Origin of the sequence: Pseudomonas koreensis (assembly GCF_036668835.1) — a bacterium.
Taxonomy (GTDB): Bacteria; Pseudomonadota; Gammaproteobacteria; order Pseudomonadales; family Pseudomonadaceae; genus Aquipseudomonas; species Aquipseudomonas koreensis_I.
Map to the genome: position 1 here is coordinate 743010 of NZ_JAZEVW010000002.1, position 57671 is coordinate 800680.

The following is a 57671-nucleotide window of genomic DNA, read 5'->3' on the forward strand; positions in this document are numbered from 1 at the left end:
CCAAGCCCGATAATCGACTCGGTGTCGCAGGTCAATGCATGACCTCAGACACCTCGGTCAGCTCCCTCTCCCCCCGGGAGAGGGCTGGGGTGAGGGGGCTGCTGTTGAAGCGATTGACCGTCGCCTCACAAGGTATACGAAATCCCCACCTGCACCGTCCGTGGCGCGCCAGGATAGGCGTAGACGTTGCCGAACGCGCCCTCTTCATAATCACGATCAAACAGATTCTTCAAATCAAGATTGAGCCGCACCTTCTCGTTGACCTTATAAAAGCCCAGCAAATCGACCACCGTGTAGCTGCCCATCGAAAACGCGGTATTGGCGGTTTGCCCGGCGCGTTCGTCGACATACTTGAGCCCGGTGCCGAGGCCCAGACCTTTCAAAGCGCCGTCCTGGAATTCGTAGACATTGAGCAGGCTGAAGCTGTTTTGCGGGATGTTCAGCAGGCGGGTGCCGGAGCGGATCGTGTTGTCCTTGGTCACTTCGGCATCGACATAGGCATAGCCGCCGATGACCCGCCATTCCGGGGTCAGGTTGCCCGCGACGTTCAGGTCGAAGCCACGGCTGCGCACCTCACCTGCGGCAACGCTGAAGGTCGAGTCGACCGGGTCGGTGGTCAGCACATTGCGTTTTTCGATCTGGTAGATCGCCGCATCGACGCTCAGCTGATGGTCCAGCGCCTCCCACTTGAGGCCCATTTCATAGGATTTGCCTTTCTCCGGGGCAAAGCCGCCACCGGTGCGGCTGGCGCCGGTGTTGGGTTTGAACGAGCGCGCGGTGTTGGCGTAGACCGCGAGGGTTTCGGTCAGATTGTAGGTCACGCCCAGACGCGGGGTGACCGCGTTATCCGCGGCCTGCCAGTTCTTGCCGCCCGGCACGTAGGTTTCATAGTCGTGTTCGAATCGCTCGAAGCGCGCGCCGGCCAGCACTTTCAGGCGCTCGGTCAACGCCACCTGATCCTGCACGAAGGCCGCGTAGGTCTTGAGGTTTTCCTTGTCGTGGGTCGGCGTGCGGGTCAGGGCCGGGCGCGGCTGGCCGTAGACCGGGTCGAAGATGTCGATCGGGTAGGCACCGACCGCACCGCTGGAGCGCTGGATGATCGACTTGTAGTCGTAGTCTTCGTATTCGATGCCGGTGAGCAAGGTGTGCTGCAAACCACCGGTGCTGAAATGCCCGGTCAGATTCAGCTGGGTGTCCTTGTCGGTCCATTCCAGCTTGCGGTAGTTGAAGTTGCGCCCCAGGGTGCGACCGTCTGCGGCGATGCCGTTGGCCTCGATCGCATTGCCTTGCAGCGAGCCGTCGAGCCACTGGAAACCACCGCCCAGGGACCAGTCGTCGTTGAGCAGGTGCTCGAACCGCAACTGGGCCATGTTGTTGTCGTTGTGAAGTTTGCCGACGTCCTTCTCACCGAAGAAGGTGTCGCGCGAGGCGGTGCCGATCTGCTTTGGATAGCGCGTCACGCCACGGTCGAGCGGCGCGTTGTTGCGCATGAAATCGCCTTCGAAAATCACCTTGGTCGCATCGGTCGCCTGCCAGCTCAGCACCGGTGTGACGCCATAACGTTCGGTCTCGACGTGGTCGCGAAAGGTATCGCCGCCCTCGCCCACCACGTTGAGGCGGTAGGCCAGGCGGCCCTCTTCATCGAGCGGCCCGGAGGCGTCGAGGGTGCCGCGTTTCATACCTTGGTCGTTGAGCTGGCTGCCCAGGGTGACGGTGCGCTCGGCCAGCGGTTGTTTGGACACCACGTTGAAGGTGCCACCGGGATCGCCGCGACCGTAGAGCGTGGTGGCCGGGCCGCGCAGCACTTCCAGACGCTCGATGGTGTTGGCGTCGGGCATGTTCGGGTAGCCGCGGTTGATCGGGAAACCGTTGCGATAGAACTCGCCGGTGGTGAAGCCGCGCACGGTGAAAGTAGTCAGGCCTTGGCCGCCGAAATTGTTCGCGCGGCCGACGCCGCCGGCGTAATCCAGGGCATCCTGCAAGCGCGTCGCGCCGATGTCCTCGACCGCATCTTTGGTCACCACGCTGATCGATTGAGGGGTTTCATGAATCGCCGTGTCGGTGCGCGTGGCACTGGCCGAACGCGTCGCCCGATAGCCCTGCACCGGGCCGTCGGCCCGTTCGTAATCTGCCGTGCCGACCACATCGGTGGCGTCCAGCTCAAGCACTGAGGAGGTGGAATCGGCCTGTTCGGCCCACGCAGTAGAAGACAACGCCTGCAGCACGCAAATGGAAAGCAGAGTACGACGCATGAAAAGGAAACCTTTACGAATAGGCCAGAACGGATGGCAGAACTGCCAGCGAAGCGGCGCGCATGGTATACCAGTGCAATGCGTAATTGAAACGTATTCTTATTTGTCATGTTGCAGTTGCGGGCCCATCGACCGACGGCGATGGGCACCTGCATCGTCAGGTCAGCCTGCTGTGCGCTGGCTGAACACCTCCTTGAACACTGGCACAGCGGAAAACGCGTTGGGCCAGCCGGCGTAGAACGCCAGTTGGGTGATCATTTCCGCCGCCTCGGTCTGGCTCAGACCGTTGTCCATCGCGCGATTGAGGTGATATCCGACCTGGCCCACCTGCCCGTTCGCCACCAGCGAACTGACGGTGATCAGGCTGCGATCACGCGGTGCCAGGCCCGGGCGCAACCACAGATCGCGAAACAGCGCCTTGGTGGTGAATTCGACCAGTCCCGGCGCAGCAGAGCCAACTGCCGCGTTCACCCGTTCGACGCGATCCGCTTCGCGCACCTCATCGAGCGGCAGCAGCGGCGGCGACACCGGCGCCAGTTGTTCCGGGCCGATGTGGCGCGCGGCGAATATCTGCTCAGCGATCGGCAGCGACGCCGTCGCGTTGCCCCAACCGGAATAAAACGCCAGGTGATTGAGGGCTTCCGACAACTCCAGCGGCGTCACGCCGTGGTCCAGCGCCAGATTGAACTGAGTGGGCATCTCGGCGGTTTGCCCGCGTGCGATCAGCACCGCCACCGTGACCAGACTGCGATCACGTGGCGACAGACCCGGACGCTGCCACAGGTCGCCAAGCAGCATTGATTCGGTGTTGTGGGCCAGCGCCGGCGAAACCGCGGCGGCACTGGCGAGCGTTGTTACAGGAGCATGGTTCATCAAAGGCGTTCCTTTTTCAGCGGAGGCACAGGCAGACAGCACCAGTGCCATGGCCGTCAGCAGGAGATTGCCGGGCTGGAACACGTTTCGAATCGACGGTACGGGCATGACCACACTCCTGCTGACGGAATCATCACCAGCCACGTTAAGGGGCTTATGCCCCAGCGACTAGCCAGCCTGCGTCTCATGGAGTCATGAGTGTGATTCATCAATCGGAGGTCGCGCGGCGCTTTCCGGGATCAGTGACCCAGCAGCCGCGTGGTCATCGCCATCGCGGTGTGCAGCGACTGCCCGGTGCGCTGCAACTTGTTCAACAGGCTGGCGCCCAGCCACAGCTGATACAGGGTTTCCGCCAGATGCCGGGCATCGCCCTTGGGCAGGCTGCCGTCCGCCTGGCCCTGTTCGAGGCATTCGGTGATGCGCGCTACCACCCGCTCGGCGCCATCGCGCAAGGTCAGGCGCATTGACTCGGAGAGGTCGGCGACCTCGGCGCTAAGTTTCACCACCAGGCATTCGTCGCCGTGGCCTTCGAGGGTGCAGCGGTTCTGCCAGCCCTGCCAGTAATCCATCAGCCGCTCGTAGGCATTGAGTCCCGGCAGCGTCAGGCGTCGCTCCATGTCGGCGAGGTAGCCGACGAAGTAATCCTCGAGCAATGCCTGGCCGTACAGCTCTTTGGATTTGAAGTAGTGATAGAACGAGCCCTTGGGCACACCGGCGGTCTGCAGGATCTCGTTGAGGCCAACGCTGGTGAAGCCCTTCTCGGCCATCATCCGGTGGCCGGTGTCGAGCAAATGTTGGCGGGTGTCGTCGTAGGTCGGTTTCATGGGGCACGAATTAGCTGGCAATAGACCAGTCGTATGCTGAGAAGGAAGGCGAGTTTGCCATACCTGAACCTAAAAAAACCAAAGATAAAAAATTACTAGACGACTGGTCTAATTGGGATCTATGCTGCGCCCCGACAAACGATTTCTGCCGGGTGCCAACGTTGGGCGAATCCCTCTCCCACGAAACACCTGACCTACACAAAGGTGCGTTTATGAAAATCCTGATGGTGCTGACCTCTCACGATCAACTCGGCAACACCGGCAAGAAAACCGGTTTCTGGCTGGAAGAATTCGCCGCCCCCTACTACGCCTTCAAGGACGCCGGCGCTGACGTCACGCTGGTCTCGCCGGCCGGTGGTCAGCCACCGCTGGACCCGAAAAGCGACGAGCCCGGCGCGCAGACCGCTGAAACCGATCGCTTCCGCCAGGACCCGGCCGCGCAGCAGGCACTGGCAAACACCGGACGCCTGGCCGAGGTCAGCGCAGAAGATTTCGATGCGGTGTTCTACCCAGGTGGCCATGGCCCGCTGTGGGATCTGGCCGAAGACAAGCATTCGATCGCCCTGATCGAAGCCTTCGACCGCGCCAACAAGCCGCACGGTTTTGTCTGCCACGCACCGGGCGTGCTGCTTCATGTAGTTCGGGCGGATGGCCAGCCGATCGTCAAAGGTCGCAACGTCACCGGTTTCACCAACGCTGAAGAAGCAGCGGTCGGCCTCACCGACGTGGTGCCGTTCTTGATCGAAGACGAGTTCCAGCGTCTGGGCGGTCAATACTCGAAAGTCGCTGACTGGCAGGTACACGTGGTTGCCGACGGGCAACTGGTCACCGGTCAGAACCCGGCCAGCTCCGCCGCCGTCGCCGAAAAGCTGCTGAAACTGCTCGGCTAAGTTCGATCCAAACCCCAAGAACGCCGTGCGCGGTTTGCCCGGCGTTTTTTTTCATTCGACTGATAGTCGACTGGTCTAATTACTTAAGGTCACTCCATGAAGCACAACCCGTTTTTTACCCCCGTCACCCTCGGCGGCCACACCCTGAAAAACCGCATCGTCCTGCCGCCCCTGACTCGCCAGCGCAGCACGCAACCGGGCAATGTCGCCAACGCGCTGATGGCCGAGTATTACCAGCAACGTGCCGGTGCCGGCCTGCTGATCACCGAAGGTACGCAGATCGAACCGCGCGGCCAGGGTTACGCGTGGACACCGGGCATCCATACCCCGGAGCAAATCACCGGTTGGCGTGAAGTCACCGAGGCCGTGCATGCCGCAGGCGGGGTGATTTTCGCCCAGTTGTGGCACGTTGGCCGGGTCTCGCACAACGCGCTGCAACCCGGCGGCGCGGCCCCTGTGTCGGCTTCGGCGGTAGCGACCGATCGGGTCAGCGTGTTCATCGAAACCGCGCCCGGTGCCGGTGAACTGGTCAGCCCTTCGGCGCCGCGTGCACTCAGCACATTGGAAGTCGAGGAACTGGTGCAGCTGTATATCCAGGCCGCACGCAATGCGATGGACGCCGGTTTCGACGGCATCGAGTTGCACTGCGCCAATGGTTATCTGGTCAATCAGTTCATCTCCGCCCACAGCAACCTGCGCGATGATCAATATGGCGGCTCGCTGACCAATCGCCTGCGATTTCTGCGTGACGTGGTTGCCGGCGTCGCCGAATGCATCGGCCAGAACAAAGTCGGTGTGCGCTTTGCGCCACTGTTCACCACCACTGATGAAGCGCGCACGTATCTGGGCCTGGTCGAGGACGATCCGCACACCACCTACATCGAAGCGATCAAAATCCTTGAGGACGTGGGCATCGCCTATCTGTCGATCGCCGAAGCGGACTGGGACAACGCCCCCGAAATGCCAATGACATTTCGTCAGGCCGTGCGCGACACCTTCAGCGGCGCAATCATTTATGCCGGGCGCTACACCGCCGAATCCGGCGCGCGCTTGCTGGAATCCGGCCTGGCCGATCTGGTCGCGTTCGGCCGTCCGTTCATGGCCAACCCTGACTTGCCGGCGCGGATCGCCAAGGGCTGGCCGCTGAATGCCTTGAACCCGGCGACCGTCTACGGCGGTGGCGCTGAAGGTTATACCGACTATCCGGCATACGGCGGCTAACCCGGCTACCCGTGCACGATTCAGGCAGCGCCAGGTTTTCGTTCATTAGCGCGCAAATATCTATACACGAACTACAATCTGTATAAGTATTCGCAACTAAACCACGAATCCCTGGCCGAGCACCTGTTGCTGCTCCTTACCTGAACCCGCGCACATGAACACCACCCATCGGCTCTGTCTGGTGCTGGGCGACCAGTTGTCTTTCGACCTCGCTTGCCTCGCCGATCTCGACCGTGAGCACGACGCTGTGCTGCTGGTCGAGGTCATGGAAGAAGCCACCCATGTCGCCCACCATCCGCAAAAGATCGCGCTGATCTTCAGCGCGATGCGCCACTTCGCCAAGGCCCTGCAAGACCAGGGCATTCGCGTGCATTACGTCACTCTCGACGACCCACACAACAGCGGCTCGGTGCCCGGCGAACTCAAGCGCTGGCAGGCGCTGTTGCAAGCGCGCGAAGTGCACCTGACCGAATGCGGTGATTGGCGTCTGGAACAATCGCTGAAGGATTGCGGACTGCCGCTGCACTGGCATGCCGACCGGCGCTTTCTCTGTTCGCGTGATGAATTTCGCGCCTGGTCTGCCGGAAAAAAACAGCTGCGCATGGAGTACTTTTACCGCGACATGCGCCGCAAAAGCCGCCTGCTGCTCAATGGTGACGGCACACCGCTCGGCGGCGCCTGGAATTTTGACAGCGACAACCGCAAAGCCCTGCCCAAGGGCGCCAAGCCGCCCTACCCCGCACGGTTCGACAACGATGCAATCACTCGCGACGTGCTGGCGCTGGTCGGCGCGCGCTTCGCCAGTCACTACGGCAGCCTCGAGGATTTCAATTACCCGGTGACCCACGCCGATGCGCAGGCACTCTGGGCTTATTTTCTTGACTATGGCCTGGCCGGTTTCGGTGACTATCAGGATGCGATGGCTAGCGACGAGCCATTTCTGTTCCACGCACGGATCAGCGCTGCGTTGAACATCGGTCTGCTCGATCTGCGCCAGCTGTGCAGCGATGTCGAGGCGGCGTACTGGTCCGGCGCAATTGCCCTGAATGCCGCCGAAGGCTTCATCCGCCAATTGATCGGCTGGCGCGAATACGTGCGTGGCGTGTACTGGCTGAAAATGCCCGAGTACGCAGATGGCAATGTCTTCGCCAACCAGCGTGCACTGCCGGAATTCTACTGGACCGGCGCCACGCAAATGAACTGCATGCGCCAGGCCATCGGCCAAAGTCTCCAGCACGCCTACGCGCACCATATTCAGCGGCTGATGGTGACCGGAAATTTCGCCCTGCTCGCCGGCATCGCGCCGAGCCAGATTTGCGAGTGGTATCTGGCGATCTACATGGACGCGTTCGATTGGGTCGAGTTGCCCAACACCCTCGGCATGGTCATGCACGCCGACGGTGGCTACCTCGGTTCCAAGCCGTACTGCGCCAGCGGCCAGTACATCAACCGGATGTCCGACTATTGCCGCGCCTGCGCCTATTCGGTACGCGAAACCACGGCTGACAATGCCTGCCCGTTCAACGCCCTGTATTGGCATTTCCTGATGCGCCACGGCGATCGGCTGCGCGGTAATCAGCGGATGAGCATGATGTACAAGAACCTCGACCGCATGCCGCTGGCCAAACAGCAGGCGCTGTGGCAACGCGGGCAGACGCTGCTCGAACGGCTGGATAACGGCGAAGCGTTATAACTGCGCGGGCGTGCAACTTAAACGTGGTGCGCCGGGTCAATGCTGACACAGTGTCCAGCTCATGAATGTTCGTTGCGGCGTGCCGTTCGAAAGCAGAGCCGACCATCAATAAGGCATGAGGAGTGGATGTCCTGAAACAGCTTACTCGCGAGCAGCTCGAGTCCGAGGTCACGCGCCTGCGCCTGGCCGTCGAGGCCACCTGCGACGCCGTCTGGGACTGGGATCTGAAGACTGACCGGATCGTCTGGAACGACTCCCTGCAACAAGCCTACGGCTATGTCGTCGAGGCCATCGAGCCGACCTGCGACTGGCGCTTTGCGCAGATCCACACTCAGGACCGTGGCCGGGTGACCACCTCGATTCGCTCGGCGATCGATGGCAAGGGCACCACCTGGAGCGCCGAATACCGCTTTCGCTGCCACGACGGTTCCTACGCTGAAGTCCTCGATCGTGGTCATCTGATCCGCGATGCCGCCGGCCAGCCTGAGCGGATGATCGGCGCGATGCTCGACCTGACTCGCTCGCGCAGCGCCGAAAATGCATTGCGCCTGAGCGAAGAACGCTTCAGCACGATCCTCGAAACCATCGAAGCGGCGTTTGCCATCGTCAAGGTCAAGTTCGATGACGACGACCAGCCGATCGATTATTTTTTCGTCGAAGCCAACCCGGCATTCGAGCGTCAGGCCGGGGTCAATCTGCGCGGCAAGTGGGTCACCGAGTTTGCGCCGAACCTGGAACGGTTCTGGTTCGAGACCTACGGCCATGTGGCAAAAACCGGTGAACCGGCCAACTTCGAAAACTACGCCAATACCTTCGAGCGCTGGTTCGACGTGCGCGCCGTGCGCGTTGGCGAGCCGGCCGATCGGCAAATCGCAATCCTCTTCAATGACGTCACCGAACGCCGCAATGCCCAGGAACGCCTGCGCGTCAGCGAGGCCGTGGCCCGCGAGAACATCGAGCGTGTGCAACTGGCCCTTGCCGCTGGCGCGATCATCGGCACCTGGCATTGGCACCTGCCCTCCGATGGTTTTTCCGTTGATGAGGCCTTCGCCCGGGTGTTCAACCTCGACCCGGCGCTGGGCCGCGATGGCCTGAGCCTTGAGCAGATAGTCATCAGCGTCCACCCCGACGACCGTGACGGACTGATCGCCGCGATCAACGAAGTGATTGTCCGTGGCGGTGCCTATTCGCATCAGTACCGCGTGTGCGGCGCCGACGGCAAATACACCTGGATCGAAGCCAACGGCCGCGTCGAATGCGCCGAGGACGGTACGCCGCTGCGTTTTCCCGGCGTACTCATCGATGTTGAGGAGCGACGCAACGTCGAGGCCGAGCGCGACCGCGCCACCGCCGCCCTGCGCGCATTGAATGACACGCTTGAACAACGGGTTTCGGCACGCACCGCCGAACTGATGCAGGCCGAAGAAAAACTGCGCCAGTCGCAGAAAATGGAAGCGGTCGGGCAGCTCACCGGCGGCCTCGCCCATGACTTCAATAACCTGCTCGCGGGGATTTGCGCCTCGCTTGAGCTGGTCGACAAACGCATCAATCAAGGACGTCTGCACGACGTCGGCAAGTACATGGAAATCGCTCAGGACGCTGCCAAGCGTGCCACCGCCCTGACCCATCGTCTGCTGGCATTCTCCAGGCGCCAGACCCTCGATCCACGGCCTACCGAGGTCAACGCGCTGATCGCCGGCATGAGCGAATTGATCCAGCGTACCGTCGGCCCGAGCATTCGCCTGAAAACCGTAATCGCTGCCGATCTGTGGCCGGCCCTGGTTGATGCCAGCCAACTGGAGAACGCCCTGCTCAACCTGTGCATCAACGCCCGCGATGCGATGCCCGATGGCGGGCGCATCACCGTCGAAACCGCCAATCGTTCGCTGGATGTCGAAGCCGCGCGGGCGCTGGACATGCCCGCCGGTCAATACCTGTGCCTGTGCGTGACCGACACTGGCACCGGGATGAGCGCCGAAGTCATGGCCAAGGCCTTCGATCCGTTTTTCACCACCAAGCCCTTGGGTCAAGGCACCGGGTTGGGACTGTCGATGATCTACGGTTTCACCAAGCAATCCGGCGGTCAGGTGCGGGTGCAGTCGCAGGTCGGCCAAGGCACCGAAATGTGCATTTACCTGCCGCGTTATCGCGGCTCGGCGCAGCACAATCACGACGACGCGCAGAGCACCAGCACGCCGTTTGCCAAGGCCAGCGAGACCATTCTGATCGTTGACGACGAACCCTCGGTGCGCCTGCTGCTCAAGGACATTCTCAATGACCTCGGCTTTAGCTTGCTCGAAGCGGCGGACAGCGTCGAAGGGCTGGAATTGCTGCGTTCGAGCGCGAAGATCGATCTGCTGATCACCGATGTCGGTCTGCCGGGTGGCATGAACGGGCGGCAGATGGCCGATGCCGGGCGGGAAATCCGCCCGCAGTTGAAAACCTTGTTCATCACCGGCTACGCGGAAAATTCGGTGATCGGCAATGGCCAGCTCGGGCCGGGCATGCAGGTGCTGACCAAACCCTTTGCGGTCGACACGCTGGTGTCACGGGTCAGTGGGCTGATGGCCGCGCCCTTTGAGTGAGTGTTCACCGCGGTACGCAGCGAAGCCGTTGCGCCCGGCGGCCTTGGCTTGATACAGCGCCTGATCGGCGGATTCGATCAGACTTTGCACGGCGTCCAGTTGCGGCCCCTGCCCCGCAGCAACGCCGATGCTCACGCTGACCCGGGCCAGTGGACTGGAAGGATGCGGCAGATTTTCCTGCCTGAGGCGATCAACGAGCAGTTGCGCCACCACCACCGCGCCCTGCGCGTCGGTGTCGGGCATGATCACCGCGAACTCTTCGCCGCCGTAACGCGCGACCAGATCTGACGGTCGCCGCACAGAGTCTTCCAGCAGTTTGCCGACTGCCTGCAGGCACGCGTCGCCGGCGACATGCCCGAGCGAATCGTTGTACAACTTGAAGTAATCCAGATCGATCATCAACAAGGCCAGCGAGCCGCCATCGCGCTGAGCCCGGCGCGCCTCGGTGGCGAGGGTCTGGTCGAAACAGCGACGGTTGGCCAGCGCGGTCAGCGCATCCTTCATCGCCAGCAATTCCAGCTGTCGATTGGAGCCGAGCAACTGCTGCTGGGCGATTCGCAACTCCTCTTCGATCTGGGTACGCCGGCGAATATCGCGATAGAGAAACCAGCCGATGAGACCGGTCAGCCCCAACAGGCTGGCGACCACCACCGCTGACAGCAAGGCCTCGGTGCGCCATGCCGCGAGGGCTTCATGTTTGCCGAGGGCGACGGTGGTGATCAGCGGCAGTTTCTGGCTTTTGCGAAACGCATAGAGGCGTTCGACGCCGTCCAGGCTGGAGGTGAACGACGCGGTGCCGACCGAGCGCTCCAGCAGGTATTTGGCGTAGATCGGCGATGTGGAGAAGTTGCGGCCCATGTCCTGCTCGCGGAACGGGTAGCGCACCAGCAGCGTGCCGTCGGTGTACGACAGGCCGATCGCGCCGTCCTGACCGACGTCGAGTTTGCCGAACAGGCGCAGAAAGTTCTGCACGCCCAGCGTGACCGCAACCACCCCGGCGAACGCGCCCTGATCGTCATTGAAGCGGCGGCTGACGGTGATTACCCACTCGTCATTGCTGCGGCTGCGGATCGGCGGGCCGATGAACGTCTCGCGGCTCGGATCGTCGCGGTGATGAATGAAATAGGCACGGTCGCTGCTGTCGGCGCCTTGGGGAATCGGCCGGTTCGAGGACATCAGCCAATGGCCGTGGCGGTCGTAAATGGTGATGCCGCTCAGCTGCGGCATCAGCGGTTGCTGACGGTGGATCAATGTGCGCAAGCGCTCGATGTGCGCCGGACCGCTGCCTTCGGTTTCCAGACGCTCGACCAGCCCGAGCAACAGCAGCGAACTCTGGCGGACGATGCCTTCGGAATAGGTCGCCAGTGCCTGCGTCAGGTTCAGGCTGTGAACGTTGACTTCCTCGAGCGCGCGCTCGCGCGAAGCGAGGACTTTCCAGATGGTCAGGGACGCCAGGGAACAGCCGATCACCAGTAACAGGAGGATGACGAGGTGGGTATCACGCTTCACGAAAGTACCTTATGGAAAGTCCGGTTTCCCGTTCCTGCCGTCAGCGGATCGAGGCCCTGACAGCGGCCGTATGTCCTCGGCTGGGGCAAGGATACAAGCAGTGCGTGTGGCGTGCAGCAACTGACTGTTGCGCCGTCAGCACGGAGATCGAGAGGAAGTGGTGGCTTGCTTTCATGGGACGAGTTTTTTGACCGGGGACATATCCGTTGCTGCGGTCACGGCTGCTTAGGGTTTCGCCCTTACGGCGAGGCACTTTTTCCAGACGCCGAAAAAGTACCCAAAAAGGCTTGCTCCTACGTACGGCCCTCGCAGGCTCGGGTTCCTTCGCTGCGGGATCGCTCCGGCCGCAGCGGTTACGGTTTGCTTCGCTGCACCTACTTCCGCTGTGTCTGGCTGCGCCAGACGGTCGCTGCGCTCCCACGCCCGGATCAATCCCTCCACTCAGCCTTCCGATGTCGCTGGTTAGGCAAGATCAAGATCAAGGGCACTCGAGCTAACGCTCATTGTTGAGTGGTTAGAAGCGCCGCATGGCTTGAGATATTCGGTGGATTCGCCCCTCACCCCAGCCCTCTCCCCCTGGAGAGGGAGCCGATCTGCGTTGGCTTTGAAATTTGCGTACGACTCGGTATCTCAGTCGGCGTATCTCTCACATCCACCGCGGTCAGTCCCCTCTCCCTCCGGGAGAGGGTTAGGGTGAGGGGCTGTTGATTTTCAAAAGTCGCATTCAGCTCGGTATCGCACGTCGGCGCATCTCTTACATTCACCTGGGTCAGTCCCCTCTCCCTCCGGGAGAGGGTTAGGGTGAGGGGCTTTTGATTTTGGCGTCTTGACGCTCGTCCCCCGAACGTCGCTGCCCACGCAACGCAACGATGTCGCGCTTGGGCGCGGCGCCGAACAGTCGGCTGTATTCGCGGCTGAACTGCGATGGGCTTTCGTAGCCGACCTTGAAGGCGGCGCTGGAGGCGTCCTGCTGTTCGTTGAGCATCAGCCGCCGCGCTTCGGTCAGGCGTAACCACTTCTGATATTGCAGCGGGCTCATCGTCGTCAGTTGGCGGAAATGATGGTGGAAGGTCGGCGCACTCATCTGCACCCGCGCGGCCAGTTCCTCGACTCGCAACGGCGAGGTGTAGTTGATTTTCAGCCAGTCGATGGCTTTGGCGATGCGGTAGCCCTGCCCGTCGACCGCGGTGATCTTGCGCAACCGCGGCGCCTGATCGCTTTGCAGCAGGCGGAAGTGGATTTCGCGCTGGATCAACGGCGCCAACACCGCGATTGCATCCGGCTCTTCGAGCAGTGCGAGCAAGCGCAGGAACGCCAGCAGCATCGGCTGGGTGACCGAGCCGATACCGACGCCTTTGCGCTCGGCAACGTTGCGGTATGGCGGTGGATTACTCTGCGCGGCCAGTTCGGCGAGCATCTGCACATCGAGCTTGAACGACAGGCCCAGACAGGGTCGCTCGGGGCTGGCCTGCAATACTTCGGAATTGGCCGGCAGATCCAGTGAGGTCAGCAGGAATCGCGAGGTGTCGTACATGAAACCTTCGCCGCCCACCCACAGTTTTTTCTCGCCCTGCGCTACCAGAATCACGCTGGGTTCGACCATGCACACCACCGGTGACGAGGGTTGCTCGCGGCGGAAAAAACCGAGCCCGGCAATCGCCGTGGGGAAATCGCCCGGCACCTCGGCATGGGCGCCGATGGTCTGCGCCAGCTCGGCCTGCAACGATAAATCCTGGGAAAATGTCTTGGTCATGTGGGTCCGTCACCTCTGCGCTGAACTGTAGCCTGCCGGCGCGCGAGCGTCCCGCTTAAATGCCACGGCTCAGCGGATCAGGCAAGAAATCCAGCGAATCGCGCTACAGCCGTGCGCGCCTGAACGGGACAATGGGCGTTTCGCGCAACACAGGATTTCGACAATGACCGTGACCACATCCACCCCGCCACAACCGCCCGCCTCGTGGGGCGCGGTCTTCGCCATGTCGCTCGCGGCCTTCGTGCTGGTCGCCTCAGAGTTCATGCCGGTCAGCCTGCTGACGCCGATCGCCAGTGACCTGCACATCAGCGAAGGCCAGGCCGGTCAGGGCATTTCCGTGTCCGGGCTGTTTGCCCTGCTTACCAGTCTGTTGATTCCGTTGCTGGCCGCGCGAGTCGATCGCAAGCCGCTGCTGCTGTCGCTGACCGGGCTGATGATCGTCTCCGGCAGCGTGGTCGCGTTCGCGCCGAACTACACGGTGTTCATGCTCGGTCGCGCACTGATCGGCGTGGCGATTGGTGGTTTCTGGTCGCTGTCGGCGGCGACAGCGATGCGGCTGGTGCCGGATGAACAGGTCACGCGGGCGATGGCGATCGTCAACGGCGGTAATGCGCTGGCCACCGTGATTGCCGCGCCGCTGGGCAGTTTCCTCGGCGCGTTGATCGGCTGGCGCGGTGCGTTTTTCTGCGTGGTGCCGGTCGCGCTGCTGGCCGGGGCCTGGCTGATGTTCAGTCTGCCGTCGATGAAAGCTGCGGGGGGCGCCGCTTCCGGCAACGTCTTGCGCTTGCTCAAACGCCCGTCGGTGGCGTTGGGTATGCTCGCGGTCAGTGTGTTTTTCATGGGCCAGTTCATGCTGTTTACCTATCTGCGGCCGTTCCTTGAAACGGTCACTCAGGTGAACGTCTCGGTGCTTTCGCTGATGTTGCTCGGCCTCGGCGTGGCCGGGCTGGCCGGGACTTTCCTGATCGAAGGGTTTGTGAAAAAAAGCCTGCATCGCACGCTGATCGTCATTCCGCTGCTGATGGCGGTGATCGCCATGGCGCTGATTGCCTTCGGTAGTTCTACGGTCATTACAGCGGTGCTGCTCGGATTGTGGGGGCTGGTGGCGACGGCAGCCCCGGTGGGCTGGTGGACGTGGCTGGCGCGAACCCTGCCGGATGCCGCAGAAGCGGGTGGCGGTCTGATGGTCGCGGTGGTGCAGTTCGCTATCGCTTCGGGCGCGATTGTCGGCGGCGTGTTGTTCGACATGAGCGGCTATCGCGCGACGTTCGAATCCAGCGCCGGGCTGCTCATCGTCGCGGCGGTACTGGCGTTGCTCGCCGCGCGTTCGGCTTCGCGGGTGCCGCAGCCGTCGATGAGCATGACCTGACTTGCAGTATTAAATGCCTGAACAACAAAAAGCCTGCTTTTCAGCAGGCTTTGCGTTTTTCACCAGGTCATTACTTCTGCTGAGCCGTCAGCGCCGTATAGCTGTTCATCAGGTTGCGGTAGTTGGGGATACGCTGCGACAGCAGGTTGCCCAAGCCTTCGATGTCGTTGCGCCAGTCGCGGTGCAGCTCACAGGCCACCGAGAACCAGTTCATCATTTGTGCGCCAGCCTGGGTCATGCGGCTCCACGCAGCTTGTTGCACGGTGGTGTTGAAGGTGCCCGAAGCGTCAGTGACCACGAACACATCAAAACCTTCCGCCAGTGCCGACAGCGTCGGGAACGCTACGCAGACATCAGTGACCACGCCAGCGATGATGATCTGTTTGCGGCCGGTCGCCTTGATCGCTTTGACGAAGTCTTCGTTGTCCCAGGCGTTGATCTGGCCTGGGCGAGCGATGTACGGCGCGTCCGGGAACATTTCTTTCAGCTCCGGGACCAGTGGGCCGTTCGGGCCTTGTTCGAAACTGGTGGTGAGGATGGTCGGCAGGTTGAAGAACTTGGCCAGATCGGCCAGGGCCAGCACGTTGTTCTTGAACTCGTTGGGCGAGAAGTCCTGCACCAGGGAAATCAGGCCGGTCTGGTGGTCAACCAGCAGCACGATGGCGTCGTCTTTGTTCAGGCGGTTGTAAGTTGGAGTAGTCATGGTGTCAGTCCCTTTTCAAGTTTGAAGTTTGTTGTTGCGTTCAAGTTGGGTACAGATTACTGACCCAGCGAAAAGGGATAAATCGGCTGAAACGCGTTTCACCGTCCACTCAAACGAGACAATCCACACCCGCTGATCAATGCCATTAGTCCACGCACTGTTAAGTTCATGGAACACATCGATGCACCCGGCATCACTCGTCTTGCAACTTACCCACTTCATCTGTCCGAGATTTTGGAGGTATTTATGCCCGTCGATATCAGCCGTTTACGCATCACCACCCCCGTTGCCACTTCGCCCACCAACCCGGTCGCACTGGAGTTGATGGGCGACGAGGCGTTGTTGCGTTTTCCTGAGGTCATCAGCCGCCAGCCCGATGGCAGCATCCGTTTCAGCGCGCCGACCCTTGGCGCTTCAAGCAAAAGCACCCATCGCACCCGTTGCGAATGGAAAGAGCCGGTTTACTGGACGCTGGAAAGTGCGGCGCTACACGTCAATCGCCAACGCATGACGCTCACGCAAGTGAACTCCGCGCAAAAAGTGGTGATTTCGCAGATGCACGTCAAAGACGACGACAGCCCGGCGATCAAGGTGTTCTGGAACAAGAACAAAATCACCTGGGGCTTTCGCCAGAGCTTCAATCAGCCCGACCCGGTCAACAGCACGATCGCCAGCAACATTGGCCTCAACGTGCCCTTCACGGTCGAAATCAACGTCACCTCGGCGGGTCTGGTGACCGTGTTGGTGATCAGCAATGGCGTAACTACATCCACGCCGCCGCTACAAATGGACAGCAGTTGGGCCAGCCAGCGTTTCAACTTCCATGGCGGCGTGTATAACCAGGTCGATTACAGCACCACCACGGCGGCCACCGATGGCTCGGTGTGCCTGATCCACGATTTGCTGCTCAGCCATTAACCGTTCGACCGCTTATCGGGCAACTGTAAAACAATCAAAACGATTCACGCTTTGGCGTTATCGGAATTAATGTCCGTTACGTAAACGGACAGCAAGAACCCTCACTTTTGTCGGAGAACCATCATGACTACCGGTAATAAGAATCAGGGCAATAACAAGACCTCCACCAGCGATAAAAAAGGCTCGTCGGGCAGCGGCAACGGCGGCAACTTCGCCAACGACCGCGAAAAAGCCTCGGAAGCCGGCCGTAAGGGCGGGCAACAGAGCCATGGCGGCGGACGCAAGTCTTAAACGCCAAATCGGGGGCGGCGTTGCTGCCCCTTTTAACTTGAGGTCTGCCATGAAAGCGCCCGTCGAAAACCACCACTGCGCCATGCAAATGGAAAAGGCTCAAGAGCCTGCTCATGAAATGGAGCTAAGCTCTCCTCCAGGCCTGACAGTGGCAGAGGATCAGCCTCGACAACCTGTCAGTGCGCCAGAGCCGCCACGCCATGCTGCCGCCGTAGCGTCACGCAGTTGCTATGAGCGCCTGCAAGGCATCGCGCAAGCCGAGCGTCAGTGCGGGGCAACGCATACCCGTCCGGTCTGCGAGAGGGGTCACTGAACAAGCCCGTCAAAGCAGTCGGTAAACCCGCATCGTCAAAACGCCATTCAACAGCGAGGTGACTCATGCCCGTTCACGTCATCAATTTCACGGGGCCGATCAACGCGTCAACCTGCGGCCAATTGATCGACAAAGCCTCCGTAGCCGTACAGCAAAAAGCCTCGAAGCTGATCGTCAACATTGCCACGATGGGCGGCGAATGCAGTTACGGTTTCACTATGTACAACTTCCTGTTGTCCCTGCCGATTCCGGTGCATACGCATAATCTGGGCACTGTCGAATCGATGGGCAATATCGTCTTTCTCGCCGGCGAGCGCCGCTCGGCGTGTACTCACAGTAAATTTCTCTTTCATCCGTTTCACTGGCACTTGCAGGGCGCGGTCGACCATTCGCGTATGTCGGAGTACGCCATGAGCCTGGATTACGATTTGTACCTGTACGCGCGCATCGTCGCCGAACGCACGGAAGGTGCACGGGAAACACTGGAAACCGAGAAATACCTGACGGCGGCACCGCGGATCATCGACCCGTCGCAAGCCATGCTGTGCGGCTTGATCGATGCGATCGAGGCGCCGGTGATCACGGCCGAATCGGTGAATTCGATCATTCACGGCTGACGGCCCCACTCCCCCTCAGCCATGCCTGTCGAAACCCGCGAGGTCATCTTTTCTTACACCTTTTAAGGCGCTATCCCACACCATCCGGCGATCCGTGGCCGGCGTCTGCCTGCAGTTTGGTATCATGCGCCGCTTTTACGGTTAACCCCCCGCCAGTCCTGCCGACTGACGGGCTGCAAAAGGCGGTATTAGATGACGGCTTTGTTGACTCGCCGCAAGGTACTTGCGGGAATGGGTGTGCTCGGGCTGGGCCTGCTCGCTGGCTGCGACACCCGCGGCCAACTGTCGTACAAGTACGGCAAGGATCTGAGTAACAAGATCATGGGGCGCACCTTCAAGCTGAAGAACACCGACGGCGAAACCATGACGCTGTCGAGCTTTCGCGGCATGATGCCGATGGTGTTTTTCGGTTTCACCCAATGCCCGGCCGTGTGCCCGACCACCCTCGCCCGTGCGGCGAAGATCAAGAAGCTGATGGGCGCCGACGGCGATCGCTTGCAGGTGATCTTCATCACCCTCGATCCCGAGCGTGACACCCCTGAAATTCTCGACGCCTACATGAAAGCCTTCGACCCGACCTTCGTCGCGCTCTATGGCACCCTTGAAGAAACCCAGGCCACGGCCAAGGAATTCGACGTGTTCTACGAGAAGGTTCCGGCCGGCGACACCTATACCATCTCGCACACCGCAACCAGTTACGTCTACGACTCCAACGGCGGCTTGCGCCTGGGGCTGTCCACATCGCTTTCGGCAGAACAATGCACGGAAGATTTGCTTACTGTTATGGAGGTCTGCTGATGCGTCCTGTCTTGAACCACATCAAACGCGCTGTATGGGGTCTGTCGTTGCTGGGCCTGGCTTTTCAGGCAGCGGCGCAAACCACAGTCGACGACGCCTGGGTCCGCGCCACCGTGCCGACCCAGACCGCCAGCGGCGCGTTCATGACCCTCACCGCTGACAGCGACAGCAAGTTGCTCAGGGTGGCTTCGCCGGTCGCCAAGGACGTGCAGATCCACGAAATGACCATGAAGAACGATGTCATGAGCATGGGCCCGGTGAAGTCGGTCGACCTGCCGGCGGGCAAAGCGGTCGCGTTTGACCCCAATGGTTATCACGTGATGTTGATGGGGCTGACCGGGCAGCTCAAGGAAGGCGAAAGCGTGCCGCTGACCCTGACCGTGGAAAACGCCAAGGGCGAGAAAGAGACCCTCGAAGTGAAGGCGCCGGTACGTGCGCTGACCAATATGCAGGGGCATGATCACAGCAAGATGCATTGATTGCTGGGGGGGCTGCAGAAGCTTCGGTTTCGTGGTGGAGCTACCCCTCACCCCAGCCCTCTCCCCCTGGAGAGGGAGCCGATTTGTGGGCCGTTCAAAACTTTCGTTCAACTCGGTATCGCAAGTCGGCGCCTATCTTACAAACGCTGGGATCAGTCCCCTCTCCCTCTGGGAGAGGGTTAGGGTGAGGGGCTTTTGATCCTGTCGCAGGACATCAGCTCCCCGCCCCACCATGCGCCGCTTCAAAGAAATAATCCTTCCAGCTCCCCGCCTTGTTTTTCAGCACGCCCAGTTCCTGCAATTTTTCGGCATAAATAAACGTACGCTGCGGTACCACCGTGAAGTCGATTTCCGGGTCGTTGACGATCTGCTCCACCAGCGCCAACGGCAACTTCGACTGCTCAACACGAATATAGGCCTGGGCCGCAGCCGGTTTGTCAGCCTTGATGATTTTCTCGGCCTCGGCCAGGGCGTCGTAGAACGCCTTGTAGGTCTTGGGGTTTTCGTCGTGGAATTTTTCCGTGGTGTACAGCACGTTGAACGTCGCCTGGCCGCCGAGTACGTCGTACGAACTCAGGACTTTGTGCACATTGGGGTTCTGCAACGCCTGGTACTGGAACGGCGGGCTGGAGAAATGCGAGTTGATTTCCGAGCCGCCGGCAATCAGCGCGGCCGTCGCATCGGGGTGCGGCAGGCTGACGGAAATGTCGTCGAACTTCTTGTACTGGGCATCGCCGAACAGCCTGGCGGTTTCGATCTGCAAGGTGCGCGACTGGAAGCCCACCCCGGCAGCAGGCACGGCGATGCGGTCTTTGTCGCTGAAGTCCTTGAGGGTTTTGATGTTCGGATTGTTGGTCAACAGGTAATTGGGCATCGAGCCGAGCGCGGCGATGGCCTTGACGTTCTGTTTGCCTTTGGTGCGATCCCACACGGTGAGCATCGGCGGCACGCCGGCCGAGACCACGTCGAGCGAACCGGTCAGCAGCGCTTCGTTCATCGCGGTGGCGCCGGAAATGCTGTTCCAGTCGACCTTGATGTCGAGGCCCTGGGCTTTGCCATGTTTCTCGATCAGTTGCTGGTCGCGGACCACATCGAGAATCAGGTAACCGATGCCGAACTGCTGGGCGATGCTGATCTTGCCTTCGGCCTGAGCGACCGAGCTGAACAACGCGGTGCCCGCCAGGGCAGCGGCCAACAGGGTCAATGCGGAACGTTTGAACGGTGTGGCCATGACAACCTCGCAGCAGGGGTGGATTGCTGAAAAGCCTGACTTTATCGCTATGAAAAATTGAACTTAAATACCTTTATTGCATATCGATAGCACCGGACGCTGCCGTATGTCTTTGGTGCTTCAGCGGCGACCGTTCACAGCCTGACACAATAATTCCCCGGCTGAGTCCGCATAGGCAACCAGGCACTTCGCTGCGCTAGATCCAGTAGCCACTGGGGATTAACCGATTTTTTCATCCCCGCCAGCGCTTGTCTTTGCGCATCACTCGCGGGTTTTTAAAGGCAATCAGATGGCTGAGCCTTGCTATCATCGCCCACACTTTTATGACGATTTGATGGCTGGAAGGTCTTTTTGTGAGCGCTCTTTTCAACCGGTTGCGGCAACCATACGCCCGACTGTTTTCTCTGCTGCTGTTGGTATTGATCGTGCCGATGGGCCTGCGCGCGGCGTTGGGCTGGTCGAGCCCGTTGGGTTATCTGTCGGACCTGGCCGTGGGCAGCCTGTTGCTGGTTTTGCTGCATCGCCGCGCGTGGTGGCTGGCCACGCCGGTGCTGCTGTTGTGGGGCTTGCTGGCGGTGGCGACCGCGGAACTGGTCAGCGCGGTCGGTCGGCTGCCGACACCTTCCGATATCCATTACCTGATCGATCCGCAATTCGTGGAAAACTCCACTGGCGGCGGCCTGGCGCATCCCGCGTTGGGCGTGACCCTGCTGCTGGCATTGGTCATGTGGTTGCTGACCCGATTCGCCGGTCGGAACTGGCCGCTCACACCCCTGCCCCGCGCAGCCTGGGGCGCGCCGCTGGTGTTGTTCGCCGCGCATTGGGGCGCGCAGAACCTGTGGCCGAACGAAGCCGATCCGTGGCGCCTGTACAACTTGCCGCATCAACTGCTCGCCAGCGAAGTGGCCGACCTGCAGATTCGCGCCGAGGAATGGCTGGACGGCGACGTCGAAGAGCCCGCACCGGCCATGGCCGGGCTGACCGACGTCGACCTCAACGGGGAAAAACTGCTCGCCGCACCGGGACAAGCGCGCAACGTGCTGATCATCGCACTGGAGGGCATTCCCGGCGCATACATCCGCGCCAACCGCGAGGCCATCGGCAGTCATTATCAGGAAGACCTGATGCCCAACCTCAGCCGCTGGGCCGAACGCGGCATGAACACCCCGGATTACGTGCTGCACACACACCAGACCATTCGCGGTCTGTACGCCATGCTCTGCGGCGACTACGACAAACTCGACAACGGCACGCCCAAAGGCGTGGAAATGCTCACCCTCAACGAGCGCAATCAGGCCTGCCTGCCGGCACAACTGCGCGACCACGGTTTCAGCACGCATTACCTGCAAGGTGCGGGGCTGCGCTTCATGGCCAAAGACAAGATCATGCCGCACATCGGCTTCGACGCGACCCATGGCCTGGAATGGTTCAGCAACAGCAATTATCTGGAGTTTCCGTGGGGCAAGGATGACAAAGCGTTCTTTGAGGGTGCGCTGGATTACGTTGGCAAGCTGAAGAAAAACAAACAGCCGTGGATGCTCACCCTGCTCACCGTGGGCACTCACCAGCCCTACTCCGCACCGGACGATTATCTGCAGCGTTACGAAACGCCGAAGCAGGCCGCCGTCGGTTATCTCGACGATGCGCTGGATCAGTTTCTCAATGGCCTGGAGCGCAAAGGCGTGCTCAAGGACACGCTTGTGGTGATCACATCCGACGAATCCCACGGCATCGACGGCGTGCGTCTGGCCTCGTCATGGGGGTTCAACCTGACCCTGGCACCGGAGCAGGCGCAACTGCCGCGCCTGAACAAAGGCGTCTATGGTCATGTCGATCTGAGCACTTCGATCCTCGACTACTTCGACCTGCCAGTGCCCTCCGCGCTGAGCGGTCGCTCGCTGTTCCGTGACTATGACTCCGGCCGCGAAATCATGTCATTCACCAATGGCAAGCTGCGCTATCACGATGGCCGCGGCATCTTCTCCGAATGCGATATGCCGCGTCGCTGCCGCTATTACGAAAGCGCTGGCTTCATCGCCGACAGCGCCATTTACAAGGGCCGCTACAGCGGTCATCCGGCTGGACAGATTGCCGCCCGCGCCAATGCGTTGGACCTGTCGCTGCTGCGCACGCCGCTCAACCATCGCTACCAGTTCGGCAGTAACAACATCATCCCGCTGCAAGCGCAAATCAAGGATGACTGGGCCGACAACCTGATCGGCGCGCAGTATCTGGAAATGCCCAAAGGCTCGCACACACGCGTACGCTTGACCGTGCGCGCGGTCGACCCGCAGCAAGCGGCGTACATACAACTCAAGGCCAAGGAGTTCGAACAAGACGTGCAACTGGGCTTACCCGCGGAAATGGTCGCAACGGCGGATCAGCCGCTGGAAATGGACTTCAGCTTTGAAAACCCGCAACAGCGCAAGGCGTTTTCGTTTCATTTGCTCGGTTACGGGCAAGGCGCGGTGGAGGTCAGTGACTTCAGCGTAATCACTGAACTGCCGGGGCAGGAAGATATTCTCGACGATGTGCCCGATGACGACACGGCGCAATCGAGCTGATTTCGCTGATCAGAAGCAGCGCAGCGCTGAGAGAGTTTGCCTATCGGCGCGCAATACCTGCGCTATTAGCTGGTTTGCCAAGTCGGGTCTAGCCTTACAAGTCCGAAGTCGGCACCAGCCGGCCGCAGCAGACCTGATAGGGACTCGAACATGGCAAGCGAATCGAAATGCCCGTTCAACCACGCCGCCGGTGGCGGCACGACCAACCGTGACTGGTGGCCGAATCAACTGAACCTGAAAATCCTCAGTCAGCACTCGCCCAAGTCTGACCCGTTGGGCCAGGACTTCGACTATGCCAAAGCATTCAAAAGTCTGGATTTTCAGGCGCTGAAGCAAGATATCAGCGCATTGATGACCGATTCTCAGGACTGGTGGCCAGCCGACTTCGGCCACTATGGCCCGCTCTTCGTGCGCATGGCCTGGCACAGCGCCGGCACCTATCGCACCGCCGATGGCCGCGGTGGCGCCGGCTCCGGTCAGCAGCGGTTCGCCCCGCTGAACAGCTGGCCGGATAACGTCAGCCTCGACAAGGCTCGTCGCCTGCTCTGGCCGATCAAACAGAAATACGGCCGTAACATTTCCTGGGCCGATCTGATTGTGCTCACCGGTAACGTCGCGCTGGAGTCCATGGGCTTCAAGACCTTCGGTTTTTCCGGTGGTCGCGCCGATGTCTGGGAACCGGATGAAGACGTGTACTGGGGTTCGGAAACCGAATGGCTCGGCGGTGACAATCGTTACGGCAAGAGCAACGGCCCGGTACAGGAGCCCGGTGACGGTACGCTGGTAGCCGAACCGGATCTGCACGGCAAGGAAGAAAGCCGCACCGATCAGGGCGAACGCAATCTGGAAAATCCTCTCGCGGCGGTGCAGATGGGCCTGATCTATGTGAACCCGGAAGGTCCCGAGGGCAATCCGGACCCGGTCGCCTCGGCCAGGGACATTCGCGAAACCTTCGGCCGCATGGCCATGAACGATGAAGAAACCGTGGCGCTGATCGCCGGCGGTCACGCGTTCGGCAAGACCCACGGCGCCGGCCCGGCCGACAACGTCGGCCCTGAACCGGAAGCGGCCGGCCTCGAACAGCAAGGCCTGGGCTGGAAAAACGCCTTCGGCACCGGCAAGGGCGGAGACACCATCACCAGTGGTCTGGAAGTCACCTGGACCACCACGCCCACCCGCTGGAGCAACAACTACCTGGAAAACCTGTTCGGCTTCGAGTGGGAACTGACCAAGAGCCCGGCCGGGGCGCACCAGTGGAAACCGAAAAACGGCGCCGGTGCCGGCACGGTTCCACATGCCCACGACCCGAGCAAAAAGCTGTCGCCGACCATGCTCACCTCTGACCTGGCATTGCGCTTCGACCCGGCTTACGAGCAGATCTCGCGGCGCTTTCTGGCAAATCCCGAGCAATTGGCCGACGCCTTCGCCCGCGCCTGGTACAAACTGATCCACCGCGACATGGGCCCGCTGTCTCGCTACCTCGGCCCGGAATTGCCCAACGAAGAGTTGCTCTGGCAAGACCCGCTGCCTGACGTCAGCCATGCGTTGATCGACGACAGCGACGCCGCTGCGCTGAAAAGCAAAATCCTCGCCTCAGGCCTGTCGGTTTCGCAACTGGTCTCGACGGCGTGGGCGGCGGCCTCGACCTTCCGCGGCTCGGACAAACGTGGCGGTGCCAACGGCGGGCGTTTGCGTCTGGCACCACAGAAGTTCTGGCAAGCCAACCAGCCAGAGCAACTGGCCCATGTGCTGCAAACCCTGGAGGGCATTCAGGGCGAATTCAATGGCGCAAGCACCGGCAAGAAAATCTCGCTGGCGGACCTGATCGTGCTGGCCGGCAATGCCGGGGTCGAGCAAGCCGCACAGAACGCTGGCCATTCAGTGAGCGTGCCGTTCTCGCCAGGGCGCGTGGATGCCTCGCAGGAACAGACCGATGTCGAGTCGTTCGGCTTCCTTGAACCGATTGCCGACGGTTTCCGCAATTACAGCAAGGGCAAGTACACCGTCGCGGCTGAAACCCTGTTGATCGACAAGGCGCAACTGCTGACCCTCACCGCCCCGGAAATGACCGTGCTGCTCGGCGGTCTGCGGGTGTTGAATACCAACGTCGGGCAGACCCGACATGGTGTCTTCACCGATAAACCCGAAGCGCTGAGCAATGACTTCTTCACCAACCTGCTGGACATGGGCGTGGAGTGGAACCCGACGACGCGTGATGCCGATGAATTCGAGGGCCGCGACCGCAAGACCGGTGCGCCGAAATGGACCGCCACGCGAGTAGATCTGGTGTTCGGTTCCAATGCGCAGTTGCGCGCGCTGGCCGAGGTGTATGCCAGTACGGATGCGCAGCAGCAGTTCGTCAATGACTTCGTCAAGGCCTGGACGAAGGTCATGAACCTGGATCGGTTCGATCTGAAATAACGGCCAAAAGAAAACGCCGCTTGCTCAAGCGGCGTTTTTTTATGCGTTGGAACTCAGGGGTGCCTGACCGCCAACCGCAGTATCAACCGATAGCCGCATACCCCTCGATCTGATCCGGCCACGCCGTCAGCACTTCAAATCCGGTCTCCGTCACCGCCACCATGTGCTCCCACTGCGCCGACAGCGAGCCATCCCTGGTCAGCACCGTCCAGCCATCAGGCATGTTCTTCACGTGGCGTTTGCCGGCGTTGAGCATCGGTTCGACGGTGAAAATCATTCCCGCTTTGAGTTTCATCCCTTGGTTGGGAAAGCCGTAATGCAGAATCTGCGGTTCATCGTGGTAGATCTTGCCGATGCCATGGCCGCAATACTCGCGCACCACGCTGAAGCCTTCCTTTTCGGCGAGGCTCTGAATCGCGTAACCGATATCGCCCAGCGTGGCGCCCGGTTTGACCGCGCGAATACCCGCGCACATGGCGTCATAAGTCGTCTTGATCAGATGTTGCGCTTCCGGCGTGGCCTCACCGACCACGTACATGCGGCTGGTGTCGCCGAACCAGCCGTCCTTGATCACGGCGATGTCGAGGTTGAGGATGTCGCCATCCTTCAGCGGCGTGGCGGACGGAATGCCATGGCAGACCACGTCGTTGACCGAGGCGCAGACGGTTTTCGGGAAGCCGTGATAACCGACGTTGGCCGGGACGGCTTTCTGTACGTTGACGATGTAGTCGTTGCACAGCCGATCCAGTTCATCGGTGGTCACCCCGGCCTTGACGTGGGGCACCAGCATGGCCAGCACTTCGGCGGCCAGTCTGCCGGCCGCGCGGGATTTTTCGATCTCGTCCGCGGTGTTGAGCTTGATCTGGTTTCTCATGCGAGGGCGACTTCCTGTGTCAGTTGGTGCAGGTCGAGCCCGCCATTCTGTTCGGCGCGGATCAGCAAACGGCAGATTGCGCTGTGGTCGAGGTTGGGGTGCAACTCGGCGAGCATGCCGATACGCATCCAGTGCTCGGCCTGCGCGTTGATCGAGCGACTGAGTGCGTTGCTGGAGATGCGCAGGTTTTCGTGCATGTCTTCGGAAATTTTTACGATGCCCATGGGTACAATCCGATACGAAGTGTATATGGATCGTATATTAGCCGTGGGGGTTCGCGGATTGCAAATCCGGGTTATGGCTTTGGGATTTTCAAGATCGGGAGGTTGGTGGTACGAAGCATGCGGTCCGCTTTGGACTTGTGGTGGCCCTGCCCCTCACCCCAGCCCTCTCCCCCTGGAGAGGGAGCCGATTCTGGTTGGTTTTGAAATTTGCATTCGACTCGGTTATTCACGTCGACGCATCTCTTGCATCCACCACGTTCAGTCCCCTCTCCTCTGGGAAAGGGCCAGGGTGAGGGGCTTTTGATTTGCATTGATAACTCGCATCAATCGCGACCCGCCAACAGATTCATCTCCCCCTCAACCGCCCAAATCGTCTACCATGCCGCCGCCGGTTTCCGCATGGGATTAATAGGGAATCCGAGGTGCTTGTTCAGCATCGATCGGAACTGCCCCCGCAACTGTAGGTGCCGAGCCTGTTCCACGACTGCCACTGGGTAACCCCGGGAAGGCCGGAGCCAGGCGAAGACGCATCAGTCAGGAGACCTGCCGGCACAATGACTACTAACCGGCGGGGTGTCCGGGAAGGACATCGTGCCGTGCGCGTTTTTTTGCGCGAAGACCGGCCTTGCACTGTTTGCTGACAGCGCTTGATGGTGTGTTTCCAAACCGTACCCGCCCTCCCCGTACGGTTCCATTGGAGACTGCCCCATGCTGCTGCCCCGTATTGCCACCCTGCTCACCAGTCTGAGCCTCTGTGCCTTGGCGCAAGCGGCGCCCACGGTTTATCCGCTGACGATCGAGAATTGCGGCAGCAGCCTGACTTTTCAGCACGCCCCGGCACGCACGGTCACCATCGGCCAGGCCGGCACCGAAATGCTCTATGCCCTGGGTCTTGGCGACAAAGTCGTCGGTACCTCGCTGTGGTTCAACGACGTGCTGGCGAACTACAAGGCGCAGAACGACAAGATCGAGCGCCTCGCCAATAACGAACCGAGTTTCGAAGCGGTGATCGGCAAGCGCCCGGAGCTGGTCGCGGTGGAGCTGGAATGGATGGTCGGCCCGCAAGGTGCGGTCGGCACCCGCGAGCAGTTTCATGAATTGAAGATTCCGACCTACCTGCTGCCCTCCGACTGCGAAGCCAAGGACAATCTCGTTGGCTCCGATGGGACGCGCCTTGCACCGTTTCGCATCGACAGCATTTACAAGAGCGTGAGCCAACTGGCAGCGATTTTCGATGTGCAGCCGCGTGGCGAACAGCTCAACGAACAGCTCAAGGCCAGCCTCGCGCAGTCGGTCGCCACGGCGAAAACCCAGCAGCGCAAAGACGTCAGCGCAGTGGTCTGGTTTTCCAGCGCCGAGATGAACATCGAGCCGTTTGTGGCCGGGCACAAAGGCGTTCCGGATTTCATGCTCAGCACCCTGGGCGTGCGCAATGTGGTCGAGTCGGATGAAGAATGGCCGACCGTGGGTTGGGAAACCATCGCCAAAGCCAACCCGACTTTCCTGGTCATCGCGCGCATGGATCGTCGGCGTTTCCCGGCTGACGATTACCAGAAGAAGCTCGCCTTCCTGCGCAGCGATCCAGTGACGCGCAACATGGACGCGGTGAAACACAACCGCATCATCATCCTCGATGCCATGGCCATGCAGGCCAGCCTGCGCACCTTCGACGGCCTCGCGCAACTCGCCGCCGCCATCAATGCCTACGACCTGGCGCCATGAGCAGACGCCTGGTCCGTTCGCTGCTGGTTGTGCTGACGCTCGCGCTTGCGCTTATCGGCGGCGTGGCGATCGGTGAAACTTCGATCGAGCCGAGCGTGGTTCTGCAAGTGCTGGCCAACAAGCTGTGGGGCGCCGGTCATGTGCTCGACCCGATCGATGAAGGCATCGTCTGGAATTACCGCCTGACCCGCGCACTGGTCGCCGCTGCCTGCGGCGCCGGGCTGGCAACGTGCGGGGTGATCTTGCAGTCGCTGTTGCGCAATCCGTTGGCCGATCCTTATCTGCTGGGCATCTCCGCCGGGGCCTCGACTGGCGCGGTAATGGTCGCCTTGCTAGGCGTCGGTGCCGGGCTGGTGTCGCTGTCGGCCGGCGCGTTTGCCGGTGCGGTGACGGCGTTCGTGCTGGTGATTCTGCTGGCACGGGTCAGCGGCTCGGCCAACGGCACCGGGCAGATCATTCTGGCCGGGATTGCCGGTTCGCAATTGTTCAATGCGCTGACAGCGTTTCTGATTACCCGCTCGGCGAGTTCCGAACAGGCTCGCGGGATCATGTTCTGGCTGCTCGGCAACCTCGGCGGTGTGCGCTGGCCTTCGGTGTGGCTGGCGGTGCCGGTGGCCTTGCTCGGGCTGGTCGTGTGCCTGTGGCATCGGCGGGCGCTGGATGCGTTTACCTTTGGTGCGGATTCGGCAGCGTCGCTCGGCATCCCGGTGCGCCGCGTGCAGATTCTGCTGATCGGTTGCGCCGCGTTGGTCACGGCCGTGATGGTCTCGATTGTCGGTTCGATCGGTTTTGTCGGCCTGGTGATTCCCCATGCGGCGCGGTTGTTGCTCGGCACGGGGCATGCTCGATTGCTGCCAGCGAGTGCCTTGGGTGGCGCAGTGTTTCTGATTGCCGCCGATGTGTTGTCGCGCACCCTGATCAAGGGTCAGGTGATTCCGGTCGGGGTGATCACCGCGCTGGTCGGCGCGCCGGTGTTTGCGCTGATTCTGGTGGGCCGGAGGTCGGCGCGATGAACGCGGTATTGAGTTGTTCGCAACTGAGCTTCAAGGTGCGTGGCGCTGAGTTGCTGCGAGCTGTGAGCCTTGAGGTGCAACGCGGCGAAACGCTGGGCATTGTCGGACCGAATGGCGCGGGCAAATCGACCTTGTTGAAACTGTTGGCCGGCCTGCGCGAGCCGAGCGCTGGCGAGGTACTGCTCGACGGTCAGCGCCTGTTCAAATTGGCGCGCCGCAGCGTTGCGCAGAGACTCGCGGTGGTCGAGCAACAGGCCGATACCGACGACGGCATTCGCGTGTTCGATGCGGTGGCGCTGGGGCGTACACCGTGGTTGTCGGCGTTGCAACCGTGGTCGGCTGAGGACGCTGCCATCGTTGAGCAGGCACTGGAGGATGTCGATGCGGTGCACTTGCGCCAGCGCATCTGGCGCAGTCTGTCGGGGGGTGAGCGGCAACGGGTGCACATTGCCCGTGCACTGGCGCAGCGGCCGCAGATTCTGTTGCTGGATGAGCCGGCCAATCATCTCGATATTCAGCATCAGTTGACGATTCTAAGTGTTGTGAAAGCGTTGCCGGTGACTACGTTGATTGCGCTGCATGATCTGAATCAGGCGCTCAAGTGTGATCGTCTGGCCGTGCTGGAGCGTGGGGAGTTGGTGGCGTTGGGCAAGCCGCTGGAGGTGCTGACGCCGCAGCGCTTGTGGGAGACGTTTGCGGTTCGGGCGCGGTATTTGACTGATCCGTTTGATGGTGAGCGGATTTTGCGGTTTCACTCGTAATTTGGGGGGCAGGCCTGTTTTTTTGATTGGGGGCATATCCGTTGCTGCGGGTGCTGCGGCTTAGGGTTTCGCCCTTACGGCGAGGCACTTTTTCCAGACGCCGAAAAAGTACCCAAAAAGGCTTGCTCCTACGTACGGCCCTCGCAGGCTCGGGTTCCTTCGCTGCGGGATCGCTCCGGCCGCAGCGGTTACGGTTTGCTTCGCTGCACCTACTTCCGCTGTGTCTGGCTGCGCCAGACGGTCGCTGCGCTCCCACGCCCGGATCAATCCCTCCGCTCAGCCTTCCGATGTCGCCGGTGACGCAAGATCAAGAGCACTCGAGCTGGCGCTCATTGTTGAGTGGTTAGAAGCGTCGCATGGCTTGGGATTTGCGGTGAATTCGCCCCTCACCCTAGCCCTCTCCCCCTGGAGAGGGAGCTGATTTGCGTTGGCTTTGACATCGAGTTCGACTCGGTATCGCACGTTGGCGCATCTCTCACATCCACCTCGATCAGTCCCCTCTCCCTCTGGGAGAGGGCTAGGGTGAGGGGCTTTTGATTGGATGACTGCGCTCCAACTGTGGAAATGCAATCAAATGTGGGAGCTTGCCTGCAAGCGATGGCGGCCTGACAGCCGACCCGGCTTTGAGAATGTACTCAATCCAAGTGTAGGAGTGAGCCTGCTCGCGATAGCGGTGGGTCATTCCGCACTTCGGTGGCTGACGGATAGCCTTCGCCAGCAGGCTGGCTCCCACAGTGGATTCGTGCGTTGCCCAAGCCTTGCCTGCCCCGCGAAACCGGTGGGAGCCAGCCAGCTGGCGATTTGGGCAGTCTCCGCCACAAAAACGCTGTAGAAAATCTCCTCGATGTTCAAGCGATTCTCGCTTGAATGCCGCCCTTTGGAAACTCAATGACGCGTCAGTGTAAACGCTGTCAGACCCGTCCGGCGCGGCGCTGATTTCGTTCTATCGTTAGATCAAACTGGCTGCACCAACGCAGGACTAAAGGTTGCGACGGATGAGCGCTGAGCCTATGTTGCACGCGAGTCTTTCTTCGCGACTGGAACGCGATCAACACCATCAAGAGGTGAAGAAATGTCAAAGGAATCACGCCCTGCCGTCCTTGGGCTGATAGGCAATACTCCGCTGGTTCAGGTCACCCGTTTCGATACCGGCCCGTGCACGCTGTTTCTCAAACTCGAATCCCAAAACCCCGGCGGCTCGATCAAGGACCGCATCGGTCTGGCGATGATAGATGCCGCTGAACGCGACGGCCGTTTGCAAGCCGGCGGCACCATCGTTGAGGCGACAGCCGGCAACACCGGCCTCGGTCTGGCCCTGGTTGGCCGCGCCAAGGGCTACCGGGTGGTACTGGTGGTGCCGGACAAAATGTCCACCGAGAAAGTCCTGCACTTGAAGGCCATGGGCGCCGAGGTGCACATCACCCGCTCCGACGTCGGCAAGGGCCATCCCGAGTATTACCAGGACGTCGCCGCGCGTCTGGCGAAAGACATTCCCGGCGCGTTTTTCGCCGACCAGTTCAACAACCCGGCCAACCCGCTCGCCCACGAATGCAGCACCGCACCGGAAATCTGGGCGCAGACAGAACATGATCTGGATGCGATTGTGGTGGGCGTCGGTTCGGCCGGTACGCTGACCGGTCTGAGCCGTTTCTTCAAACGGGTGCAACCGGATCTGGAGATGGTGCTGGCCGATCCGGTCGGTTCGGTGATGGCGCAATACAGCCGCGATGGCAGCCTGCCGACACCCGGTTCATGGGCCGTTGAAGGCATCGGTGAAGACTTCATCCCATCGATCACCGACCTCTCCAGCGTGCGCCACGCCTACTCGATCAGCGATGCCGAAAGCTTCGATCACGCGCGCCAGTTGCTCAAGGCCGAAGGCATTCTCGGCGGCTCGTCGACCGGCACTCTGCTCGCCGCCGCGTTGCGTTATTGCCGCGAGCAGACCGAGCCGAAGCGCGTGGTCAGTTTCGTCTGTGACACCGGCACGCGTTACTTGTCGAAGGTCTACAACGACCAGTGGATGACCGATCAGGGCTTGTTGCAACGCAAAGGTTATGGCGATTTGCGCGACCTGATCGCTCGGCGATTCGAAGACGGCCGGGTGATCAGCGTCGGCCCCGACGACACCCTGCTGACCGCGTTCCAGCGCATGCGCCTGGCCGATGTTTCGCAACTGCCGGTGCTGGTGGAAGGTAAACAACTGGTGGGCGTGATCGATGAATCGGACATCCTCATGGCGGTGCACGAAGACGCCGCGCGCTTCAGCCAATCGGTGTCAAGCGTGATGACCGACAAACTGCAAACCCTCGCCCCCGGCGCAACCCTGGCCGAGCTGGAAGCGGTGCTCAGTCGTGGTCTCGTCGCGATCATCGCCGATGCATCGGGCTTTCATGGCCTGATCACCCGCACCGACATGCTCAACCAATTACGGAGATCCCTTGCATGAGTCAGCACCACGATAAATCCCAAGGCTTCGCGACCCGGGTGATCCACGCCGGGCAACAACCGGACCCGACCACCGGCGCGCTGATGCCGCCGATCTACGCCAACTCCACCTACCTGCAAGACAGCCCCGGCGTGCACAAGGGTTTCGATTACGGGCGCTCGCACAACCCGACGCGCTTCGCCCTCGAGCGCTGTGTGGCGGACCTTGAAGGTGGCACGCGCGCGTTCGCTTTCGCCTCGGGGTTGGCAGCGATTTCCACGGTGCTGGAATTGCTTGATGCCGGTTCGCACATCGTCTCCGGCAATGACTTGTACGGCGGCACCTTCCGCCTGTTCGACAAGGTCCGCCAGCGCAGCGCCGGGCACCGTTTCAGCTTTGTCGATCTGGCTGATCTGTCGGCGTTCGAAGCTTCGTTACAGGACGACACGCGCATGGTCATGGTCGAAACGCCGACCAACCCGCTGCTGAGCCTGTCGGACCTGGCTGCCATCGCCCGCATCTGCCGCGCCCGCGGGATCATCTGCGTGGCCGACAATACGTTCGCCAGCCCGTACATTCAGCGCCCGCTGGAATTGGGCTTCGACATTGTGCTGCACTCGACCACCAAGTATCTCAACGGCCACTCCGATGTGATCGGCGGTATCGCGGTGGTCGGGCAAAACGCCGAACTGGCGGAGAAACTCGGCTTCCTGCAAAACGCGGTCGGGGCGATCTCCGGGCCGTTCGATGCCTTCCTGACCTTGCGCGGAGTGAAAACCCTGGCGCTGCGCATGGAGCGGCACTGCAGCAATGCGCTGGATCTGGCGCAGTGGCTTGAACAACAGCCGCAGGTCAAACGCGTCCATTACCCAGGCTTGGAGTCTCACCCGCAACATGAACTGGCGAAACGGCAAATGCGCGGTTTCGGCGGAATGATTTCCGTGGACCTCAACAGCGATCTCGCCGGCGCGCGGCGGTTCCTCGAGAACGTGCAGATCTTCGCTTTGGCGGAAAGTCTCGGCGGCGTGGAGAGCCTGATCGAGCATCCGGCGATCATGACCCACGCGACCATTCCGGCCGAAACCCGCGCGAAACTGGGGATCGGCGATGGGCTGGTGCGGCTGTCGGTAGGCGTTGAAGACGTCGAAGACCTGCGGGCCGACCTGGCGCAGGCGCTACGCGCGATCTGATACTTGCAGGAAAGACACGGCCCGCACGAAGCGGGCTTTGCTTTTTCAGCGCTGCAATACTCGAGCAGGCGGCCTGCTGGTCGCTGGCTTGCAAGGTTTATCGGGCTTCCACAGTACCGGGCCAATTGAAAGGTAGTGCCTCGGCTGCTTCACACGGTATAGGCGCTGGATCTCAGCGCGGAAATCTTTCTAATCGTGTACCTTTCGGAGCGCGCCTGTGCGTACCCGAAAACACAAGTGTAGAAATAATCGCCTGCCTCACTTCGCCCCTTGGTCAAAACAGTACATGGAATACGGCGCACGCTTGTTAATTACAGGGAAAAAAAATGAATGATTATAAAAATCTAACTAAAGCGATAATAGTTTTGCTTTTTTTACTTAATTCGACCACTGCATCGGCAGTGCTTTCGCCGGAGCAGCAGGCAGCCAAGGAACGCGGTATTTCACTATACAAACAAGAAAAAAATGCTGAGCCTGAATTGCGCATTGCCGCTGAAGCCGGCGATGCAGAAGCACAATTTTATTTGGCGCAACAACTTCACCAACAAGAACTTGGTACAGCGCTAGACCCGAAAGAATCTCTAAAGTGGTTCGTAGCCTCCGCAAGCCAAGGTAATTTATTATCGCTCTATCAATTGTCTCACAACGTCAAGCTGTGTGTTGCTGCTCGATTTTGTCCGAAAGGCGAAAAAAGCTGGGATGAATGGCATCAAGAGTTCAAAAAGACGCTGATGGAGAAATTTGCCTCAAATGATTTGCAACAACTAGGCGATCTAAATGATTGGGTGGCGCAGTCGGATGTTGTAGGAGAGTGGTTTCATCTACAGGATGAGCTTCGTTATGCAAAACGTCACAGGGTGGAAGATACCCGTGAATGGCTGGTCCATTCTGCCCATCAAGGAAATTTTAACTCCCTGCTTCGTCTGGCTCTAGATGATGGAGATACATTATGCACCATCGTTAAGGATTGCCCGAAGGGCGATAAAACTCAGCACGAATGGAAATTAGAATTTGAAAAAATTGCACGAGAAAAAATTGCTTCGGGTGACATGGAAGCTGCATATTTATTATACGTAGGCAACTCTGACTTTAATATGCTGATTAAATCAGCAGAGGGAGGCTACCCACTCGCCCAATATCAGCTTGCCGAAAGTTATTCAGCTGGTGATGGTTTTTTTTGGTGGTTTGGGCAGCGCCGCAAAGAAATCAACAAGTGGTATAAGCGAGCGGCTGAAAATGGCTATCCAAAAGCAATGATTGCATATGCAGCCTCTATTTATGAAGACAATGGCGATCTATCAATTTCCCGGTACTGGCTAGAAGAATCTGCGAAAGCGGGTGACAGCAATGGTATCGGTTTGCTTGCTCGAGAGTATGCAAATAATCCGAATTACTATGGCTTTCCATTTGACAGGGTTAAGGCTTATGGCCTTATGTTCTTTTTAACCGGCTTGGATAATGACAAGTCTGAAATAGAGCATGATCGGGAGACATTAGAAAAGTATTCCAAAGAAATGACACCCGAACAAATCGAGCAAGGCAAGGCTTTTGCAGAAAGATGGAAGGTCACTCACTCGCTTGAAGGCGTTTAATCTGAGCGGCCAGCGGGATCGGAAACAAATGTCAAGCTTCGTGCTTAAAGTTGCTGAGGCCATCGTTGTAATTATCCATGCGATCAATGACGGCTTACTGCCGATCCTGCCATCTGACGTTGCCTGCGGGCCGGACTTTCGCGCTGCGCGTTCAGCCAGGCCAAGCAGCCGGCCCGTTTCATCCCTTCGGGCTTCCATCCTTAACGTTTTCGGCCTCTCAATGACGGGCGACTCATTTGAGTCGCCCGACGCTGCACTAGCACATTTGTGCTAATCGACCCTCCGCCCCCTCGACGTTATATTCCCTGCACCCCCGAGACGCTCCCGACGTTGCCCTTTCGCAGCGTGCGGGATCGTTTTGCCTGCAATTTAGAACGACACAAGGAAGAAGCACCATGAAATCCCTGATCGCAACGCTCACCCTCAGCGCGCTGTTCCTTACGGGTTGTGCCACGCCGAAACAATGGGAGGCCACCGGCGGCAGCAAAACCGATGGCATCGTCCAGGTCTCTTATGAACTGGGCCAATTCGAAAGCGGCCAGACCAACGCCGAACAGGGACTGACTATCGCCGCGCAACGCTGCAAAACATGGGGCTACAAAAGTGCCGAGGACACCGGTTCGGAAAAAAACATCTGCCGCACCATGGGCAAGTTCAATTGCCTGCAAACCACCATTACTCAGGATTACCTCTGCAAGCGATGACAGCTTGGTCATCTCCACGCTGAATCAGTCGGTCACGCAGGGCGCGCAGCGTCGTGCGTAACTCGGCGGGGTGCACCGGTTTCGACAGAATCGCAATCTGCCGATCAAGCAAGGCCGCCTGAATCCTTTCGACGTCGTGGCCGGTGACGATCATCGCTGGCACTGCCCAGCCGCGCTGCCTGCGCACTGCATCGATGCATTCGATGCCGGTGGCGTGGGTGCCGAGGTCATAGTCGGCGACAAGGATGTCGCAGTCGGTGACCAAGTCTATGGCCGACCATTCGGCCTGAACGACACAGCCCCAGCGCTCGAGCAACGTCGACGTCGCCAGCAACACGTTGCGATCATCCTCCACCAGACACACCTTCAGCCCCGTCAACAAACCCACCTGTCGCGCTTCACCGCGGACAACCCGTGACTGCGGCGCCGCCACGATTGGCAACCCGGCAAGAGTCACCGCCGTGCCGCACCCTACGCGCGAGCGCAGAGCAACGTCCACATCGATCAGTTCACCCAGACGCTTGATGATCGACAGGCCCAGCCCGACACCCTCGACATCTTTGTCGCGTATCTGCCGCACCCGATAAAACTCCTCAAACACCTTGTGCAGATGCTCTTCGGCAATGCCATTGCCGCAGTCATGGATGACGATAGCCAGCCCTGCCCCGCGTTTACGCACGCCGATCAGCACCGGCCGCTGCGCGCCGTATTTGAAGCAGTTGGAGAGCACGTTCTGCACCATGGTCGCCAGCAGCGCCGGGTCGGTCCTGACCCAATGGTGACAGGGACGCAAACGCAGCTCGACACCCGCCCAACGGGCCGCTTCCTGATGTTGGCGGACGATGTCCGCGAGCCATTCGCCGAGGTTCAGCGTTTGCATTTTTGCTTCGACCCGGCCGTTATCGAGGGTGTAGAGGTCGAGTATCGAACGGAACAACTGCGAAACGTTGAGCAGTGAACGGTCGATGTTATCGACCAGTCTGCGTTCGCTATCGCCCAGGCGCGACTCGCGCAGACACGCGGTGAACAAACCGATGGAATGAATCGGCTGACGCAGGTCATGACTGGCCTGAGCGAGAAAGCGCGACTTCTCCAGATTGGCCGCCTCTGCCTCCTCCGACGCCTTGCGCGTACGCTCGAGCAGCAGGTGGGCGTAAAACGGAATCACCGTGCTGGTGATCATCAGCATCAGGACCATGAACGGTTGCGCCTGCCAGTAGGGCGTCAGGCGATAGACCGCCAGCAGCGCCAGCAACGCCAGACCAGTGGCCACCGCCAGATAGCGCGAGCCATAGCGCATGCCGTTGCCGAGGTTGACCCAGACCATTACCGCGTACAACGGCAGCGCGGCTTCGCCGCCGACTACCAGACCGAAACAGGTGCCAGTGTAATCGTGAACCATGGCAAAAATCCGCCGCGCCGGATAATGCCCGGGCCAGCGCGCAATGGCCTGACGGAACACAATGGAAGCCAGCAAAAACAGGCTGATGTAGGTAATGACCGGCAGGTAGGTATCGACGCGATGGCCGGGCACAAAGCTCAACCCGATCATGTAAACCACAGCGATGGCCGCGATGATGATGCGCAGATTGGCCTGATCGAGTTCGGTGTTTTTCTCGAATTTCATGTAAACGTCCTTGTGCAGCGTTCGTCAGTTTCGGAAGCAGCCTACAGGCAACCTTCGCGTCCGATGCTAAGGTGCCAGCCTTGATTAACGCTTGACCCAGGGAGGGTCGCGCCATGGCATGCCGGATCATCATAGCCGACGATCACCCACTGTTTCGCGAAGCGATGTTGCGCACTGTGCAGCGCTTGCTGCCCGAGGCGACTATCGACGAGGCCGGTGACCTCGACGCTGTCACCGCGCTGCTGGGCAGCGAGCCGGATACGTTGATACTCGACCTGCGTTTTCCGGGTTTGACCTGCATTACCCAACTCGCCGAACTGCGCCGACGCTTGCCGCGCACCACGCTGATCGTGGTGTCGATGGTCGATGACCAGGCGCTGATCAGTGAAGTCATGAGCGCGGGCGTTGACGGTTTCATCGGCAAAAACATTGCACCGGACGAAATCGGTCAGGCGATTCTGGCGATCCGCGCGGGCGAGGTATTGGTGAAGTTTGCCCCGTCAGGCTTGCTGCCGCTGGAACCCGCCAGCGCCCTCACCCCTCGTCAGCAGGAGGTGTTGCGGCTGATCGCGCAAGGCAAGACCAACAAGGAAATCGCCCGTGAGCTGGACATTTCACCCTTCACGGTGCGCATTCACGTGTCTTGTTTATTACGCGCCCTCGATGTGCCTTCCCGGGCTGCTGCCGCCGTGAAGTATGTCGGGCTGGTGTAGGCGCAGCGTGTCCGGCGCCTACAAGCAATGGTCGTGTTGCTGCAGGATGGCCCGGGCTTGCCGGGTGAAGCGGTAGTTCTTGTCGTATTCCAGGGTGATCAAACCTTCAAGGCACAGGCGCTTGAGCACTTCACGCACACTGATGAACGACAACTGCGGTGACGACGAAGCCGCCCATGCATACACGCCATTGACGCCCGTTGAATAGCCGTCACGGCTGGCAAGCATCAATGCATTGAGCACCTTGAAGCGGATCAGGCTGCTACGCAGTCCGAAGTGGCTCAGCAATTGACGAATATGTTGATTGGCACTGCGATCGAACTCGCACGGCAGCGGGGAGGATGCGGGCCGAACGGCAAGCGCCGCAACGCCGGGATTGTTCAACATGACGAATGCTCCTTTTCCGAGATGCTCAAACCGCTCTCTCTATATAGAAGAAGCAGTCGCCGGATGACCAGGCGACTGCCCCGCTGCTGTCATCAGAAATCGACGGTAGCCGACAATTGCAGCGTGCGTGGATAGCCCGGCGAGAACGCGCCGTAGGAAGCCACACCCGACCAGTATTCGCGATCAAAGACGTTCTGCACCGTGGCGCGGAACGTGGTCGGCCGGCCTTCGATTTTCGTTGCATAACGCGCACCGGCATCGAAACGGGTCCAGGCATCCAGTTGTTGCGTGTTGGCCTGGTTGACGTATTGGCGGTCGGTGTAGATCGCCCCGCCGGTCAGGGTGAAACCTTCGAGCCACGGCGTATCCCATTCGGCCCAGAGGTTGGCCTGCACGTCCGGCACGCCGACCGGTTTGTTGCCGCGATTGGCCGCTGTGGCCGAATCGGTCAGCTCGCCGTCAAGCACGGTGACGCCGCCCATCAGGCGTGTGCCTTTGGCGACTTCGCCGTACATGCTCAACTCGACGCCGCGGTTGCGTTGTTCGGCCTGCACCGAAAACACATTGCCGGCGCCGATTTCGCCGCTGGGCTTTTCGATCTGGAACAACGCCAGCGTGGTCATGAACGTGCCATGTTCATATTTGACGCCGATTTCATGCTGCTTCGATTCGTACGGGGCGAAGGTCTCGCCCGCGTTGCTCGCAGTGCCCGGCGCGATGTCGCCTTTGGACAGGCCTTCGACATAGTTGTAGTACAGCGAAACGTCTTGCCACGGCTTGACCACCACACCCACCAGCGGCGTCGTCGCGTTATCACTGTATTTGGAACTGACCGCACCGGCGGCGTTGTAATTGCGCGACTCGATGTCCTGACGGCGTACGCCGAGGGTCAGCTGGAAGCGGTCATCGAGCATCGACAAGGTGTCGGTCAGCGCCACGCCGGACAGCTCCGACTCGGACACCCGTTGAACCTTCGGCGAGCTGAGGTACTGCTGCGGCACGTCGACCGGGTGATAGATGTTCGACAGGATCGCGGTGCCGTTGGTGATTCCGCGTGACAGCTCATCCTGATAACGGGTGGCCATGATCGTCGTGGTGTGGGTGATCGAGCCGGTGGCGAACACGCCGCGCAGGCCGACATCGGCAGTCGAGCGGTCGACATTGAATTTGTAGTAACCCGGAATGTTGCTGGTGTCGCCGGCGTCATTGAGGATTCTCGGCACCTGATCGGACAGGCGCTTGACGTCGGATCGGCCACCGCCGGCGTGAGCGAACACGGTGACGTTATCGCTCAGGTCATATTCGCCACCGAGCAGCGCCGATTGTTCCTTGGTGTCCGACCAGCCCCAGTCCTGCGGCAGGTTGGTGCGGCCGTTCGGCGCCGACGGCACGTCGACACCCGGTGCGATGGTGAAGGGCCGCGAGGCGCCTTCCCAGCTCTCTTTCTGACTGATGTAGTCGAGATTCAAGCGCAGGCGCTCGCCGCGATAATCCAGGGCTATGGCGCCGACGCCGAGGTCGCGGTGCTGATCATCGACCGCCGTGTCGCCGCCTTGCAGGTTGCCGTTGAAACGCACGCCGAACTGGTTCTCCGAACCGAAGCGCCGGCTCAGATCCAGATGCCCGCCAACCTGCGAGTCGGATGCGTAGCTGCCGGTGAATCGGGTCAGGTCTTCGTCCAGCGGACGCTTGGGCACGATGTTGATTACCCCGCCGACGCCACTGTTCGGCGAAATGCCGTACATCAATGCGCCGGGGCCCTTGAGGACTTCCACCCGTTCGGCGTAATCGGTGAATACCCGATAGTTCGGCGCCACGCCGTAGACGCCGTCGAACGCCAGCTCACCGAGGTTGCCTTCGCCAATCGGGAAGCCGCGGATGAAAAACGAGTCGACGATGCCGCCCGTCTGGCCGGTCGAGCGCACCGAAGGGTCGCGTTCCAGCGCATCGGCGACGGTCACGGTCTGCAGATCGGCGAGGGTTTTTGCGGTGTAACTGGTAACGCTGAACGGCGTGTCCATCACGTCCTTGTTGCCCAGCATGCCCAGCCGTGCGCCTCGTGCCACCTGGCCGCCGGCGAGGGTTTCCGGCAACGCCGTGGCGCTGTTGTAACGAGCGTTGATGTTGGTGGTATCGAGGGTCAGCGCGTCCTTGCTGTCATCGGCCGGCGCGGTGGGCGCGGCGTTCGATGTCTGGGCGGCGACGTCTGTCTGCCCAAAGCCGGCGGCCCAGGCATTGGCGCTTCCTGCGACCAGAACGAAATTCAGCATGGCGGTACGCACGGCGAGTGTTAACACCCGCTCACCGCAAGGACGACTGACAACAGGCATGACGTGAGGATCCTTTTCATCGAGGGAAAATGGTAATCACTCCTATTGCCAGTCGATTTGCGAAAAAGTATCACCCGCAGTCAGTTTTATTTTTTTGCACCCGCTGCGGGTCAGACGTACAGGCGCTCCAGCGGTATCGCCACCACCGGCAACGCCGGGTCAAAGGCGTGCCGGGTGGTCTTGTACGGGAACATCTCGCCACGGGCGATGGTGCGGAAAATCCGCTCCACCTCGAACACCTGCCCGGTCTTCCAGTGCCGCACGCAGACCCGTGGATCGCCGTAATCGAGCTGGATGCACGGCACCCGCTTGAGGCCCAGTTGCAACGCCGCGGTGAAGCGGTGATTGCCATCCATCACGATGCCGCGCGAGCGCTCGACGATGATCGGTTCGAGCCAGTGCCCGGCGCGGACAATCGACTCGCGCAGCAACGTCACGTTGGCCGGATCGACCTGCTCGGACTGCAGCACTTCGCCGAGCGGCCGCAGCGCAATCTGATAACCGTGTGCCATGGTGATCTCCTGTGCACCGTGATTCAGCAGGCATCGGCGCGAACAACCGGCGCGTGCTGCCGGGCGACGTCGAGCAGGCGCTGGGCGTGTTCGATCAACGGCAGATCGACCATCTCGCCATCGACTTGCACCGCATGGCTGCCCGTGGCCACGGCGCGCATCACCCGGTCGGCCCAGGCCAGTTGCCGCGAATCCGGCAGGAAGGCGCGTTGCACCGTGGCCAGTTGGCCGGGGTGGATGCACAGCTTGGCGCCGAACCCCAGCGAGCGAGCGTAATGCGCGTCTTTGGCAACCACCGCCAGATCGCTGATCGCCGGTGTCACGCCATCGATCGGCGCTGGCAGATCCGCGGTGCGCGACGCCAGCACGATGCGGTTGCGCGCGAACAGAAACGCCTCGGGAATCTGGCTGCAATCGATGTCCAGAGCGAAATCCAGCGAGCCGAACGCCAGTCGCGCCAAGCCGGGAATCGCGGCAATCGCTTCGACCTGTTGCAATCCCTTGGCGGTCTCGATGATCGCGACAACGTGCAACTGCGGCTGCCACGCCAGAAGGCGCTCGACCACCGCCGCCAACGCCTCGGGGCATTCGGCCTTGGGCAGGAAAATCCCGCTGCAGCGCTCGGGATAGCGCATGTCGCTGAGCCAGGTCAGGTCCTGGCGAAACAGCGCACTGCTGACGCTGTTCAAGCGGATGTAGCGCGCGCAGGCAACGCTCGGCGTGCTCTCCTGCCACGCCCAGATGGCGGCGCGGGCGGCGGCCTTGCTGTCCGGATGAACGGCGTCTTCGAGGTCAAGAATGATCGCGTCCGGCCCTGCTTCGACCGCTTTGGCAAAGCGCTCGGGACGGTTGCCCGGCACGAACAGGTAGCTGATCGCGCGCCGGGTTTTGCAGTTGAGTCGATCCGATTGCATGGCGTTGCTCCTTGGTGTGAACCAGTCGTGGTTTGGGAAGATTCCCGCAGCCCTTGAACGGGGTTACTCGCCTGCCGTTGCGGGGCTTGTCGCGACAACCGTTAACGCCTTTTCTATCAAGCAATTAACCGTTGTTTTTATTTGCGGGCGAACGAGTCCTTGAGCGTGTAAATACACGTTCATGGGTTCGCCTTGCGCTGGGCTTTATTCAAAAATATTTGAAAACCTTACTTGATAATCGTTCCTGTTCGCAATATTGTTCACGCCGCCAACAGGAACTATCTGCGTTTCAAAGCAAGTCAGTGACACCTGGAAAATACCGATTAGCTGATGTCACTTGAACATCAGTACTGGTATTCCAAAGAGTATTGGCCGAGAACTAATGGCCAGTTAGCACATTCGTGCAAACCTTATGGATCGGGGTTCTTATGCAAGCGCTTGATGAATTATTTATGACGCCGGGTATTTCGGATCCAGAACTTGCGTTCATTTGGCATCCGCCACCCGTTGAAATAAAAGCTCGTATCTGACGAGCAGCGACACTTCATGAATCGATAACGGCTTGTTGTCGACATTGCTATGGCGAAGTTATTTTTCCGCGCCAGAGGTTAACTATGCCTGGAATAAATACCGCAACTTCCGAGCAGGACAATAAAGTCCATCATCCGCTCATGTTACAGCCATTGATCGACCCGATTATTGCCACATTTATCAAGCACTTCCCGAATACACTTGGCGATTTGCTGGAACACCACGGATCACCTCTGAATCTGGTCTGGCCGCATGCGTTTGAAGCGAATACACAATCGTTGGTGAATGTGTTGAAACGGTTCAACATTGCCTACGCAATCTTCTATGGCGCCAAGGCCAACAAATCGCAAAGCCTGCTCGGCGCCGCCGCCAATTCAGGCATTGGTGTCGATGTGTCGAGCCTTCACGAACTGCAGGACGCGCTACACGCTGCCATCCCCGGCGAGAAGATCTGCGCCACCGGACCGGCGAAAACGGCGCTGTTCCACCAGGCGCTGATCAGCGCGGGTTCACTGATCTGCCTGGACTCGCTGGAAGAATTCGACCACCTGCGCAGCGTACTGAAAGCGCAACCAAGCCCCGTAAAATCAAGGGTTCTGCTGCGTTACCGGCCGAAGAACAGCGGCACAAGCCGTTTCGGAATGGGTGCTGAAGAGCTGCTCGAATGCCTGCAACGACTGATCGCACACCCTGAGATTTTCCGCTTCGAGGGGTTTCACTTTCACCTCGGTGGCTACGGCTTCGAATCCCGCGCACAAGCGTTTCGCGAAGTCACCGGATTCGTCGAAGCAGCACGGGAAATGGGCCTCGATCCGCAGATGATCGATATCGGCGGTGGATTACCGATTCGCTATGTAGAGCCACAGACCTGTGCCGGCTTCCTGCGAAACGACAATAACCCGAGCCACTACTACAACCAGAAAGTTCCGGCCGATTATTACCCTTACGGCAGCGACCTGGCGGCGTCGCAGTGGCTGACATTGTTCCTCGAAGCTGAACATTCGCCGGGACTGTCAATTGCCGCTTACTTGCGGGAGCAGTCAATAACACTGGCACTGGAACCGGGACGAAGTCTGGTGGACCAAGCGGCGATTTCGGTCTTCCGCATCACCCGTACAAAAAAGCTTGCCGACAACAAAACCGTCATCTTTGTTGAGGGCAGTAGTTTCAGCGCCTGCGAAACCTGGTTCGCCTCGGAATATCTGGTAGATCCGCTATTGATCAGCCCAGAGCCACGCCCCGCCGCCCCGAGCCAGGCCTTTATTGCTGGGCATAGTTGTCTCGACGACGACGTCATCAGTTATCGCTTGATCAACTTCGCAACACCCCCCGAAAGCGGCGACTTATTGGTTTACATCAATACCGCCGGCTATCAGATGGACTTGCTGGAAAACCAGTTTCATCGCCATCCCCTGCCCCGGCGGTTAACGGCAACCTGTTGTACGGAAGGTAATTACGCGTTCACACCTGACTACTGAAGGGACTAACTAAATGATCTTGAATAAAGTTTCCGATCTTATCGGTAATACACCGATGCTGGCTATCGATGTACCGGATACCAACGCCCGGTTGTTATTGAAAGTTGAAAAGAACAACCCCGGCGGCAGCATCAAGGATCGCATGGCGCGCAACATGGTGCTGGCGGCACTGAAGTCCGGGCGCCTGAAACCCGGCGGCGTGGTGGTCGAGTCGTCGTCCGGCAACACCGGGATCGGTCTGGCCATGGCGGCGGTCGAGTTCGGTCTGCACTTCATCGCTGTGGTCGATCACCACGCCGCGCAGGACAAGATCGCGGTGATGAAAGCGCTCGGCGCCGAGGTTCGTTTCGTTAAAGGCACCTACCGCGAGGATGAAGTCGCCGTAGTCGAACGCCAGCGCATGGCTGCCGAACTCGCGACGGAAATTCCCGGCGCGGTGTTCATGAACCAGTCTGACAATGCCGCGAATGCCGGCGGCTACAGCGACTTCGTCCGCGAAACCGTGGCCCAGGCCGAGGGCCTGATCGGTGCGTATGTCGGTTGTGTCGGCACGGGCGGTTCGATGACCGGCATTGCGCGCGGCCTGAAAGTGCACAACCCCGACACCGTAACCGTCGGCGTCGAACCGGCCGGTTCGATTGTGTTCGGCCATCCCGGCTATCCCTACTACCAATCGGGCACCGGCACTCCGGCCGGCGACACCGTGGGCCTGGTGCTCGATTACAGCTGCATCGATCTGGGTGTGCAGGTCACCGACTCGCAAGCCTTCGAAACCGCACGTTACATCGCCCGCAACTTTGCCTTGCTGGTGGGCGGTTCGACTGGCGGGGCGATTTTCAAGGCGCTCGAGCTGATTCACAAAGGTGTGCTGCGTGGCAATGTCGTGGTGCCGATTGCCGATGGCGGCGAGAAATACCTGCACACCGTATTCGACGATCAATGGCTGCAAGAGCGCGACCTGCTCGATCCGGGCATCGGCGCACAACTGGACATCTGGCTGGGCAAGACCCAATGGCTGGAATCCGTTTCCGCGCCGCTGCAACTGAGCGTCGCATGACCCACCCTTCACACAGGAACGCCTCTCGATGAATCTGTTGAAAGTCGCCATCTGTGGTGGCGGCAGGACCGGCCATCTCAACGCCATTCTGTTCAAGCAACTGGCCGATGTGCAGGTGTCGCTGCTCACCCACAACCCCGAGGTCATCGAACAGCACGCGCGGCAGACGCCGATGCAAGCGCTGTTGCCGGATGGCTCGTCCCTGAGCGCCCGCCTCGACCGGGTCACGGCGGATGCACGTAGCGCGGTGGAAGATGCCGATCTGGTCATCATCACCGTGCCCGCTCACGTGCGCCAGCAAACCCTGCAAGCCATCGCACCGCACCTGAGTGCGAGCAAACCGGTGTACGTCGGCGCGATTCCGGGCTTCTGCGGGTTCGACTGGCTGGCCGAGGCGACGCTGCCCGAGCGGCCGAATGTGGTGATCTGGGGCATGAAGGATGTGCCGCACACCGCGTTCGAGCTGAGTCCGGGGCGCTCGATCAAAATGGGCGGTGGCAAAAGCCAGCTGTACGTGGCAACCCACACCCGTGAATCGCAGGCGTCGCGGCATCAGCTCCAGGCCATTCTTACGCGTCTGTATGGCCCCTGCGTAACGCTGCTCGAGCACTATCTGGAAATCACCCTGACGCCGGGCAACCCGATCATGCACAGCTCGGTGATCTACGGCTTGATCGGCCCGTACGGCCAGTGGCATCGCAAGATCTTCCCGCAGCGCATGTGCTGGTGGACCGAATGCCCGGAGCTGGGCGCGTACTTTCTCGAGCGCATGGACGAGGAAAGCCAGGCGCTCTGCGCGGTGATCAGCCAGCGTCTGGGCATTGACCTGTCGTCGGTGAAATCGCTGAAGCAGGAAATCGTCGAGGCCTATGGCGAGCAGATCCGCGACACCAGCAGCATGCTTTCGATCCTGCGCACCAATCAGGCCTACAACGACATTCTCGCGCCAATGGTGCCGGCCGCCGACAACCGCGCCGGCTACGTGATCGAACGCGAAAGCCGTGCCTTCAACGAAGACGTCGCCTATGGCCTGGTGCTGTTGGTGGAGATGGCCCGGCGCTTCGAAATCAAGGTGCCCCACATCGAGGAAGTCCTGCAGTGGAGCGTGGCTTATATGCACGGTCTGCGCGACTCGGCCCTCGACTATTTCCCGCGCCGATGGCCACACACGGCCAGCGCTGCGGCATGACTTTTTCACTCATTTTTCGACGAGCAGACTGCTGATATGGATGACTTCAAGACACTGATCGCCTACTCCCGCCGCAACGCCATGCGCCGTCTGGTGCGTTGCCTGTTTGCGGAAAACATTCTCGACCGTGCGGCCCTGAGCTTTTCCGCTGGCGGCAATCAGGCCACTTACCCGCTCAAGGGCGGCCGCGCGCACCTGGCGTTTTCCGACATTGCCAAAGGCCCGGCCGACACCATCGTTAATGACGGTGAGGTGGTGCTGGTCACCGACGAAGGCGTACGCCAGACCATCACCAGCCATCAGGACATGCTCGATGTGCTGCGCGAAAGCTTCGACTTCGCGCCGACCGACGAAGGCGTGGCCGGGCTCAAGGCCGACATGGAAAACAGCCTGACCAACGACGCTCACGCCCGGCAGCACCGTCAGCAGTGGAACGCGCGGCTGCACCAAGCCGCGAAGGATCATGGGCTCGACAGTTTCACCGATTACCTGCGCCAGCACGCGAGCACCAAAGACGCGGCGATCTTGCTCGACCAGTGGGGCTCGCTGGAAGGTCATCCGTATTACCCGACCTGGAAAGCCCGGCCGGGCCTGAGTGATGAGGAAGTCGCGCAACTGTCCCCCGAGTTCAACGCGCAAGTGCCGCTGCGCATCGCCGCGTTGCGCGCCGAACATGCGCAAAGCGAAAGCATGCCGCATGTGAGCAGCTACCACGACTGGTTCGCCGCTAACTTCCCCACGCAATGGGAACAATGGAAAGCGGCGCTCAACCACAAGGGTCTGGATGAACGCGAATGGCTGCCGCTGCCGATCCACGGCTGGCATTTGCAGGCCTACGTGCTGAAGACCTTCGCCGCAGAAATCGAAGCAGGGATCCTGATCACCGACGGCCCGGACCTTGTGACGCTGCCGACTATGTCCTACCGCACAATGATGCCGGTTCTGGACGTTTGCGCGCCGCTGATCAAGCTGCCGATCGCCGTGTGGATGACCAGCGAACTGCGCAGCCTGCAAGCCAAGTCGATTCACATGGGGCCGCGCATCAGCGCGGTGATCAGCCAGATTCTGCGAGCCGAAAACGGCTTCGACCAACGCCTGGAAATCTTCCCGGAAGAGATCGGTGTGCGCTACAAGAACGCCGTGACCCAGGACGATCACCCCGGCCGGCATTTGTCGGTGGTCTATCGCGCCAGTGCACCCGCGTTCGAACGCGCCGATGCTTGCCTGCCGATTACCGTGGCGTCGCTGTTCACCCGTTTGCCCGGCAACGGCCGGCCGCTGTTCACCGACCTGATCGAGCGTGACGGCGTACGCGCAACTGCCGCGCAGGTGGAAAACTGGTACCGCGAATACGCGAAAGTGGTCACTCACCCGGTGGTGGCGATCTATCTGCTGTATGGCATCGGTCTGGAAGCGCATCAGCAAAACACCATGGTGCTGTTCTCTGCCGACGGCAAAGCACGTAGTCTGCTGATCCGCGATTTTGGCGATGGCCGCACGTATGCGCCGCTGCTCGAAGGTCGCGGCTACAGCCTGCAACCGCACGTCCAGCCGGGTATCCTGCCAACGGTGTTCAGCGGCGACATCGAGCCGGTGCGCATGTTTGTCCTGGACGCGGCGTTCCTGACGCATCTGCATGAACTGGCCCTGTGGCTGACCAAGGAGTATGGCTTGCACGACACGCGACTCTGGCAAATCCTGCGCGAGGAAACCGACCTCGCCTTCGACGCGGTGCGCGAGCGCGTCGCGCCGCAAATCTGGGAAACCGAGCACCGCGCGTTCGTCGAAGAGCCCTGGCCGACGCGTTCGTTGCTGCGCATGCACCTGATGCAGTACAGCAACTACCGTTTGCAACACACCCTGACCAACCCGCTCGCCAGCGTTTAACCGAGGCCGACTCATGTCCCATGCAGGTGCCATCCAGGGTTCACGCGTTCGAATCCTGATTTATCTTCTGTTCGTGATCCAGCTGGTGTCGATGGGCGCGATGGAAATGAGCGGGCCGTTCTGGCCTGTCCACCTGCGTGGGCTGACAGACTCCGAAACGGTTTTCAGCTTCGCCAGCATCGCCGTGTATGTCGGGCCGATGCTGGGGATTATTCTGACCAGTGCCTTCTGGGGCCGCATCGGTGACCGCTACGGTCACAAGCTGATGATGATCCGCGCGCTCGCCGGGTTGTCGTTGACCCAGTTGGGGCTGGCCCTGTTCAGTGATATCTGGGCCATTCTGATTCTGCGGTTTCTGCAAGGCGCCTTCGCCGGTTATATCGCCCCGGCGCAGGCGTATGGCGTGAGTATCGAAGCGCCGTCGCGACGGGCGCGGCTGTTCGCGATCCTGCAGATCTCGACCAACGTCGGCTCGCTGCTAGGGGCCGTGGTCGGCGGGCTGATCCTCGATTACGCGACATTCTTCTGGATCAACATCATCGCCTCGGCACTGTGCGCGGTGTGTACGGTGATCGCTGCGGTGACGCTGCCGGACGTGCCGCCAGTGAAGAAAGCCGTGGTCAGCGAAACTGCCACGCCCGCGCGCCGCGCCAGTCTCTGGCAAGGTTCGCCGCTGCTCTCGCTGCTCGGCGTGATGGGCATTCTGCTGCTGGCGCGCATGCTGCCGCAGACGTCGTTTTCGCTGTACGTCAGTTCGGTGTTCGAGGTGAGCAATTCGGTGGTCGGCCTGTGTTACGGCTTGCTGGCGCTGGGCTTCATTCTGTCGGCCACAGCGTGGTCGCGCTATTTCGAGCACCGTGGCCAGCAGGACACCTTGCAGCGCATGACCTACGTGGTGATCGGCTGCATCGCACTGACCGCAGTCGCAGGCGTCACGCGTAATCCGCTGGTGTTTGTCGTGGCCTATTTCATCTGGGGCGTACTGCTGGGCGCAACCACCCCGGTGCTGATGGCGCTGATCTCGAAAACCGCCGACAGCTCGCAACAGGGGCATGTGCTGGGCATTGCTCAGGGCACCGCGCAATTCGCCTCGATTGCCGGTATATCGGCTGGCGGCCTGCTCAGTCAGGTCTACGGTTTGCAGTACACCTACCTGTTCGTGTGCCTGGCCTATGGGGTCGCGCTGATCCCGATTGTCGCCCTGCGTTACTGGCCTGCGGCGATGCAACCGAGCGCCGCACCGCCCGCGGACTGAGCAAGGAGTGATGGTTTGGACATTGAACAACTGCGCGCCGACACTCCCGCCGTCGCGCAACTGATCCACTTCAACAATGCCGGCGCGGCGCTGATGCCGACGCCGGTGATCGAGGCCGTGACCCGGCATATCCAGCTCGAAGCCAGCCTTGGCGGCTATGAAGCCGCCGGGCGCCAGGCGGCCGAGATCGAGCACGTCTACGGCTCAATCGGGCGCTTGCTCAACGCCGCACCGGATGAAATCGCGGTGACCGAGAACGCCACCCGTGCCTGGGACATGGCCTTCTATTCCCTGCCATTGCAACCGGGCGATGTGCTGCTGACATCGGCCACCGAATACGCCGGCAACTACATTCCGTATCTGCAACTGAAACAGCAGCGCGGTATCGAGATTCGCATCATTGCCAACGATGAACACGGCCAGGTCTCGTTGTCGGCGTTGCAGAAAATGCTCGAGGACGAGCGCGTGGCGCTGATCTCGCTGCCGGTCATCGCCACCAACGGCGGGCCGGTGCAGCCGATCGAACAGATCGGCGCCCTTGCCCGCGCGGCCGGCGTGCTGTTTCTGCTCGATGCCTGCCAGGGCGCCGGGCAGATACCGCTGGATGTGCAGAAGATCGGCTGCCACATGCTCACCGCCACCAGCCGCAAATACTTGCGCGGACCGCGAGGCATGGGCTTTTTGTACATCGAAAAAGCGCTGTGCCAGAACCTTGAACCGGTGTTTCTCGATTTGCATGCGGCATCGTTGCAAAGCGCCGACAGCTACACGGTCCGCGCCGATGCCCGACGTTTCGAAAACTGGGAGTGCAATGTCGCGGCAAAACTCGGCCTCGGTGCGGCGGTGGAGTACGCACTGGCGCAAGGCATTGAGCCGATGTGGCGGCGGATCCAGCAACTGGCCGATTATCTGCGCCAGTACCTGGGGCAGATCCCCGCTTTCACGCTGCAGGATCCGAGCGTGAACAGGTCCGGTATCGTCACTTTCAGTCACCGCCACCACAGCGCCGCGCAGGTGCAACAGTGGCTGGCCGGGCAGGACAAGCGCATCAACGTCAGCACTTCAACCTTTCGCTCGACCCTGCTGGACATGCAGCACAGGGACTTGCTGGAAGTCAGCCGCGCCTCGCTGCATGCCTACAACACCGAAGCGGAAATCGACGCGATGATTGCCGCGTTACGCGCTCTGCCGCGCCTTTGAAACGGCAGGCCAATCGGCGCTTGCGTCGCACAGGCGTTGTAAACTAGCATTGGGAATACTTCTCAATTGCATGAAAACCTGCAGCCATGAGCCAAACCCTTCCCGCGAATAACGACCAGCACCTGCGCGCGATCGAAGCCCTGTACAGCGGCCATCACGGCTGGCTGTACGCGACGCTGAGAAAAAAACTGGGTAACGCCATGGATGCGGCGGATCTGGCGCAGGACACCTTCACGCGCATCCTCGCCTCGCAGGTCACGGTGATCGAGCAGCCGCGCGCCTACCTGAGCTGTGTGGCCAAGGGCATTCTGGTCAACTGGTATCAGCGCAAGGCGCTCGAACGCGCCTATCTGGAGGCGCTCGCGCACTTGCCTGCGGCCGAGGTGCCGTCGCCGGAACTGCGCTTCATGGTGCTGGAAACCCTGCATGAAATCGACGCGATGCTCGATGCCCTGCCACCGCTGGTCAAGCGCGCGTTCCTGCTGTCGCAGATCAGCGGTTTGAAGTACGACGACATTGCCGAGCAATTGGGCGTATCGCTGATCACCGTCAAGCGCTACATGAAGCAAGCCTTCGTGCAATGCCTGTTGCTGGTGGAGTGAATGCTCGCCCGGCGCAATGAAGCGCAACCTGCTCCTCAGGCATTGGAAGAAGCCGCTGACTGGCTGATGCGCATGAGCGAGCGCGAACTGAGCGACCGCGAACGCGGCGAATGGGAATTGTGGAAAGCCAGCAGCCCCGAGCGCGCACGTGCCTGGGCGCGCGCGCAGTTGTTGCAGGGCAAACTCGGCGGCCTGCCGCCGTCCTTGGCCATGTCGGCCCTTGATCGGCCCAGCAGCCCGGAACGCCGCGCGGCGATTGGCAAACTGGCCCTGCTGCTGGCGTTGGCCCCGGCGAGCTGGGGTGGCTGGAAGCTGGCGCAGACCCAGCAATGGTCAGCCGATTACCGTACGGCCGTCGGCCAGCAACGCGAGCTGACACTCGCCGATGGCTCAAGAATCACCCTCAACACCGACTCTGCCATCGACGTACTGTTCGACGCCAGTCAGCGTCTGATCCACCTGCGCGAAGGCGAAATACTGGTGCAGACCGCAGCGGACATTTCCTCCATGGCGCGGCCGTTCGTGGTCACCACCCGTCAGGGCCGGATGCAGGCGCTGGGCACGCGGTTCACCGTGCGCGCGCTGCCTCCGCAAACCCACCTCGCCGTGCTTGAAGGCGCGGTGAAAGTCGAACTTGCGGACAATCGCCAGCACACGCCGCTGATCGTCAACGCCGGGCAGCGCACCGATTTCTCCTCTTCGACCTTTGGCGCGGTCAGTGCGACCGACCGTTACGCCGGTGCCTGGAGTCAAGGCATGCTGATGGCCGATAAGATGCGCCTTGCCGATTTCGTCGCTGAACTGACGCGCTATCGTCGCGGTTTCATCCGCCTCGATCCGGCGATTGCCGACTTGCGCATTTCTGGCGCCTACCCGATCAGCGACAGCCAGCGCACCTTGAACATGCTGGCGCAAACCTACCCGATTCTGGTCAGCGGCCACTTGAATGGCTACTGGGTCATGCTCTCCCGCGCCTGAGCGGAAAAATATTTGCCGCCGCGCTGATACTTTTTCCAATCTCGACTGGCTAAGGGGGAGATGCATTTTTTCGTCCTGTTCATAGGCTCATCCATCCATGCCCGCTGCACGCCTCCTGCGCCCGGATTGTCCGCTGAAACCCGCTATTCGCAGTGCGTTGCTGAGCCTTGTCCTGATCGTTGTCGCCTGCCCGCTGGCCGTCGCCGGCGAGCCTGCGCAACTGGATACGTTCGCCCTGCGTGCCTACGCCATTCCGGCCGGGCCGCTCGGTGCGACCCTGTCGAGTTTCGCCGTGGACGCCGGCATTGCCCTGTCGTTCCAGCCGGCGCTGACCGACGGCTTGAGCAGCCCGGCGCTGATCGGCCGCTACTCGACCCAGGAAGCGGTCAATCGCCTGTTGGCCGGCAGTGGTCTGGACATGGTGCGGCGCAGCGACGGCAGTTACACGCTGGTTGCGCGCCGGGTCACGCTGGATGAAACGGCGGTGATCGGCACCGAACGGCGTAGCGACGCGCTGCCAGCGGTGTATGCCGGCGGCCAGGTCGCCAGCGGCGGACGTCTGGGCTTGCTCGGCAACACCGATGTGATGGACGCGCCATTCAGCGTCAGCACTTACACCTCGGCGTTGATCAAGGATCAACAGGCCGTCACCGTTGGCGATGTGCTGGAACGTGACTCCTCGGTGCGCTCCACCGGGCAGACCGGCGGCATCGTCGACTCGTTTTTCATTCGTGGCTTTCCGGTGGGCGAAGGCAACCTGGGTGAACTGGCGTTCGATGGTGTCTACGGCGTCGCGCCGAACTACCGGGTATTTACCGAATACGCCGAGCGCATCGAATTGGTCAAAGGGCCCGGCGCCCTGCTCTACGGCATGTCCCCCAACAACGCGGTGGGCGGCGTGATCAACGTGGTGCCGAAACGTTCGCTGGACGAAGACTTGAGCCGTTTCACCGCCAGTTACGCGATGAATGCGCAGCTCGGCGGCCATGTCGATGTCAGTCGGCGTTTCGGTGAAGAACGGCGCTTCGGTGTGCGCATCAATGGCAGCACACAACTGGGCGACACGGCGATCGACAAGCAGTCGCGTCAGGTCAACATCGGCGCGATCGCCCTCGATTATCAAGGCGAGCGTCTGCGCACCAGCTTCGACTGGTTGCGGCAGAAAGAACGCTTCGATGCCGCCTCGCGGCCGTTTCTGATCGCCCCGGGCGTGGACATTCCCTCCGCGGCCAACGGCCGAACCAGCGTGAGCCAGGACTGGGGCTGGTCGAAAACCCGTGATACCTCGACGCTGCTCAGCGGCGAATACGACCTCAGCGATGCGCTGACGGTGTTCGCCCATGCCGGCGGCGGCAAGTCGGCGGTGGCGCGAATGTCCGACCAGACCCCGACCATCATCAACCCGGCTGGCGATACGTCTTCGACACCCGGTTATTACAAATTCGAGGTCAAGCGCTACACCGTCGACAGCGGTGCGCGGCTGCGCTTCGACACCGGGCCGGTCAGCCACCGCACCGCGGTGCAGGTCAGCCGATATCGCGATGTGTTGTCGCGGGGGATCATCTCCGCCGCGCCGATCCTGTCGAACATTTATCACCCCGTGGATCGCCCTGAGCCTTACATTCCCGAGCCGGCCACGCCGAAAGTCTCCGAGAGCGAACTGACCGGCGTGGCCCTCGCCGACACCCTGTCGATCCTCGATGACCGCGCCCAGGTGACCCTCGGCGTGCGCCAGCAGAACATCAAATCGGACAATTACAACGCCAGCGGCATGGTCACCACGTCCTATGACGACAGCCGCACCACGCCGCTGTTCGGTGCGGTCATCAAGCCCTGGGACCACGTCGCGTTCTATTACAACTATATCGAAGGCCTGAGCAAGGGCGACATCGCGCCCTCCACCGCGAGCAATGCGGGAGAGATCTTCGCGCCGTACGTATCGCGTCAGCATGAAGTCGGGGTCAAGGCCGACTACGGCAGCTTCACCTCGACCCTCAGTCTGTTCCAGATCACCAAGCCCAGCGGCGAACTGGCCGCCGGGGTGTTTTCGGTGCAAGGCGAGCAGCGCAACCGCGGCCTGGAGCTGAACGTGTTTGGCGAAGTGACGCCGGGCACGCGGTTGCTCGGTGGCGTGACGCTGCTGGACGCCGAACTGACGAAAACCGCCGTGGCCGGCAATCGCGGCAACAAGCCGGTCGGCGTGCCGTCGGTGCAGGCCAACCTCTGGGCCGAATGGGACACCTCGTGGCTCGAAGGGCTGACCCTGACCGGTGGCGCCATCCATACCGGCAGTCAGTACGTGAATCAGGCCAACACGCAAAAACTCGATGACTGGACCCGCTTCGATGTCGGTGCGCGCTACACCACGCGCATCGATGAGCAGCCGACCACGTTCCGCGCCACGGTGCAGAACGTGTTCGATCGAGAGTACTGGTCGGGCGTCGCCTCTTACGGCGCGTTCTCCCAGGGCTCACCGCGCACTTTATTACTGTCGGCGACTGTCGATTTCTGAAACGTTCAGCGTGGCGGCGGCAGGCGCCGTGGGCCGCGCTGACTTTGGCAAAGGTTGGACCATGGCGATTTTCGATCGACGCAGCCAGGCGGTTGCTGCGCTGTTACTGGCAGGCATGTTGAGCCTGTTTTCCCTCGCGCCGCGCAGTGCTGACGCTGCTGACAGCGACGCTGCGCGCACCGAGGTGACCGACCTGCTGGGGCGCAAGGTCAAGGTGCATTTACCGGTAAGACGGGTGATTCTCGGTGAAGGCCGGCAGCTGTATCTGGTCGCCGCGCTCGATACACAGAATCCGGTCGAACGCATCGTCGGTTGGCGCAAGGACCTGATCCAGTCCGACCCGGACACCTACAACGCGTACCTGCGCAAATTCCCCGCCATCGCGAAAATACCCACTTTCGGTGGCTTTGAGGACGGCACCTTCGATATCGAGCAGGCCATCTCGCAACGCCCGGACGTGATCATCCTCAACATCGAGGCGCAGCACGCCACCGAGGATGCGCGGTACATCGAAAAGCTCGATGCGCTTGGCATCCCGGTGGTGTACGTCGACTTTCGCAACAACCCGATGCAGAACACCGAGCCGACCATGCGCCTGTTCGGCCAGTTGTTCGGCAAGGAGCAGCGGGCCCAAGCGTTCATCGACTTTCGCAACCAGCAGATCCATCGCGTCACCGACGTCATTGAAAAACAGCACCCGCCTCGCCCGAGCGTGTTCATCGAGCGCATCGGCGGCTACACCGATGATTGCTGCCTGAGTTTCGGCAATGAAAACTTCGGCCTGTTCGTCGACATGGCCGGCGGCAACAACGTCGCGCGCGGCATCATTGCGACTACGTTCGGCCAGTTGAATCCCGAGCAAGTCATCGTCGCCAATCCGGCGCACGTAGTGGTCACCAGCGCCAACTGGGAAGCGTTTGCCCCCGGTGGTCACTGGGTCGGCGTCGGCCCCGGCGCAGACATGCCGCAGGCACGGAAAAAACTCGCTTGGTACACCCAGCGCCCGGCCTACGCCGGCATCAAGGCCCAGGAGCATCAAGCCTTCCACGCAATCTGGCATCAGTTCTACAACAGCCCCTACCAGTTCGTGGCCATCCAGCAATTGGCCAAATGGTTTCACCCGGAGCTGTTCGCCGATCTCGACCCGGATGCGGCGTTCCGCGAACTGCATGAGCGCTTCCTGCCGGTGCCGTACGAGTCAGGCTACTTCGTCAGCCTGGGCGACACCGAGGTCAAGCCATGAGCTCGATGACCGACACCGTGGAAGTCCAGCGCGAAACCTATCGCCGTCTGGTCCTGCGCAAGCGCCTGATCCTCGCCGCACTGGTGTTTTTACTGCTGTGCAGCGTGCTGCTCGATCTGGCGCTCGGCCCGGCCAGCTACAGCCTCAGCGAAGTGCTCGGTGCTCTGTTTTCACCGGACAGCGCCTCGCCGCAAGTGCGCGTGGTGATGTGGGACATTCGCCTGCCCGTGGCGCTGATGGCGGTGGCCGTCGGCGCGGCGTTGTCGCTGGCGGGCGCGCAGATGCAGACGATCCTCAACAATCCGTTGGCCAGCCCGTTCACCCTGGGCATTTCCGCCGCCGCCAGTTTCGGCGCTGCGCTGGGACTGGCGTTCGGTGTCGCGCTGTTTCCGCTGGCGGCGCAATTCATGGTGCCGCTCAACGCGTTCATCATGGCCATGCTGTCGGCGCTGCTGATTCATTTTCTGAGCATGCGCCGCGGGGTCACCGCCGAGACCATTGTTCTGCTCGGCATTGCCTTGGTCTTCACCTTCAACGCGCTGCTGGCGCTGGTGCAGTTTTTTGCCACCGAGCAAGCCGTCGCCGCCGTGGTGTTCTGGACCATGGGCAGCCTGACCAAAGCCACCTGGCCAAAACTTGGCATCATCTGCCTGGTGATCCTCATCACCCTGCCGATTTTCGCCCGTCGCGCCTGGGCCTTGACTGCCCTGCGCCTGGGCGATGACAAGGCTGCGAGTTTCGGCATCAATGTGCGCAGCCTGCGCTTCCAGACGCTGATCATGGTCAGCCTGCTCGCCTCGTTTCCCGTGGCGTTCGTAGGCACCATCGGCTTCATCGGCCTGGTCGGCCCACACATCGCGCGCATGCTGATCGGCGAAGACCAGCGCTTCTTCCTGCCGGCCTCGCTGCTCACGGGGGCGCTGATCCTGTCGGCCAGTTCGGTGGTCAGCAAGACCCTGATACCCGGCGCGATTTTCCCGATCGGCGTGGTCACCTCGCTGATCGGCGTGCCGTTCTTCATTTCACTGATTCTCGGCGGGAAGAAAAACTCATGGTGAAGCTGCAACTGGACAATCTGGGCGCCCGCTATGGCCAGCGCGAGATCATCCGCGGCGTATCCACCGCGCCGTTCCTGGGTGGTCAGGTGGTGGCCGTGGTCGGACCGAATGCTGCCGGCAAATCGACGTTGTTCAAGCGCATGGCCGGGCTGATCGACGGCCCTGGCCAAGTGATCCTGCAGGACTCGAAAAAAGGCCCGACGGGAATCAGCTACATGCCCCAGGGCCTGAACGCCAGCGCCCGCCTGACCGTGTACGAATCAGTCCTGCTGGCGCGCAAGCAACTGACGCCGGGCTGGGTCGTGCATGATGACGAGCTGAAACTGGTCGACGACATTCTCGCCGCACTGGGCATCACCGCCCTGTCGTTTCGCAACCTCGGTGAA

Annotated in this window: 45 protein-coding genes, 1 pseudogene and 1 riboswitch (1 of these 47 only partly in view); of the genes and pseudogenes, 32 read left to right on the forward strand and 14 right to left on the reverse strand. The window is 60.8% G+C overall.

Annotated features, from left to right (window positions below; all coding sequences use genetic code 11):
• Positions 1 to 125 precede the first annotated feature (125 nt).
• From V6F91_RS08355 to V6F91_RS08365, 3 genes are all read right to left on the reverse strand, one after another.
• Positions 126 to 2252 carry a TonB-dependent siderophore receptor gene (locus V6F91_RS08355; protein ID WP_332763419.1) on the reverse strand — a complete coding sequence of 709 codons (2127 nt, stop codon included), beginning with the start codon at positions 2250 to 2252 and terminating at the stop codon, positions 126 to 128.
• A 162-nt stretch (positions 2253 to 2414) separates the two neighbouring features.
• A complete protein-coding gene (locus tag V6F91_RS08360; RefSeq protein WP_423815320.1) occupies positions 2415 to 3233 on the reverse strand; it encodes a carboxymuconolactone decarboxylase family protein in 819 nt (272 codons plus the stop codon).
• Between the two features lie 131 nt (positions 3234 to 3364).
• Entirely contained in the window at positions 3365 to 3949 is a 585-nt protein-coding gene (locus tag V6F91_RS08365) for a TetR/AcrR family transcriptional regulator (protein ID WP_208940811.1), read from the reverse strand.
• Between the two features lie 212 nt (positions 3950 to 4161).
• Between V6F91_RS08365 and V6F91_RS08370 the strand changes: the two genes are divergently transcribed.
• The 4 genes from V6F91_RS08370 (at position 4162) to V6F91_RS08385 (ending at position 10338) form a co-directional block, all read left to right on the forward strand.
• Positions 4162 to 4839, forward strand: a complete 678-nt coding sequence (locus V6F91_RS08370; protein ID WP_332763420.1) for a type 1 glutamine amidotransferase domain-containing protein — start codon at positions 4162 to 4164, stop codon at positions 4837 to 4839.
• Between the two features lie 96 nt (positions 4840 to 4935).
• Complete coding sequence (locus V6F91_RS08375; RefSeq protein WP_332763421.1) at positions 4936 to 6060, forward strand: alkene reductase; 1125 nt, start codon at positions 4936 to 4938, stop codon at positions 6058 to 6060.
• A gap of 154 nt (positions 6061 to 6214) precedes the next feature.
• A complete protein-coding gene (locus V6F91_RS08380; protein WP_332763422.1) occupies positions 6215 to 7753 on the forward strand; it encodes a cryptochrome/photolyase family protein in 1539 nt (512 codons plus the stop codon).
• Positions 7754 to 7875: 122 nt separating this feature from the next.
• On the forward strand, positions 7876 to 10338 hold the full coding sequence (locus tag V6F91_RS08385) for a PAS domain-containing protein (RefSeq protein ID WP_332763423.1): 2463 nt from the start codon (positions 7876 to 7878) through the stop codon (positions 10336 to 10338).
• On the opposite strand, the gene V6F91_RS08390 is transcribed toward V6F91_RS08385, so the two are convergent.
• A complete protein-coding gene (locus V6F91_RS08390; protein ID WP_332763424.1) occupies positions 10300 to 11847 on the reverse strand; it encodes a diguanylate cyclase in 1548 nt (515 codons plus the stop codon). The two genes, V6F91_RS08385 and V6F91_RS08390, sit on opposite strands and share 39 nt — an antisense overlap.
• A 796-nt stretch (positions 11848 to 12643) precedes the next feature.
• On the reverse strand, positions 12644 to 13600 hold the full coding sequence (locus tag V6F91_RS08395) for an AraC family transcriptional regulator (RefSeq protein WP_332763425.1): 957 nt from the start codon (positions 13598 to 13600) through the stop codon (positions 12644 to 12646).
• A gap of 163 nt (positions 13601 to 13763) precedes the next feature.
• On the opposite strand from V6F91_RS08395, the gene V6F91_RS08400 reads away from it, so the two are divergent.
• Entirely contained in the window at positions 13764 to 14969 is a 1206-nt protein-coding gene (locus tag V6F91_RS08400; RefSeq protein ID WP_332763426.1) for an MFS transporter, read from the forward strand.
• Between the two features lie 70 nt (positions 14970 to 15039).
• Here V6F91_RS08400 and ycaC read toward each other — a convergent pair whose 3' ends face one another.
• Positions 15040 to 15672 carry an isochorismate family cysteine hydrolase YcaC gene (gene ycaC, locus V6F91_RS08405; RefSeq protein ID WP_126364192.1) on the reverse strand — a complete coding sequence of 211 codons (633 nt, stop codon included), beginning with the start codon at positions 15670 to 15672 and terminating at the stop codon, positions 15040 to 15042.
• A gap of 246 nt (positions 15673 to 15918) precedes the next feature.
• Between ycaC and V6F91_RS08410 the strand changes: the two genes are divergently transcribed.
• From V6F91_RS08410 to V6F91_RS08430, 5 genes and pseudogenes are all read left to right on the forward strand, one after another.
• Positions 15919 to 16590, forward strand: a complete 672-nt coding sequence (locus tag V6F91_RS08410; protein WP_332763427.1) for a polysaccharide lyase family 7 protein — start codon at positions 15919 to 15921, stop codon at positions 16588 to 16590.
• Positions 16591 to 16785: 195 nt separating this feature from the next.
• Positions 16786 to 16881: pseudogene (locus V6F91_RS27360) on the forward strand (general stress protein); the annotation flags it as partial.
• A gap of 378 nt (positions 16882 to 17259) precedes the next feature.
• Positions 17260 to 17811: an ATP-dependent Clp protease proteolytic subunit gene (locus V6F91_RS08420; protein WP_093100927.1), complete on the forward strand. Its 552-nt coding sequence runs from the start codon at positions 17260 to 17262 to the stop codon at positions 17809 to 17811.
• 192 nt (positions 17812 to 18003) lie between these two features.
• Positions 18004 to 18609, forward strand: a complete 606-nt coding sequence (locus V6F91_RS08425; RefSeq protein WP_090284058.1) for an SCO family protein — start codon at positions 18004 to 18006, stop codon at positions 18607 to 18609.
• The gene (locus V6F91_RS08430) at positions 18609 to 19088 is read left to right on the forward strand and encodes a copper chaperone PCu(A)C (RefSeq protein ID WP_332763428.1); all 480 of its coding nucleotides are present in this window, start codon (positions 18609 to 18611) and stop codon (positions 19086 to 19088) included. The genes V6F91_RS08425 and V6F91_RS08430 overlap by 1 nt, the downstream gene beginning before the upstream one ends.
• A 214-nt stretch (positions 19089 to 19302) precedes the next feature.
• Here V6F91_RS08430 and V6F91_RS08435 read toward each other — a convergent pair whose 3' ends face one another.
• Positions 19303 to 20319: an ABC transporter substrate-binding protein gene (locus V6F91_RS08435; RefSeq protein WP_332763429.1), complete on the reverse strand. Its 1017-nt coding sequence runs from the start codon at positions 20317 to 20319 to the stop codon at positions 19303 to 19305.
• Positions 20320 to 20672: 353 nt separating this feature from the next.
• Here V6F91_RS08435 and V6F91_RS08440 point away from each other — a divergent pair, with 353 nt between their 5' ends.
• Both V6F91_RS08440 and katG read left to right on the forward strand, forming a co-directional pair.
• Entirely contained in the window at positions 20673 to 22883 is a 2211-nt protein-coding gene (locus tag V6F91_RS08440) for an LTA synthase family protein (protein WP_332763430.1), read from the forward strand.
• Positions 22884 to 23033: 150 nt separating this feature from the next.
• A complete protein-coding gene (katG, locus tag V6F91_RS08445; protein WP_332763431.1) occupies positions 23034 to 25304 on the forward strand; it encodes a catalase/peroxidase HPI in 2271 nt (756 codons plus the stop codon).
• Positions 25305 to 25386: 82 nt separating this feature from the next.
• Here katG and map read toward each other — a convergent pair whose 3' ends face one another.
• A complete protein-coding gene (gene map, locus V6F91_RS08450; protein WP_332763432.1) occupies positions 25387 to 26178 on the reverse strand; it encodes a type I methionyl aminopeptidase in 792 nt (263 codons plus the stop codon).
• Positions 26175 to 26402, reverse strand: coding sequence for a ParD-like family protein (locus V6F91_RS08455; RefSeq protein WP_090284085.1), 228 nt, complete (start codon positions 26400 to 26402; stop codon positions 26175 to 26177). The genes map and V6F91_RS08455 overlap by 4 nt, the downstream gene beginning before the upstream one ends.
• A 372-nt stretch (positions 26403 to 26774) precedes the next feature.
• A riboswitch (cobalamin riboswitch) is annotated at positions 26775 to 26967 on the forward strand.
• Positions 26968 to 27110: 143 nt separating this feature from the next.
• On the opposite strand from V6F91_RS08455, the gene V6F91_RS08460 reads away from it, so the two are divergent.
• The 7 genes from V6F91_RS08460 (at position 27111) to yecR (ending at position 35812) form a co-directional block, all read left to right on the forward strand.
• The gene (locus tag V6F91_RS08460; protein ID WP_332763433.1) at positions 27111 to 28124 is read left to right on the forward strand and encodes an ABC transporter substrate-binding protein; all 1014 of its coding nucleotides are present in this window, start codon (positions 27111 to 27113) and stop codon (positions 28122 to 28124) included.
• Positions 28121 to 29137 carry a FecCD family ABC transporter permease gene (locus tag V6F91_RS08465; RefSeq protein ID WP_423815321.1) on the forward strand — a complete coding sequence of 339 codons (1017 nt, stop codon included), beginning with the start codon at positions 28121 to 28123 and terminating at the stop codon, positions 29135 to 29137. The genes V6F91_RS08460 and V6F91_RS08465 overlap by 4 nt, the downstream gene beginning before the upstream one ends.
• Positions 29134 to 29898: an ABC transporter ATP-binding protein gene (locus V6F91_RS08470; protein ID WP_332763434.1), complete on the forward strand. Its 765-nt coding sequence runs from the start codon at positions 29134 to 29136 to the stop codon at positions 29896 to 29898. The genes V6F91_RS08465 and V6F91_RS08470 overlap by 4 nt, the downstream gene beginning before the upstream one ends.
• 1072 nt (positions 29899 to 30970) lie before the next feature.
• Entirely contained in the window at positions 30971 to 32347 is a 1377-nt protein-coding gene (locus tag V6F91_RS08475; RefSeq protein ID WP_332763435.1) for a pyridoxal-phosphate dependent enzyme, read from the forward strand.
• A complete protein-coding gene (locus V6F91_RS08480) occupies positions 32344 to 33516 on the forward strand; it encodes a cystathionine gamma-synthase (RefSeq protein ID WP_332763436.1) in 1173 nt (390 codons plus the stop codon). The genes V6F91_RS08475 and V6F91_RS08480 overlap by 4 nt, the downstream gene beginning before the upstream one ends.
• 326 nt (positions 33517 to 33842) lie before the next feature.
• Complete coding sequence (locus tag V6F91_RS08485) at positions 33843 to 35108, forward strand: hypothetical protein (protein WP_332763437.1); 1266 nt, start codon at positions 33843 to 33845, stop codon at positions 35106 to 35108.
• Positions 35109 to 35503: 395 nt separating this feature from the next.
• Entirely contained in the window at positions 35504 to 35812 is a 309-nt protein-coding gene (gene yecR / locus V6F91_RS08490; protein WP_332763438.1) for a YecR family lipoprotein, read from the forward strand.
• On the opposite strand, the gene V6F91_RS08495 is transcribed toward yecR, so the two are convergent.
• A complete protein-coding gene (locus V6F91_RS08495) occupies positions 35784 to 37439 on the reverse strand; it encodes a hybrid sensor histidine kinase/response regulator (protein WP_332763439.1) in 1656 nt (551 codons plus the stop codon). The genes yecR and V6F91_RS08495 overlap by 29 nt on opposite strands.
• Positions 37440 to 37552: 113 nt before the next feature.
• On the opposite strand from V6F91_RS08495, the gene V6F91_RS08500 reads away from it, so the two are divergent.
• On the forward strand, positions 37553 to 38152 hold the full coding sequence (locus V6F91_RS08500) for a response regulator transcription factor (protein WP_332763440.1): 600 nt from the start codon (positions 37553 to 37555) through the stop codon (positions 38150 to 38152).
• Positions 38153 to 38170: 18 nt separating this feature from the next.
• Here V6F91_RS08500 and V6F91_RS08505 read toward each other — a convergent pair whose 3' ends face one another.
• The 4 genes from V6F91_RS08505 to V6F91_RS08520 form a co-directional block, all read right to left on the reverse strand.
• Entirely contained in the window at positions 38171 to 38539 is a 369-nt protein-coding gene (locus V6F91_RS08505) for a fe2+ zn2+ uptake regulation protein (RefSeq protein WP_332763441.1), read from the reverse strand.
• A 92-nt stretch (positions 38540 to 38631) separates the two neighbouring features.
• Complete coding sequence (locus V6F91_RS08510) at positions 38632 to 40869, reverse strand: TonB-dependent siderophore receptor (RefSeq protein WP_332763442.1); 2238 nt, start codon at positions 40867 to 40869, stop codon at positions 38632 to 38634.
• Positions 40870 to 40979: 110 nt separating this feature from the next.
• Entirely contained in the window at positions 40980 to 41381 is a 402-nt protein-coding gene (locus V6F91_RS08515; protein WP_332763443.1) for a ParB N-terminal domain-containing protein, read from the reverse strand.
• A 23-nt stretch (positions 41382 to 41404) separates the two neighbouring features.
• Positions 41405 to 42295 (reverse strand): CoA ester lyase, encoded by an 891-nt coding sequence (locus tag V6F91_RS08520; RefSeq protein WP_332763444.1) that lies wholly within the window; start codon positions 42293 to 42295, stop codon positions 41405 to 41407.
• A 614-nt stretch (positions 42296 to 42909) separates the two neighbouring features.
• Here V6F91_RS08520 and V6F91_RS08525 point away from each other — a divergent pair.
• From V6F91_RS08525 to V6F91_RS08580, 12 genes are all read left to right on the forward strand, one after another.
• The gene (locus tag V6F91_RS08525; RefSeq protein ID WP_332763445.1) at positions 42910 to 44304 is read left to right on the forward strand and encodes a Y4yA family PLP-dependent enzyme; all 1395 of its coding nucleotides are present in this window, start codon (positions 42910 to 42912) and stop codon (positions 44302 to 44304) included.
• 13 nt (positions 44305 to 44317) lie between these two features.
• Positions 44318 to 45361 carry a PLP-dependent cysteine synthase family protein gene (locus V6F91_RS08530; RefSeq protein WP_090284111.1) on the forward strand — a complete coding sequence of 348 codons (1044 nt, stop codon included), beginning with the start codon at positions 44318 to 44320 and terminating at the stop codon, positions 45359 to 45361.
• Positions 45362 to 45389: 28 nt separating this feature from the next.
• Positions 45390 to 46550, forward strand: a complete 1161-nt coding sequence (locus tag V6F91_RS08535) for an NAD/NADP-dependent octopine/nopaline dehydrogenase family protein (protein ID WP_332763446.1) — start codon at positions 45390 to 45392, stop codon at positions 46548 to 46550.
• A 36-nt stretch (positions 46551 to 46586) separates the two neighbouring features.
• Entirely contained in the window at positions 46587 to 48437 is a 1851-nt protein-coding gene (locus tag V6F91_RS08540; protein WP_332763447.1) for an IucA/IucC family protein, read from the forward strand.
• Between the two features lie 13 nt (positions 48438 to 48450).
• A complete protein-coding gene (locus V6F91_RS08545) occupies positions 48451 to 49692 on the forward strand; it encodes an MFS transporter (protein WP_332763448.1) in 1242 nt (413 codons plus the stop codon).
• Positions 49693 to 49707: 15 nt separating this feature from the next.
• Positions 49708 to 50892, forward strand: coding sequence for an aminotransferase class V-fold PLP-dependent enzyme (locus V6F91_RS08550; RefSeq protein WP_332763449.1), 1185 nt, complete (start codon positions 49708 to 49710; stop codon positions 50890 to 50892).
• An 86-nt stretch (positions 50893 to 50978) separates the two neighbouring features.
• Positions 50979 to 51494, forward strand: a complete 516-nt coding sequence (locus V6F91_RS08555) for a sigma-70 family RNA polymerase sigma factor (protein WP_332763450.1) — start codon at positions 50979 to 50981, stop codon at positions 51492 to 51494.
• A complete protein-coding gene (locus V6F91_RS08560; protein WP_332763451.1) occupies positions 51495 to 52472 on the forward strand; it encodes a FecR family protein in 978 nt (325 codons plus the stop codon).
• Between the two features lie 97 nt (positions 52473 to 52569).
• Positions 52570 to 54984, forward strand: coding sequence for a TonB-dependent receptor (locus tag V6F91_RS08565; protein WP_332763452.1), 2415 nt, complete (start codon positions 52570 to 52572; stop codon positions 54982 to 54984).
• A 61-nt stretch (positions 54985 to 55045) separates the two neighbouring features.
• Complete coding sequence (locus tag V6F91_RS08570; RefSeq protein ID WP_332763453.1) at positions 55046 to 56227, forward strand: ABC transporter substrate-binding protein; 1182 nt, start codon at positions 55046 to 55048, stop codon at positions 56225 to 56227.
• Positions 56224 to 57285, forward strand: coding sequence for an iron ABC transporter permease (locus tag V6F91_RS08575; protein WP_332763454.1), 1062 nt, complete (start codon positions 56224 to 56226; stop codon positions 57283 to 57285). Before V6F91_RS08570 ends, V6F91_RS08575 begins: the two co-directional genes overlap by 4 nt.
• Positions 57279 to 57671, forward strand: partial view of an ABC transporter ATP-binding protein gene (locus tag V6F91_RS08580; protein WP_332763455.1) — the 5' portion only. It continues 363 nt past the right edge of the window; 393 of the gene's 756 nt are visible here — the first part of the coding sequence; its start codon is at positions 57279 to 57281; its stop codon lies beyond the right edge, outside the window. Before V6F91_RS08575 ends, V6F91_RS08580 begins: the two co-directional genes overlap by 7 nt.

What these genes read in the sequence shown, in the direction of transcription:
- V6F91_RS08355 (WP_332763419.1), bottom strand. Translation starts at nt 2,252, where the DNA reads ATGCGTCGTACTCTGCTTTCCATTTGCGTGCTGCAGGCGTTGTCTTCT.
- V6F91_RS08430 (WP_332763428.1), top strand. Translation starts at nt 18,609, where the DNA reads ATGCGTCCTGTCTTGAACCACATCAAACGCGCTGTATGGGGTCTGTCG.
- V6F91_RS08395 (WP_332763425.1), bottom strand. Translation starts at nt 13,600, where the DNA reads ATGACCAAGACATTTTCCCAGGATTTATCGTTGCAGGCCGAGCTGGCG.
- ycaC (WP_126364192.1), bottom strand. Translation starts at nt 15,672, where the DNA reads ATGACTACTCCAACTTACAACCGCCTGAACAAAGACGACGCCATCGTG.
- V6F91_RS08570 (WP_332763453.1), top strand. Translation starts at nt 55,046, where the DNA reads ATGGCGATTTTCGATCGACGCAGCCAGGCGGTTGCTGCGCTGTTACTG.
- V6F91_RS08460 (WP_332763433.1), top strand. Translation starts at nt 27,111, where the DNA reads ATGCTGCTGCCCCGTATTGCCACCCTGCTCACCAGTCTGAGCCTCTGT.
- V6F91_RS08475 (WP_332763435.1), top strand. Translation starts at nt 30,971, where the DNA reads ATGTCAAAGGAATCACGCCCTGCCGTCCTTGGGCTGATAGGCAATACT.
- yecR (WP_332763438.1), top strand. Translation starts at nt 35,504, where the DNA reads ATGAAATCCCTGATCGCAACGCTCACCCTCAGCGCGCTGTTCCTTACG.
- V6F91_RS08375 (WP_332763421.1), top strand. Translation starts at nt 4,936, where the DNA reads ATGAAGCACAACCCGTTTTTTACCCCCGTCACCCTCGGCGGCCACACC.
- V6F91_RS08435 (WP_332763429.1), bottom strand. Translation starts at nt 20,319, where the DNA reads ATGGCCACACCGTTCAAACGTTCCGCATTGACCCTGTTGGCCGCTGCC.
- V6F91_RS08530 (WP_090284111.1), top strand. Translation starts at nt 44,318, where the DNA reads ATGATCTTGAATAAAGTTTCCGATCTTATCGGTAATACACCGATGCTG.
- V6F91_RS08555 (WP_332763450.1), top strand. Translation starts at nt 50,979, where the DNA reads ATGAGCCAAACCCTTCCCGCGAATAACGACCAGCACCTGCGCGCGATC.
- V6F91_RS08455 (WP_090284085.1), bottom strand. Translation starts at nt 26,402, where the DNA reads ATGGGCATCGTAAAAATTTCCGAAGACATGCACGAAAACCTGCGCATC.
- V6F91_RS08560 (WP_332763451.1), top strand. Translation starts at nt 51,495, where the DNA reads ATGCTCGCCCGGCGCAATGAAGCGCAACCTGCTCCTCAGGCATTGGAA.
- V6F91_RS08410 (WP_332763427.1), top strand. Translation starts at nt 15,919, where the DNA reads ATGCCCGTCGATATCAGCCGTTTACGCATCACCACCCCCGTTGCCACT.
- V6F91_RS08505 (WP_332763441.1), bottom strand. Translation starts at nt 38,539, where the DNA reads ATGTTGAACAATCCCGGCGTTGCGGCGCTTGCCGTTCGGCCCGCATCC.
- V6F91_RS08515 (WP_332763443.1), bottom strand. Translation starts at nt 41,381, where the DNA reads ATGGCACACGGTTATCAGATTGCGCTGCGGCCGCTCGGCGAAGTGCTG.
- V6F91_RS08370 (WP_332763420.1), top strand. Translation starts at nt 4,162, where the DNA reads ATGAAAATCCTGATGGTGCTGACCTCTCACGATCAACTCGGCAACACC.
- V6F91_RS08480 (WP_332763436.1), top strand. Translation starts at nt 32,344, where the DNA reads ATGAGTCAGCACCACGATAAATCCCAAGGCTTCGCGACCCGGGTGATC.
- V6F91_RS08520 (WP_332763444.1), bottom strand. Translation starts at nt 42,295, where the DNA reads ATGCAATCGGATCGACTCAACTGCAAAACCCGGCGCGCGATCAGCTAC.
- V6F91_RS08575 (WP_332763454.1), top strand. Translation starts at nt 56,224, where the DNA reads ATGAGCTCGATGACCGACACCGTGGAAGTCCAGCGCGAAACCTATCGC.
- V6F91_RS08535 (WP_332763446.1), top strand. Translation starts at nt 45,390, where the DNA reads ATGAATCTGTTGAAAGTCGCCATCTGTGGTGGCGGCAGGACCGGCCAT.
- map (WP_332763432.1), bottom strand. Translation starts at nt 26,178, where the DNA reads ATGAGAAACCAGATCAAGCTCAACACCGCGGACGAGATCGAAAAATCC.
- V6F91_RS08365 (WP_208940811.1), bottom strand. Translation starts at nt 3,949, where the DNA reads ATGAAACCGACCTACGACGACACCCGCCAACATTTGCTCGACACCGGC.
- V6F91_RS08485 (WP_332763437.1), top strand. Translation starts at nt 33,843, where the DNA reads ATGAATGATTATAAAAATCTAACTAAAGCGATAATAGTTTTGCTTTTT.
- V6F91_RS08545 (WP_332763448.1), top strand. Translation starts at nt 48,451, where the DNA reads ATGTCCCATGCAGGTGCCATCCAGGGTTCACGCGTTCGAATCCTGATT.
- V6F91_RS08380 (WP_332763422.1), top strand. Translation starts at nt 6,215, where the DNA reads ATGAACACCACCCATCGGCTCTGTCTGGTGCTGGGCGACCAGTTGTCT.
- V6F91_RS08510 (WP_332763442.1), bottom strand. Translation starts at nt 40,869, where the DNA reads ATGCCTGTTGTCAGTCGTCCTTGCGGTGAGCGGGTGTTAACACTCGCC.
- V6F91_RS08500 (WP_332763440.1), top strand. Translation starts at nt 37,553, where the DNA reads ATGGCATGCCGGATCATCATAGCCGACGATCACCCACTGTTTCGCGAA.
- V6F91_RS08525 (WP_332763445.1), top strand. Translation starts at nt 42,910, where the DNA reads ATGCCTGGAATAAATACCGCAACTTCCGAGCAGGACAATAAAGTCCAT.
- V6F91_RS08360 (WP_423815320.1), bottom strand. Translation starts at nt 3,233, where the DNA reads ATGCCCGTACCGTCGATTCGAAACGTGTTCCAGCCCGGCAATCTCCTG.
- V6F91_RS08400 (WP_332763426.1), top strand. Translation starts at nt 13,764, where the DNA reads ATGACCGTGACCACATCCACCCCGCCACAACCGCCCGCCTCGTGGGGC.
- katG (WP_332763431.1), top strand. Translation starts at nt 23,034, where the DNA reads ATGGCAAGCGAATCGAAATGCCCGTTCAACCACGCCGCCGGTGGCGGC.
- V6F91_RS08425 (WP_090284058.1), top strand. Translation starts at nt 18,004, where the DNA reads ATGACGGCTTTGTTGACTCGCCGCAAGGTACTTGCGGGAATGGGTGTG.
- V6F91_RS08470 (WP_332763434.1), top strand. Translation starts at nt 29,134, where the DNA reads ATGAACGCGGTATTGAGTTGTTCGCAACTGAGCTTCAAGGTGCGTGGC.
- V6F91_RS08465 (WP_423815321.1), top strand. Translation starts at nt 28,121, where the DNA reads ATGAGCAGACGCCTGGTCCGTTCGCTGCTGGTTGTGCTGACGCTCGCG.
- V6F91_RS08495 (WP_332763439.1), bottom strand. Translation starts at nt 37,439, where the DNA reads ATGAAATTCGAGAAAAACACCGAACTCGATCAGGCCAATCTGCGCATC.
- V6F91_RS08420 (WP_093100927.1), top strand. Translation starts at nt 17,260, where the DNA reads ATGCCCGTTCACGTCATCAATTTCACGGGGCCGATCAACGCGTCAACC.
- V6F91_RS08565 (WP_332763452.1), top strand. Translation starts at nt 52,570, where the DNA reads ATGCCCGCTGCACGCCTCCTGCGCCCGGATTGTCCGCTGAAACCCGCT.
- V6F91_RS08540 (WP_332763447.1), top strand. Translation starts at nt 46,587, where the DNA reads ATGGATGACTTCAAGACACTGATCGCCTACTCCCGCCGCAACGCCATG.